Genomic DNA, 56,835 nt, shown 5'->3' on the forward strand with positions numbered 1-56,835 from the left:
GCCCTCGGGCTCGGCTTCGGTGGCCTCGAGGCCGGCCAGGATCTCCTTGATGCGGTCGATCGAGGACAGGATCAGCGTCACCGCCGGTCCGGTCACCGGCATGCCGTCGCGGAATTTGCCCATCAGCGTCTCGCCGGCATGCGCCAGCGCTTCAAGCCGCGGCAGTCCGAGGAAGCCGCACGTACCCTTGATGGTGTGGACCAGGCGGAAGATGTTATCCAGGATCTTGGCGTTGTTCGGCTCCTGCTCGAACTTCACCAGCTGATTGTCGACGGTGTCCAGGCTCTCGCTGGTCTCCGTCAGAAACTCCCGCAACAGATCATCCATGGGCTACGCCTTGACTGAGCTGGACCTCGACGCCTGTACCGCGCTTGGAATCGGCGGAAGTCCGCTCCTAGACCGTTAGACAACCCATTTCACGGTCCCGTTAATTTCATCCTCCGTGCTAATACGGATATTGAAACGAAGTTTGCTGTTCGACCGCGCGGAGCTGCGGCTTTCGGCAAATCCGGCGCGCGGCATCGGGCCGGAAGCGCAACAGGTAAACGCACCGATAACAGCGTCGCGACATGCGCAAAAAAATCCCGCCAAAATCGGGAGATATGCACGGCCCGCGCGGATTGAATCAAATCACGCGCGATCGGAATCGCGTGTGCGAGCGTCGGTCGATGTTGTGCTGAAATCCGCAAGGACAGCGCTCGCGGTAAACGGACTCTTACCTCGCGAGCGTCGCGGACAATAACGCGCTAACCCAGCCGCGCAGCAGCGGCATGACGCTCGGCAAGACAGTCCTTGACGGCGGCCAGCAGCGCAACCGGCGTGAACGGCTTGCGCAGGCAGCGCGCGGCGCCGAGCTCGAGCGCCATCCTCAGGAAGTCGGGCGCGGGCGAGTTCAGATCTGCGAAGGCATAGCCCGACATCGCTATCAACGGAATGGCGGGTGCCCGGTCATGAAAGATCCGGATCGAGTCGAACCCGCGCATATGCGGCATGAAGATGTCGACGATCATCAGGTCGAACTGTTCGTGCTCGAGCGCGAGAAGCCCCGCTTCTCCCCCGTCGGCAATCGTCACCCTAAAATTGTTTCGCTGGAGATAGATCTCGATGGCCATGCACACCATCGGGTCGTCGTCGACGACGAGAATATGGCGCGGACTTTCTGTGGTCGTTTGAGTTTCTCGTTTCGGTGATTCAATCATTGCACCGTGGCGCACGCCGTTCTCCTTTCGCTTTCATTGAAATGGTGATGACCGCACGCACAGTCGGCCTTGTGCAGCATGCGAACGGGATGAACGCGAGATCAACAGCCAGGCCACGCAATGGCGCGAGGCAGCTGCTGACAGCTGAAGAAAATCGACGAAGGAAAAAGGTGGTGCGGACCGGCGAACGACCAAAGGACATGCGGATGCAATGTCTGCCGTCGATTGCCCGTTTCCGGCTCATGAAGGCCCCCTTGCCACTCATTCCCGGTTGATGACGCAGGACTGGCTCGCCGGGTGCGTGCACGAATCAGTGCGCCGTTCTCATTTCCGCCGCAAATGCGGCAGGCTGTCTGCCCCCCAACGGGTATATGGACAGCAACAACCAATAAGATTATCTATTTCACCGCGCAACCAGATGTCGCATGCGCGGCGCCGACATCCCATCGAACGTTGGATGATTGTGCATGATCGCGAGCGGACCACCGCCGAACCGATTGCTGCGAATGCTCGACGCTGCCGACTTCGATCTAGTGCGCCCTCATCTCATCACGATTGAATTGGTCAGAGAGACTGTCTTGGGTGAAGCAGGCGCGGCGCTGCGGCACGTCTACTTTCCGCACGCTGGAACCGTTTCGATTACAGTCGGCCTTTCCGAAGGACAGACGATCGAGGTGGCGATGCTCGGCCGCGACAGCATCGTCGGCGGCGGCGCGGCGCTCGCTGACGGGATCGCGGCGTCAGACGCCGTCGTGCTCTTCCCCGGGACCGCTTCCATGCTTGAAATCACGGCCTTTCGAACCATCGCAGCTAGCAGCGCGCCGTTCCGCAGCCTGATGATCCGGCATGAGCAGGCGCTGCTCGCGCGTGCGCAGCAATCCCTGCTCTGCAATACGCTGCATCCGGTCGAGGCGCGGCTGGCGCGCTGGCTGCTGCGGGCCCGGGATCTGTCCGACAGCGAAACCCTGCCGCTGACACAGGAGACTCTGGCTCAGATGATGGGCGTCCGGCGCAATGCCATTTCGCTGGTTGCTCACGCGCTGCAGCGCGCTGGCATCATTCGCTACACCCGCGGCCAGATCGTGATCACCGATCTGCGGGCGCTGGAGGCGACCGCCTGCGATTGCTATGCCGCCGTGAAGGCCCATGACGCGCGTCTGCTGGAGAGACCGCGATGATGTGAGCGCTACCATCGCCGGCTGCATGCCGGTGTTCACACCAAGCGGTATCAGGTGATCGGGGACGCAGCTGTGAACAATGAACCAATTGCCAATATATCCCGCCGCGAACATGATGGAACTTACCGTGCAGGGGATAGCGAATTCGGTGGCGGGCGTTTCACCGGCGGATGAGATGGGAGGCAGATTTGGAATCGATGGTACGCCCATCCAACGGTTTCCTGTCGGCACTGTCGGCAGACGATTATGAATTGATCCGTGCACATTTGCGCACGGTCGATCTGCCGCACGACGCTGTGCTGGTCGAAACCGGCGAGACGCTCAAGCGCGCCTATTTCCCCCACCGAGGCGTGATCTCGTTGGTCGTGAAACTTGCCAAGGGCGAGCATGTGCAGGTGGCCATGGTTGGCCGCGACAGCCTGCTCGGGACACTCTCGACCATGGGCGATGCCTGCGCGCTGAATACGGCGGTCGTGCTGGTTCCCGGCGTCGCGTCGGTAATGGACCTCGACCGGCTGCGCATCGCGGCCGAACAGAGCTCCACCCTGCGGACGCTGCTGACGCGCCACGGGCTCGCGGTTTACGCGCAGGTGCAGCAGACCGCGGGTTGCAACGCGGCGCATCCGGTGGAGGCGCGGCTGTCGCGCTGCCTGCTGCACACCCATGACCTGTCGGGCGACTACCGGTTGCTGCTGACGCAGGAGGCCATGGCGCAGATGATCGGGGCGCGGCGCAACAGCGTGTCCCTGGTCGCCAATACCTTGCAGCAGGCCAATTTCATCCATTACAGCCGCGGACACATCCAGATCCTCAACCTGGACGGCCTGCGCCAGACCGCGTGCGAATGCTACGCCACGGTCAAGGCCCAGTACGACCGGCTGCTCGGGCCCTGACCGGCGCGGCGTATGGTAAAGCAAGTGCTTATCCCCGCCTGCAAACACCGCATATCTCGTGACCAGAACCGAAATCGGAATGGCGTAGATGTCCCGGACGCCTCGCGCCGTGAGGCGCACCACGGGGACCCGCGACACCATGTTCGACGCCGCTTTCGCGCCCATGCAGGGCGCGCTCGATACCGCGCCCTTGCGCGAGCTTGAACCGCCGCGCGAGCCCGGCGCGTTCACCGTGCTGGTGCGCGAGATCGGCGAGGACGGCGCCTGTGAAGTGCGCGCGGTGTTCTGGAGCGAGACGAGCGCGCGGCTGAAGCTGTTTCACGCGCTTGCGCTCGGCCAGCATCGCGGCCGGATCGCGCGCGAGGCGCATTCGCTGAAGAGCACGGCGAGGACGTTCGGCTATCTCCGGCTCGCGGCGCTGGCGCTGCGGCTCGAGAGCACCGCCGACACCCTGGACGACGCCGAATTCGGCGATCTGCTGCAGCAGATGGATGAGGCCTTCACCACCGCGAAGGCGCAGGAACAGCAGGGCTGACCATCGCCGCCTGCACCCCGCCGTACTTATACGGTTTGCAATTTTCACAGATGACTAATCATAGGTGGCGATAGTCGCCGGAAACCAGGAGGGTTTCCATGTTCACCTATGAGACTGCGGACCAGAAAGAGGTCCGTCGCTTCCGCATCGCACAGTTCAACGGCCGGATGGCTACGGTGAAGGCGGGCGAGTCCACGGTGACGGGTTTTGTCCGCTCGGTGCTGGAGCAGGATTCGGCGATCCCGCCGCGCTGGACCATCACCATCATCCCGAATGCGCCGAAGGAAGAGCCGAAGGTGCTGCGGCCAACCTCGCGCGCGCGCCCCTTCGCCGAAGATTATTTTTAAGGCGCGGCCGCGCTGCCACCAAGGCGGCGCCAGACGACAGCCTCAGTCGATCGAATGCAGGAGCGCGGCGCGGACGAGGTCCGCGGTGTTGCGCGCGCCGAGCTTGCGCATCGCTTCGGCCCGGTGGCTCTCGAAGGTCCGCGGGCTGATCTGCATCCTCAGCGCCCCCTGCTTGTTCGAAAAACCCTCGCTGATCAGCCGCAGCACTTCACGCTCACGCTTGGTCAGCCGCTTGCCCGACAGGCTCGAGAGTTCGGAGCCCGTCTCACGCGGCGCCGGCAGCGCGCGGCCGGCCTTCAACTCGGCATCCTCGGTCGTGGACGGCGCGGGCAACGCGCCCTTGTGGGAACCAGCGAGTTGCTTGACCACGCCGCAGACGCGCTCGGTCTGCGCCAATGCATTCTCCACCACCTGCTGCAAGTAAGCGCGGTCGGCCGACAGGGGCGCGAGCTGGTCGCTGTGGTGCTTGATCTCACCCATGTAGAGCAGGAGTGCGGTCAGGGGACCGTTGAGCTCGCGGGCGATGGCCGCGGCCATCTCGTCGGCCGCCTTGGCACGGGCGGCGTTCAGCCGGACGAAATCAAGCTCTTCTGCCGGAGCAGTGCTGCTTTCGAACCATTCCGACGGCCGCGAATCAACGACCGTATCGTTCTGTGACCCCATGTGACCCGTTTAGCGGAACCCGGGGCGATCTGTGGTTAACTTTTTGCTCCGTAAGACTACGGTCATTTTGTCAGTTTTGTGCTGAAATGCCGACATAGGCACAATTTGTGCCTGCATGCCCATATCATTGACTATGTCAGGGTTGATAATCCTGCCTAAACCATAAGCAGAGCGGCAAAAGCCTTCGTAACGATCGCTGCCGCACCCGATCCCCGAGGCCCCGGATTTTACGGATAAATTAACGGCGGCCTGCTTCTCTTTGTCACAAATTGAGAGCGCGCAAATGCCTCCATGCACTGGGCCGCCGGTTGGCCTGCTGGAATCGTTGCGAGAGATTGCGTGCCATGGACGAGATCGACGAGCTTTCGGAGTTCCTGCAGAAGCTGACGCCGTTGTCGCGCAGCTGTCTGCTGAGCGAACTCGAGCGGCTCGAACTCTGCGGCATCGACATGCCGGGCTCGGCCGGCGTCCAGGCCAAGCTGCGCGCCGAATTCCGCAAGGACGGATCGAGCCAGGCACGCGCCACCAATCCTTCGCGCTACTTCTTCGCGCCGCTCGAGCTGCTGCTGATCGACGGCGCGCCCGAGCACGCCAACGCGGGACGGATCTCGCGCAACACGCTCACCCCGATCTGGGAATGGATCTGCCGCGACCTGCTGCCGACCATGGCGCGCGACTACGTCAAGGCGATCAACGACCAGGTCACCGCCAACAATCCCAAGGAAGTGCTGAAGATCGCGACGACCTTTCAGGTCAAGGTCGTCAAGGTGCTCGAGAACACGCTCGCCTCGGCCGAGAGCACCGAATTCGCGCGCGGCAAGCTCGCCCAATACACGGCTTCGCGCACCGCCTTCGACGACGTGAAGAAGATGCAGAAAGTGCTGCGCGCCGGCGACGCGCTGACGAAGTTCAACGAGAAGCTGCCCGAGACCATCACGAAATTCGACGACGGCCAGGTCGCCCAGATCACCGCGCAGCTCGACGCTTTCAGGAAGGCCAATCCCGATGCGCTGCCCTTTGCGGTGGCGCTGGTGGCGAGGCGCCTAAAGACATTCTGGCAGCTTATATACCTTGCGACCAAGGCCGCCGCCAGCAAGAGCACTGCCGAGGTTGCAGCGGCGCCCTATGCCTGCGTCGTTCCCATGGTGCTCGACCGGCTCGACGACAAGCGCCTCGCTTTGCGGATCGCACTCCGCCACAACCGTTTCCTCGTCGCACGCGACCTGCTCACTGAAATCTACGACGCCGAACATGCGCTCAAGCTTCGCATCGACGGCATCGAGCAGAGCGCATGGGGCATCCGGCTGCAGCAATTGATGGACGCGATCGCGGCGCTGGTGTCGGCCGAGGTCAGCCGCTTCCCCGCCAATGTCGGTCACATCCTGGGATCGCGCCGGCTGCGCAGCCAGGATACGCTGGGCGGCAAACTGAGCTATCTGGCCTGGAAGGGCCGCGACGTGGTGCAGGACGGCGCGGCGGCATTTCGCAAATTGATCGGGGCGACTTAATTCCACCCGCTATTCGGGCGCGTGCGGCAGGCACAGGAAGCGATCGAGAAATCGCCCTGACATCACGAACCTGAACCACCAATAGATCAACCGCCGCGTCGTCATAGCTGCAATCCTTGACAGCCCACCACCGGCTACTCCGACCAATAGCGCAGATGCAGTCATACGCATGTGAAGTGCTTCACACTCGTCGGCTCAGCCGCCGGGCGAGTTGTCGCATTACTGTCACGCGCGGCGGGGGAACATGCGCGCATCGCGCGAAAATGAATTCGTGGACTGACCGTATCGCTCCTATTCTCCGATGCATCGCATGCTGCATTGGGAAGGACATGAGCGATGAGATCGATCCGACTGGCGTTGATGGTGACGGCGTGGCTCGCGGGCGCATGTGCGCTCACACCGGCGGCGATGGCACAGACGGCGCCGCCCCCGGGTAATGCCGCGCCGACCGCCGACAATGCCGTCCTGCTGACTGTGTTCTTCAAACACGACCAGTCGCGTCCGCTCAGTGAGCTGAATGCGCAACTCGACAAGCAGGGCTTCCGCAAAGCTTTTCCGCCGGCGGGCGTGGAGGTCGTGAGCTGGTACGTGGTGATGGGCATCGGCCAGGTGGCGACGCTGCGGCTGCCGGCCTCGCGGCTGCGCGAGGTCAACCGCATCATCGAGGACACCGCGTGGGGCCCGTATCGCACCGAATTCTATCCGACCTATGACTACAAGGCGGTCGGCATGGCCGAGCATGAAAAGGCGACGGCCAACTGATACCGGCGTTATTGATTTGGGCGAAACGCGCGCAGCTTCGTCCAATTGCAGGACACCGGCTGCGCGCACGCACGGTCGGTGTCCTCCCGAAAATCTCAGACATTGTCGTACTGCCGCGAGCAAACCGCCGACAAACGTAAAATCTTCTCGAAGAAGATCCGGACAATTTTACATATGATGGCGGCTTTAACGTTACCCGGATAATTCAACAATCGACTGAAGCTTTCCATATTTGAAACCGCTCATATCGGTAACACCACCGTCACGGAACGGGAGTGGTTTGCGATGAGTGATGGGATCAGTGAAGTCGCCGAGCGGAGGCCTAAGACCTTCGGACGGCGAAAGGTGACGCCGCGCGCTTGCGTGGCCGACAGCAAGCGCCATCTGCGCGCCTTCATGAGCGAGGTGCTCGAGGATCTCGGCTTCGTCACCAGCGAATGCAGCAGTGCGAGCGAGCTGCAGACCATGCTCGCCACCGACCTGCCTGACCTGATCCTGTTCGGCATAGCCGCTGACGGCATCGAGCCGGGAAAATTTCTGGAGACGCTGGTACGCGAGGCCTTTGTCGGCAAGGTGCTAGCGGTCGGCGCGCGCGAGTCGATCATCCTGAAGGCGGTACAGCAGGTCGGCGAGGAATACGGGCTTGCGATGCTGCCGCCGCTCACCACGCCCTTTGCGGCGGAGACGCTGCGCGAGCGCGTCGCGATGCTGCTGCCGGACGAGCCGGCGCCGAGCCCTGCCGTGCATGTCGGCGAGGCCCTGCACGCGGGCTGGCTCGAGCTCTGGTACCAGTCGAAAATCGACGCTCGCTCGCTGGTCCGCTGCGGCGCCGAGGCGCTGGTACGGATGCGGCATCCGACCTGGGGCGTGGTGCCGCCGGCCTATTTCATCCCGGAGGCGGATGATCCGCATTTCCGCGATCTGTCGGAGTTCGTGATCGAGCGCGCGCTGCAGGACTGGCACTATCTTCTGGAACGGCACAGCGCGGTCGATCTGTCGATCAACCTGCCCGCGCCCTACCTTAGGGAGCCGCAGGCCGTGCGCGATCTCTGCCGCAGGGTGCCGACGCATCCGGCCTTCGGCGGACTGACGATCGAAATCGCCAGCGCAGAGGCGATCCACGACATCGAATTCCTCACCGAAGCTGCGCACGAAATGCGCTTCCACAATATCGGCCTGTCGATCGACAATCTCGGCGCCAACTGGCCGGAGCTGATGGGCCTGGACAATATCCCCTTCATCAATCTGAAGGCCGACCGGCAATTCATCACCGGCTGCGGCAATGATCGCCTGAAGCGGACGGTGTGCCGTCATATCGTCGAGCTCGCGCAGGGTTACGGTGTGCGCACGGCCGCCGAAGGCATCGAAAGCCGCGCCGACCTGGTGGCCGCCAACGAGCTCGGTTTCGACCTCGTGCAGGGCTATCTGTTCGGCAAACCGATGCCGCTGAAGAAATTTGCAAGAAGCACGCAGACGCGGACGGTGATGGGGCAGGAGTGAGGTGCGAAGGCCTCAGGCGTATCGTCGCGCGAAGAACACGCAGACGACCACGAGCGCGGTCGCGGCGATCATGCTCCATGCGACCGGCTCGTGCAGCAGGAAGCCGGCCAGCGCGAGGCCGAAGAAGGGCTGCAGCTGTTGCAACTGGCCGACGCGTGCGATGCCGCCGACCGCGAGCCCGCGATACCAGAAGATGAATCCGACGAACATGCTGAAGATCGAGACATAAGCGAGCCCGATCCAGGCAGGCAGGCTGACGCCGCTCCATGTCGACGGCCAGCTCCAGATCATGACGGGCAGCATCAGCGGCAGCGCCAGCAGCAACGCCCACGAGATCACCTGCCAGCCGCCGATCCGGCGCGACAGCGCGGCACCCTCGGCATAGCCGAGTCCGCACAGCACGATCGCGGCCACCATCAGGAGATCGCCGGTGACTGATGCGGTGCCGTCATTCGAGAGGGCAAATCCCGCGACCGTGGCGCTGCCGAGAATTGCGAACAGCCAGAACAGCGGCTGCGGGCGCTCGCCGCCGCGCAGCACGGCGAAGATCGCGGTCGACAGCGGCAGCAGGCCGATGAAGACGATCGAATGCGCCGAGGTGATGTGCTGGAGCGCCAGCGCCGTCAGCAAGGGGAACCCGACCACGACGCCAATGGAGACGATCGTCAGCGAAGCGAGATCCCTGCGCTCGGGCCACGCCTGGCGCAGCAGGCCGAGCACGGCCGCACCGATCAGCGCCGCGATGATCGCGCGAGCCGAGGTCAGGAACAGCGCCGAGAAGCCGCCGACCGCGACGCGCGTCGCCGGCAGCGAGCCGCTGAAGATGATGACGCCGAGAAGCCCGTTGCCCCAGCCGCTGCCCGCAGATTGCATGTCCGTCCCACTTTTCTGAGCTGCCATCCTCGGCCCTCGGCGGTGGCGAGACCAGTGACAATCCAGTACAATTCGGCAGAACTGTATGGATGTGGAAGGCAATACACCTTGGACATCGACGCCCGAACAAAGGGTCGCGGGGGCACCCGGACCATCGACGTGATGAGCGCGATCCGCGCCAAGATCGCCGGACGCGCGCTCAGTGCCGGTGACCGCCTGCCGTCGATTCGCAGCCTGGCCGCCACGATGGTGGTTTCGCCGTCCACGGTGGTGGAAGCCTATGATCGCCTCGCCGCAGAAGGCCTGATCCGCGCGCGCCGCGGTTCGGGGTTCTATGTGTCGCCGACGGTCACGCCGCCGCTCGCTTTGACTGAGGTCGAGCCGCGCCGCGATCGGGCGGTCGACCCGTTCTGGGTCTCCAGGCAGTCGCTCGACACTGACGCTGCCGTGCCAAAACCCGGTTGCGGCTGGCTGCCGCCAGAGTGGATGCCGGAAGCGGCACTGCGGCGCGCCACTCGCGCGCTTGCCCGCACCGACGCAAGCGTGCTGACCAATTACGGCTCGACATCCGGGTCGCTTGCGCTGCGCCGGCTGCTGCTCGCGCACCTTGCTGAAGACCAGATCGAGGCCTCGATCGGCCAGCTGATGCTGACGGGCTCGGGCACGCAGGCGACCGACCTGATCTGCCGCTTCCTGCTGCGTCCCGGCGACGCCGTGCTGGTCGACGATCCCTGCTACTTCAATTTCCGTGCGCTGCTGCGCGCGCATCAGGCGAAGATCGTCAGCGTGCCCTACACGTCGTCGGGCCCTGATGTCACGCGCTTCGAGCAAGTTCTCGCGGCCGAACGGCCACGGCTCTACATCACCAATTCAGCGCTGCACAATCCAACCGGCGCAACACTCTCGCTTCAGACCGCGCACCGGCTGTTGACAGCGGCCGCCGCGCACGATCTCACCATCATCGAGGATGACATTTTTGGTGACTTCGAGCCGGAGCGATCGCCGCGCCTTGCCGCGCTGGATGGACTGAACTGCGTGATCCGCATCGGCAGCTTCTCCAAGACGCTGTCGGCCTCGGTGCGCTGCGGCTACATCGCCGCGCGGGCCGACTGGGTCGATCATCTCGTCGACCTCCAGGTTGCGACCAGTTTTGGTGGCCCCAGCCCGGTGGCGACGGACATCATCGCAAGAGTGCTGGCCGGCGGCAGCTATCGCAAGCACATGGACGAGCTCAGGCAAAAGCTCACGCGCACGCGTCGTGATGTCGCGCGAAAACTCGGGGCGTTGGGCATCGAACCCTGGCTGATGCCGCGCGGCGGCTTCTTCCTGTGGTGCCGCCTCGCCGACGGGCAGGATGCCACCGCCGTTGCGCGCGCCGCGCTCGAGGAGGACGTGGTGCTCGCGCCGGGCAACGTGTTCAGCGTGTCGCAAACAGCGTCGAATTTGATGCGGTTCAACGTGGCGCATATGAGCGATCCGCGGATGTGGGACGTGCTGCGACGGGCATTGAAGGCGCAGCCCAACCGCTAGTACCACGGCTCCTCATAGACCGGCTCGCCGTCGAGCAGCAGTCGCTTGATCGCAGCACGGCCCGAGGGCAGCACGGCGGCGACGACGCGCAGCTTTTGCTGGTTGCGGGCCTGCTCGAGCGTCTTGCCCTCGCCTTCCGGCACGAAATAGCTTTCGAGGCCGTATCTGATCGTCAGCTTGTCGCAGAAGGTGCGGCTGGTCGAACCGCAGGAATAGCTGACGCGGCCCCGGATCAGCACTTCGGGCGCCGTAACCGTCACGGGCGCGGCATGCACGGAAACCGCCTGATAGAGGCCGTTGGCATCAGGCGCGAGCTTGACGAACACCACGGGATTGCGTTCGGCGGTCGGCTGGCCGGCGAGCGCACCTGCCGGCAGTTGTGAGATGTCGTAACCGAGCACGACGTAGTCGCCGCGCAGGAGATCGCGGGGATCGACCGGCCGGGTCTGCAAGGTCACCTCGCGGCCTTCGCGCAGGATCCGCACGCGGTCGGCAACCATCAGAATCAGCAGCGCGCATTGAAGCAGGATGGCGGCGCCGAACAGCACGGCCTTCGGGATACGTTGCGAGAGCGCGATGAGCTTGATCATCGTCCAGCCCTCGGCAGCGCGCGATTGAGCGCGGTTGCGAATGCGACGGCGATGACGCCCGCCACCGCCAGGAAGGCCGAGCGACGCAGCAGCGAGCCCTTCACCGCCCAGGTGATCGCAGCGATGACGCCGGCGATGCCAAGCCAGCCGGCGACGATTCGTGGACGCACGTCGTCGAGCACGCCGGAGACGACGAGGCACAGCATGGCGCAGAGCAGCGCGGCATAAGCGAACCAGGGCTCGCCGGCCGCGGATGCCGGCCAGATCGGCGCGGCGAGCAGCACGAGCCCGATCGCGCATGCCGCGAGGATTTCGCCGACACGCTTCGTCACGCCGGCAGACGCCAGCGCGAGCACCACGCCCACGACGCCGCACAAAATCGCCCACAGTGGCTGGGTCGCTGTCGTGCCTGTCCGAAGGCGGAAGAGATCGTCGACCGTTGTCACCTCCAGGAAGGCGACGACGGCCAGCGAGAACGCGCCATAGATCGCCAGGACAGATCCAAGCCGGTGCGCCCGCGGCGACGGCACGGCGGCGATCGCAAGCCCGGCGCCGAACAGCAGGGCCGCGCCGTTCGCCAACACGAAGGACGGCTGGACGCCATCGAAGTCGAAGCGAAGCGACGTCGCGATCCACCACGGCAGCACCGCTACCGCGACGAGATGGGCGGCAACGCGGGAATTCCACGCGAACGCGAGCGCAGCGGCGATGAGCCAGACCACCACGAACTGAAGATGAAGCGCGTCCGGTGCATCATAGACGCGCATGCTGGTCCAGATGCAGGCGGCCGCGAGCCCGACCGCAAGCGCACCGCGCGAGCCGGTCAGCAGTGCCGCGGCAAATGCGCCGATCGACCACAACAGCATGCCGCCGGCAAAATCGTCGCCGAGATGATACATCTGTCCGACCAGGGCAATGCCCGCGCCGAAGATGATCGCGCCGATGCTCGCGCAGAGGTCGGCGAGAAAAATGCGGCCAGTCGCGGCGAACCACGCCCCGAGGCCGCCGGCGACGACCATGCCGGCAAGCAGGATCGCAAAGCGCAACAGCCGCGCGATCTCGGTCCAGTGCGCCGCGACGAAGGCAAGAAATGCAGCTGAGATCAACAGGCCGCCGACGATGGCGCCGACCACCGCGATGTTGATGCCCGGCGAAAGCGGCGGCAGCGCATTGCGGATCGAAACGGCCGCCGCGGGCGCAATCACGCCATCGGCTTCCCATTGCACCAGATCAGCTTCGAGCCGCTGCCGGTAGGTCTTGTCGAACATTGTCCTGGATCACCTGACGGCCTGCCGGCGGCTGGCTCCCTGCCGGCCGCGGGATGTTGGTCGGACCGCGCCGGTGGCAGGTTCAACCTGTCACGAATCACTCGACTAGGCTCGGCTCGCGGATCGCTTGCGCGCCTGCCAAGATGCCGCGTTGGGAGCGCACGCGCGGCCGGCGAGAGATCGCGGCCGATGCGCCAGATCAGATAGAGATCGCGCTCGATCACGACGAGCTTGCACTAGGTGAGCGCGCGGACGTTGTTCAGTTCGGGTCCAACTCGCCCGTCCAGCGGTCTCGTCCCTTCCAATACGGACATTCCGGGCAAGACTGGTTCATCGGGTAATCAACGCCTTCTTCGTGGGGACAACCAATGATTCCGTCCACCATCACCACCGAGTGCACTGAGTTTTGACGCAGATGCGCGGCAATCTCGGACAGAAATGTCGGATCGGTCCGCACGTCGCTGGCCTCCGAAAACCAGCGGCGCAGGTCGGGCTCGGCTCCTTCATACCGGATGACCGACACCGCAACTTTCGAGGCTCGTCGATCGTCGGGGCCATAGAAGGCAAGCGTCCCAACGGGGTAGCCGCGCATGCCCTGCTTGGCTTTTTTACGGAGCCATTTTTCAGGCTGCGGTCCGATCTTCACCGCCATGACCAGATCCGCTCACGATATTTCTTCGATCGGCGTATTCTCAGTGCCGGTGCGTACGCTTATGAGAAAGATGGCGGAGAGGGAGGGATTCGAACCCCCGATAGGCTTGCACCTATGCCGCATTTCGAGTGCGGTGCATTCAACCACTCTGCCACCTCTCCTGAAGGCGCCATATTAGGAGCAGCGCCCCTGTGGTTGGGGGCGTTAATAGGCGAGGATGGCTGGCCAGACAAGGCGCGAAAGGGGAAAATCCGCTGCCTCTTTCAGCCCCGCACCAGCTCAATTCTTGTTTGACGCGTTTTCTTGACGCGAACCGGGGTCCACTTCGCTTGAAAACGCTCTCGCCGGGAGGAACTGCCATGGAGCACCTGACGATCTCCGCCAATGGCGCCGAATTCCACGTGGTCCGCGCCGGGACGGGCAAACCGCTGCTTTTGCTGCATGGTTGGCCGGAATTCTGGCTGACCTGGGAGCCGGTGATATCCAGGCTTTCGGACCGTTTCATGCTTGTAGCGCCCGATCTGCGCGGCTTTGGCGACAGCGACAAGCCGGACGGGCCTTTTGGGCCGGACGGCCCATGCGGCCGACATGCTGGCCGTGATGGACGGGCTCGGCATCGACCGATTCGGCGTGGTCGGCCATGATGTCGGCGGCGCGGTGATGCAGCCGCTGGCACGGCGGGCGCCCGAGCGGCTCGCCGGGCTGTTCTTCTTCGACTTCGTCTATCCCGGCATCGGGCCGCGGATGGCCGCGCCCGACCGGCTCAACCACATCTGGTATCAATCTTTCCACCAGATGGAGATGGCGCCAGCGCTGGTTGGTGCGAGCCGCGAGAGCTGCCGGCTCTATATCGCGCACTTCCTCAAAGGTTGGGCGCATCGCAAGGACGCGTTCGACGACGTTCTCGACCTCTTCGGCGACAATTACTTCAAGGAAGGCAATCTCGCCGGCGGCTTTGCGCATTATCGGGCATCGCATGCAGGCCGTGTCGCGATGATGAAGGGCGAAGTGCCGCAGCTCCCGCCGATCTCTGTGCCGACCTGCGTGCGCTGGGCCGAGCATGATCCGCTGTTTCCCTATGCCTGGACTGATCGGCTGGGAGAGACGTTCAGCGAACTCGATCTGGCGATGTTTCCGGGGGTCGGACACTTCCCGCATCGCGAGAATCCCGATCGCGCAGCGGCGGAAATCGCGGCGTTCTTTCAGCGAATCGGATGGAGCTGAAGCGCTGGGAAGCTGGCGCGCGCCTCGTCCTTCGAGACGACCGCTTCGCGGTCTCCTCCGGATGAGGCTAAGCAGCATCTGTGCTTGTTGAAACTGCTGCCGCGCACTCCGTCCTCATCATGAGGAGCCCGCCTTAGCGGGCGTCTCGAAGGATGGGCCGCAGGGAACTCAACCTTCGTCGGGGGCGCGAGTCTCATCCCATCATGCTCTGGAGAACGGGTGGGACCGCCAGACGCGGTAAACACTGGCGGTCCCGTGCCGCTCATTGAAAACTGACCAGGAAGGGCGGCTTCGCCGGCCAGGTGAGGCGACGATTCGACCGTAGCGTGCAGCCTGTGCGTCGCAACGCAATCCGTCCCTTAACCTAACCAGTCAAGGTTACTCCTTGTCGGATTTGCTGTTTTCCTTATTGTTTTCCTTGGCCTTTTTCTTTCCGTTCTCGGTAGAGTCCCGGTCCTTGCCGTTACCGCCGTCCTTGTGGCGATTGGTAAAACGCGCATTGCCAAGGCCGGTGCCGATGGTGAGCACGCCCCAGCGATCGACATCCTGCATGAACGGCACCTCCGAGAGGCCCTGAACCACGCCGTCATTGTGCATCAGGATCGCGGTGTCGTGCTCGCCGATCTGCGGGATGCCCTCGATCAAGCTCGCCGGCAGGTTGAATTTGCTGCTCTCCCAATTGCCGGGCAGATTCTGCGCGCCTTTTTCAATCGATCCATCCTCATTGATGACGCCGGGACAGGCGATGCCGATGAAGGGCGCGAGCTTGAGGCCGTCTTTCTCGGCCTCGGTGATCAGCCCCTTCAGCATTTTGGTCAGCCGCTTCACCGCGCCTTCGCGCGTCGGCTCGTCATCGGCATGGCGCCACAGCTCGGATTTTAGAATCGAAGCTTTCGAAAGATCCTTGGCCTTCTTCCAGTTCGTCACGACCACGCCACAGCGAATATTGGTGCCGCCGATATCGACCGCGAGGATGCTGTCATGGGCCTCGAAAATCCAGGACGGCGCCAGATGCAGCGCGCCGATCAGGCCGGCCTCATCGGGGTGGGCGCGGATCGGCACCATCTCGACCTTGAGATCTTCGGACCTCAGGATGATTTCGGTGCGCGCGATCGCGAGCTCACCGAGCCGCGAGTCGCGAAAGCCGCCGCCGACCACGATGCGCTCGGTCTTGGCCCAGGCCTTCGTCTTCAGGAAGCGCCGCGTGACATAGGCAAGTTGCTGGGCGAACTCCTCGATCGCGCTATGGACCAGAGCGGACGCCATGGTGTCGTCGCCGACCAGGATGGCATCCAGGGTCTTCTTGCTGATCTCCTCCGACGGCTCGTCGCCGAACGGGTCTTCGCCGGATTTGCGCAGGGGCTTGCGCCAGCGGTCGAGCATCTCCCGGAACGCCCCCTTGCTGGCGCGATCGCCGAGGAAGCCCTCCTCGTCCTTCATCTCGATGTTGAAACTGTCGACGTCCACCGACGGCAGCCGCCCGGCGCCGTGATGGGCGATGCCCGTCGTCTTGACCAGCTCGTCCGTTGCCATGGAAGCCCCTTGCCCGTGTGCAAAATCGCGGGGACAACGGCGCGGGAACCGGTTGGTTGCAAACCGGCGGCAGATTCGGCCGGGGCCTGGGGAGGCGCCAAATGCTTCTAATCCGGGCCGTTTTCGGCAGTTTTCCTTGACTCTTCGGGCTTGGCGGCTATAAGTCCCACGACCGGCGCGGGGCGTTTCTCGCGCCGCTTGTTTTTGCGTGGTTTTTCAAAGGGATAACTCCCGCCCGCACAAAACTCGCATAAACCCATAGCGACTGACAAAAAGCCGGCCCCGACGAACTTCGTCGCGAGGCCGGGATTGAACACGAAGGAAAACAACGATGTTCGCAGTCATCAAAACCGGCGGCCGGCAGTACCGCGTCGTTCCGGATGATGTCCTGGAAGTAGGCAAGATCGAAGGCGAAGTCGGCACGATCGTGCAGCTGAGCGAGGTCCTGGTGGTTGGCGGCGACACGCCGATCCTGGGTCTCCCGACGGTGGCCGGTGCGTCCGTTGCGGTCGAAGTGCTCGACCACAAGCGCGGACCGAAGGTCATCGCGTTCAAGAAGCGCCGCCGCAAGAATTCGCGCCGCAAGCGTGGCTACCGCGACGAGATCACGGTTCTCCGCATCTCCGAGATCCTGACGGACGGCGCCAAGCCCACCAAGGGCCCGCGTCCGAAGCGGGAAAAGGTGGTGAAGGAAGCCGACAAGGAAGCCGACGCCGCCTAAAATCGATCACGCCAATTCACGAATTGATGCGTGAGAAATTTTGAAATGATTCCGTCAAGGAATTGACCTAGACATACGCAGGATTTCGGAGACGAGCCATGGCTCACAAAAAAGCAGGCGGTTCATCGCGCAACGGTCGCGATTCAAAGGGTAAGCGCCTTGGCGTCAAGGTGTTCGGCGGGGAGCGCGTGATTCCCGGCAACATCATTGCACGTCAGCGCGGCACCACCTGGCATCCCGGCCTTAATGTCGGCATGGGCACCGACCACACTCTGTTCGCCAAGATCGAGGGTCATGTTGAATTCCAGGCCAAAGCCAACGGCCGCACCTTCGTAGCGGTACTCCCGCTTGCAGAGGCTGCTGAATAGACGGTGGATCATTTGGAGTCCGCCGGGTCCTTGACCGAACCGGCGGAGTCCAGAGATCAAAAGATCGAAGGCTCCAGGGGAGGCAGGGAAACCGGCCTCCCCTTTCGTTTGACGAGCTCACTTTTCACTTAGTGACTTTGACGGAGCCGGACATGTTGCAGGACTTTTCGAGCGTGACCTTGCGGGAGGCGAGACCGAGCGTCGTCGCCACCGAACGGCTGACCTTGCGGCGGCCGACCCTCGCCGACGTCAGGCCCATCGCCCTCCTCGCCAACGACCGCCGTGTCGCGGAAAACACCCGCCGCCTCCCCCATCCCTATTCGCAGGACGACGCCGTCGAATTCATCCGCGCCACCGCCGCGCTCGGCAGCGAGAGCGTGTTCCTGATCGAATACGACACCGCGCCGGTCGGCATGGTCGGCATCGACCGCTCCACGCCTGACAATGCCGAGCTCGGCTACTGGCTCGGCGTCGAGCATTGGGGCCGCGGCTTTGCCACCGAGGCCGCGCGCGGCGCGATCGACTTCTTCTTCGAGGAGTTCGAGGACGACCATCTCTATGCCGGTGCGCGCGTCACCAACCCGGCCTCGCGCAACGTACTGGAGAAGTGCGGCTTCCAGTGGAGCGGCGTGCAGCTGCACCGCTTCCTGGCGCTGGGCTCCTCCACGCCGGTCGACTGCTTCCGCCTCTCGCGCGGGGTGTGGTCGTCGCTGAAGAGCTGGAGCAGCGCGCGAAGGATGAGGTAGGTACTAGGCCGGCGGGTTCACCTCTCCGCTGGTGCGGCCCAAATCGCGCTCACGCAAGTAAATGTAGAAGCCGGCGCCGATGATGATCGCGGCGCCGACAATCGTGGCAATCGACGGCACGTCGCCGAACACCACGAAGCCGAAGATCACCGCCCAGACGATCATCGAATACTGATAGGGCACCACCACGCTCGCCGGCGCGAGCTTGAGCGAGCGGTTGACGCAGAACAGCGCCGTCACCGAGATGCACCCGGCGAGCGCGAAGATCCCGAGGCTGCCCGGCGTCGGCGGCACCCAGTGGAATGCTGACAGCACCGCGCCCAGCGAGAACGTGCCGATGAATTGCGAGGACGCCATCACGATGTCAGGCGTCTTGCGCAGGCTGCGCGTGATCAGCATCAGGGTTGCGAAGGAAAGACTGCCGCCGAGCGCGATCAGCGCCGGCAGGCTCACCGTCTGCGCCGACGGCCGCAGCGCGATCAACACGCCGCAGAAGCCGATCAGAATCGCGGTCCAGCGCCGCCAGCCGACCTTCTCGCCCAGAAAGATCGCCGACATCGCGGTGACGAAGATGGGACCGGCGAGGTAGTAGGTGATGACGTCGGCGAGCGGCAGATAGACGGTCGCGACGAAGAAAGCCGCCACCTCCAGCGTCGACAGCGTGACGCGAAGCAGCTGAAGCCACGGCCGCTCCATGTGAAAAAAGTCGTGACGCTGCCGCCAGATCATCGGCGACAGCAGCAGCAGCGCCGCACAGGCGCGCAGGAACAACAGCTGCCCCACCGAATACGTCCCGACCAGGAACTTGCCCATGGCGTCGCCGAACGAGAACATGAAGATCGACAGCACCATCAGCGCGATGCCAGCAAGGCGTGCCGAGCGGTCGTCATAGGCGGAGAGATTTTTGAAGAAGGGCATTGGCGCGTTTTAATCAAGCAGGCGCGCGCGACAAGCCCGCGCAAGCCGAATTGAACGGATTGTCGCACTCTTCGCGCCGCGGTAGCGATAGGCCGCTTATAAACGGAGAGCCTGGACATGACCGACTTCGACCCGGCCCAGCACCGCATGATCACCGCGCAACGCTGGTTTGAGGATTTCGTGGTCGGCGAGCGCTTCGTGCTGCCGAGCCGCACCCAGACGTCAGCGGTGTTTGCGGCGTTCCAGACCGCGAGCGGCGACACCCACCCGGTGCACTACGATGTGGAATATTGCCGCGCCCGCGGCATGCCGCATCTGCTCGCCCACGGCTTTCAGACGCTGATCCACACCGCGCCCGGTGCGGGCCTGTTTCCGTTCATGGTCGAGGAATCCCTGGTCGGCTTTCTCGAGCAGTCGAGCCGGTTCCTTAAGCCTGTCTTCGCCGACGACACGATCTATCCTGCGCTCGAGGTCACCGAGCTCGTGCCGGGACGTACGACCGGCGCGGTCACGCTCAAGAGCACCGTGTTCAACCAGCGCAAGGAGCTGGTGCTCGAAGGCATGCAGAAATTCCTGATCCGCCGCCGCCCGACTGGTTAAGCAAGGGGCGAAAATCGCGGAAATTCGGCCGATTCAGGGGTAAGTCCGGGTTGCCGCGGGGGACCGGCTGGCCTACCTATGGCCTATGAAATTCCTCGACGAAGCAAAGGTCTATATCCGCTCCGGTGACGGCGGAAACGGCTGCGTGGCGTTCCGCCGCGAAAAATTCATTGAATTCGGCGGTCCCTCCGGCGGCAATGGCGGCCGCGGCGGCAGCGTCATCCTCGAAGTTGCCGATGGCCTCAACACGCTGATCGACTACCGCTACCAGCAGCACTTCAAGGCCCAGAAGGGCGAGAATGGCGCAGGCTCGGACCGCCACGGCGCCAATGGCAAGGCGATCGTGCTCAAGGTTCCGATGGGCACGCAGATCTTCGACGAAGACCGCGAGACGCTGATCCACGACTTCACCAATCTCGGCGAGAAGTTCGTGCTGGCCGAGGGCGGCAATGGCGGCTTCGGCAACGCGCATTTCAAGTCGTCGACCAATCGCGCCCCGCGCAACGCCAATCCCGGCCAGCCCGGCGAAGAACGCTGGATCTGGCTGCGGCTGAAGCTGATCGCGGATGCCGGTCTCGTCGGCATGCCCAATGCGGGCAAGTCGACTTTCCTATCCAAGGTCAGCGCAGCGCGGCCCAAGATCGCCGACTATCCCTTCACCACGCTGCATCCGCAGCTTGGCGTCGTGAACGCCGACGGCCGCGAATTCGTGCTCGCCGACATTCCCGGCCTGATCGAAGGCGCGCATGAGGGCACCGGCCTCGGCGACCGCTTCCTCGGCCATGTCGAGCGCTGCCGCGTGCTGCTGCATCTGATCGACGCCACCTGCGAGCATGCCGGCAAGGCCTACAAGACGGTCCGCAAGGAGCTCGACGCCTATGGCGGGCTGCTCACCGACAAGATCGAGATCGTCGCGCTGAACAAGATCGACGCGGTCGAGTCGGACGAGTTGAAGAAGCAGAAGGAGCGGCTGAAGCGCGCCGCGAAGAAGACGCCGCTGCTGCTCTCGGGCATCACCGGCGACGGCGTCAAGGAAGCGTTGCGCGCACTTGTCGAGGTGATCGGCGAGGCTCCGGTCTCGGCCAAGGCGAAGAGCGCGGCCGAAGCGGAGCCGTGGTCGGCTTAATCCCGTCCCGCTTGTCTTCGCGCCCTCGATAGCGCAGCATCCGGCCATCAAGACACGGCAGGGATGACGTATGGCGCGCGCGAAGAACGTTCTCTGGATCATGTGCGACCAGCTTCGCTATGATTATCTCGGCTGCACCGGCCATCCGACGCTGAAGACGCCGAACATCGACGCCATGGCCAAGCGTGGCGTGCTGTTCTCGAAGGCCTATGTGCAGTCGCCGATCTGCGGCCCGTCGCGAATGTCGTTCTACACCGGACGCTACATGCGCTCGCACGGCTCGCACTGGAACGGCTGGCCGCTGCGCGTCGGCGAGCCCACGCTCGGCGATCACCTGAAAAAGATCGGCGTGCGCAACGTGCTGGTCGGCAAGACCCACATGGCGCCCGACCTCGAAGGCATGAAGGCGCTCGGCATTCCCCCGGAATCGATGATCGGCGTGCACGTCGCCGAATGCGGCTTTGAGCCTTACGAGCGCGACGACGGCCTGCATCCGACGGGCCGGCCGCGCCCGAAATACGACGAGTATCTGCGCCGGCAGGGTTTTGAAGCCACGAATCCGTGGGAGCATTGGGCCAATTCAGGCGCGGCCGAAGACGGCTCGTTGCAGAACGGTTGGCTGCTGGTGCACGCCGACAAGGCCGCGCGCGTGCCGGACGAGCATTCCGAGACGCCCTACATGACGCGCCGCGCGATGGACTTCATCAGCGAGGCCGAGACCGACGGCCGGCCATGGTGCCTGCATCTGTCCTACATCAAGCCGCACTGGCCCTACATCGCGCCCGAGCCTTACGCGAGCATGTATTTGACCGACGACATGATCCCGGTGATCCGCTCCGAGCGCGAGCGGCAGAACCCGCATCCGGTGTTCGGCGCCTACATGGACATGCGCTACTCCCGCAACATGGCGCGCGATGAGGCCCGCGAGAAGGTGATCCCGACCTATATGGGCCTGATCACCCAGATCGACGATCAGATGGGCGTGCTGATGAAATTCCTGGAGGAACGCGACCTCCTCGAAACGACCATGATCGTGTTCACCTCCGATCACGGCGACTACCTCGGCGACCACTGGATGGGCGAAAAAGATCTGTTCCACGAACAGTCAGCGAAGATTCCGCTGATCGTCATCGATCCCTCGAAAGAGGCCGACGCCACGCGCGGCACGCGTAGCGACGCGCTGGTCGAAGGCATCGATCTCGCGCCGACCTTCGTCGATTATTTCGGCGGCAAGGTGCCCGGACACATTCTCGAAGGACGTTCGCTGCTGCCGCTGCTGCGCGGCCGGACGCCAGGAGATTGGCGCAAGGTGGCGTTCTCCGAATACGATTACGCCATGCAAGACGTGCGGCTTAAGCTCAACCAGCCGATCGAGCGCTGCCGCCTGTTCATGGTGTTCGACGGCCGCTGGAAATACATCCACGCCTCCGGCTTCCGTCCGATGCTGTACGACCTCGAAACCGATCCGGACGAGTTTTTGGATCGCGGCGACGACCCCGAATGCGCCGGCATCATCGCGCGGTTGCGGGCCGAGCTGTTCGACTGGGCGCTGCATCCGAACGACCACATCACCACGCCGCGCGAGAAGATCGCCAACTATGCGGATAACCAGCTCCAGGTGAAGGGTGGGATTCTGATCGGCGTGTGGGATGAGGCCGAGCTTGCGACGATCAAGGACGGCATCACGCAGCGCGCGAAGCTGTAATCCTCATGGTGAGGAGGCGCGACAGCGCCGTCTCGAACCATGAAGGCTCCGCTGCAGCAGCCGGGCCTTTCATCCTTCGAGACGCTTGCTTCGCAAGCTCCTCAGGATGAGGGGAGAGATCGCGCCGCGCTTCTCAATTCTCGATCTTGTACCCCGTCGCCTTCACGATCGGCTGCCAGAACGCCGTATTCGCGGCGAGCTCTTTCGACAACCCGTCTGCGCTGCTGCCGACCGGAATCAACCCGATCGCCGTCAGCTTCTCCTTCACCTCGGGCTTGGCCAGCGCCGCGCTTGCGGCCGCGCCGAGCTTGCTCGCAAACTCCGGCGGGCTGCCGGCGGGAAGCCACATGCCGTACCAGGCATCGGCGACGAGATCGATACCGCTCTCCTTCAGCGTAGGAACATCGGGCGCGAACGGCGACCGCTCCGCACTCGAGACCGCAATGATGGTCACGCCCTTGGCGCGATGCTGCGGCAGCGCATCCGCCAGCGTGGTGATCCCGAAAGAAATGTGGCCGCCGATGATGTCGTTCAGGATCGGCGCACTGCCGCGATAAGGCACGCGCGTCAAGGGAATGCCGAGATCCTTCTCGAGCTTGGAGCCCATGAAATGCGGAATGGTGCCGTTGCTCGGCACCCCGAACGACGTCTTGTCAGGATGCGACTTCAGCCACGCGACGAATCCCTTGAAATCGGAGGCATCGATCCCCGGACCGATCACGACGGCGAACTCGAACCGCGCAAGCAGCGACACCGGCATGAAATCCTTGGCCGTATCGAAGCTCGGAATCGTCTCCACCATCGGCAGCAGATACATGGTCGGCCCCGTCGTCACCAGCACCATGCTGCCGTCGGGGCTTGCACCTTTCACCGCCTTGATGCCGATCAGACCGTCACCGCCGGTGCGATTCTCGACCATGATGGTCCGTTGCAGCGCCGGCGCGATCTCCTGCGCGATCAGCCGACACAGCGTGTCGCCGCCCGCCCCCGCCGCGAATGGGAAGATGATCTTGCTCAGCCCGGCCTGCGCTCGGGCCTCGCCGACCTGCGACAGCAGCGGCAATCCGAGACATCCGGCCATGAATTTGCGGCGATCCATTCGTGTCCTCTTCGTTATTGGTTGCCGGCATTAGAACCGGGCCGGCCGGCAAGACAAGGCCGACCTTCGCCGTTTACCATCCCGGCCGCCTTGCGCCGGCCATCGTCCTGCTGCAAAAGCAGGCCTTATCGACACAGCTCTCCGCTCCGCCGTTTCCAGAGCAATTCGTCACACGCGCCAACACATACAGACATGGCCAGCCCCGAACTCAGTCAATTCCGCCGCATCGTCGTCAAGGTTGGCTCCGCGCTGCTGGTCGATTCCGACAGAGGCGAGGTGCGGGCGTCGTGGCTGGCCGCGCTCGCCGACGACATGGCCAAGCTGCATCGCGAGGGCCGCGACGTCCTCGTGGTCTCCTCGGGCTCGATCGCGCTCGGCCGCAGCCGGCTCAAGCTGCCGCGTGGGCCGCTGAAGCTGGAGGAGAGCCAGGCTGCCGCCGCCGTCGGCCAGATCGAACTCGCCCGGATCTGGTCGGAGGTGCTCGGCGCGCATGGCATCGGCGCCGGCCAGATTTTGGTGACGCTGCAGGACACCGAAGAGCGCCGCCGCTATCTCAACGCCCGCTCCACCATCGGCAAGCTTCTGGAGTGGCGCGCGATCCCTGTCATCAACGAGAACGACACGGTTGCGACCAACGAGATTCGCTACGGCGACAATGACCGCCTCGCCGCGCGCGTCGCCACCATGGCGAGCGCCGATCTGCTGGTGCTGCTCTCCGACATCGACGGGCTTTACGACGCCCCACCGAAGAACAATCCGAACGCCAAGCTGATCCCGGTGGTCGACAGCATCTCCTCGGAGATCGAGGCTGTGGCAGGAGACGCCGAGTCCGAACTGTCGCGCGGCGGCATGCGCACCAAGGTCGAGGCGGCCAAGATTGCCACGACCGGCGGCACGCATATGCTGATTGCGTCCGGCAAGATCGAACATCCCCTGCACGCCATCGCAAATGGCGGTCGCTGCACCTGGTTCCTGACGCCGGCGAATCCCATCACGTCGCGAAAACGCTGGATCGCGGGCACGCTGGAGCCGAAGGGCACGCTGACCATCGACGCCGGCGCGGTGACGGCGCTGCGCGCCGGCGCCAGCCTGCTGCCGGCCGGCGTGATCAAGGTCGAGGGCCAGTTCGCCCGCGGTGACGCCGTCATCGTGCGCGGCCCCGACACCAGCGAGGTCGGCCGCGGCCTGATCGCCTACGACGCCGAGGTCGCCGAACGGATCAAGGGTCGCTCCTCCCCGGACGTGATGACCATTCTCGGCATCAGCGGCAGGTCCGAGATGATCCACCGCGACGATCTGGTGGTGGGCGGGTAAGCCCGCAACGGCCCTTTTTGCTGGGCCACTGACCTAGCCGGCCCGCTGCCGAGAGACCTGCCATACCCTCCCCGCCCTTCGCAGACGCGGGATTTCCGTGCTAGGACACTGCCTTAGCAGAAGGTTGAACTCCCTATGGCTGCCCCCCTCAAAGCCGTTGACGGCAATGCCGATCTTCAGGCGCTGATGTCCGATCTCGCCATCCGTGCGCGCGCCGCCGCGCGCGTGCTGGCGCTGGCGCCGCCGGAGCAGAAGAACCGGGCGCTGGAAGCCATGGAGCGGGCGATCCGCAGCAATGCCGCAGCGATCCTTGCCGCCAATGCCGAGGACGTCGCCGAGGCGCGTGCGTCCGGCAATGCCACGTCCTCCTTCATCGACCGCCTGACGCTGACGCCGGCGCGGGTCGAAGGCATGGCCGAAGGTATCGCCGTCGTGCGCGGCATCACCGATCCCGTCGGCATCGTCACCGAGAGCTGGCAGCGGCCGAACGGTATGACCATTGAGCGCGTGCGCGTGCCGCTTGGCGTCGTCGGCGTGATTTTCGAGAGCCGGCCCAATGTCGCGGCGGATGCCGGCGTGCTCTGCTTGAAGTCCGGCAATGCCGTGATCCTGCGCGGCGGCTCCGACAGTTTCCGCTCCTGCCGCGCCATCCATGAATGCCTGGTGCAGGGCCTGCGCGAAGCCGGCCTGCCCGAAGCCGCGATCACGCTGGTGCCGACGCGCGACCGCGCGGCGGTCGGCATGATGCTGTCGGGCCTCAACGGCGCCGTTGACGTGATCGTGCCGCGCGGCGGCAAGAGCCTCGTCGCGCGCGTCGAGCAGGAAGCGCGCGTGCCGGTGTTCGCGCATCTCGAAGGCGTCAATCACGTTTACATCGACGGCAGCGCCGATCTCGCCATGGCGAAGTCGATCGTCCTCAACGCCAAAATGCGCCGCACCGGCGTCTGCGGCGCGGCCGAAACGCTGCTGGTCGATCGCGCAGCGGCTGCGAAGACCCTGAAGCCGCTGGTCGAGATGCTGATCGAGGCCGGTTGCGAGGTGCGCGGTGACGACGCCGTGCAGAAGACCGACGCGCGTGTAAAGCCTGCCAACGAAGACGATTGGGACACCGAATATCTCGACGCAATCATCGCAGCAAAGGTGGTCGACGGCGTCGACGGCGCGATCGCGCACATCCAGGATCACGGCTCGCACCACACCGATGCGATCGTGAGCGAGAATGACGTGGCTGCGAAGAAATTCCTCAGCGAAGTCGATTCCGCAATCGTGCTGCACAACGCCTCGACGCAGTTCGCCGATGGCGGCGAGTTCGGCTTCGGCGCCGAGATCGGCATCGCCACCGGCCGCTTCCATGCCCGTGGTCCTGTTGGTGCCGAGCAGCTGACGAGCTTCAAGTATCGCGTTCACGGCACAGGGCAGACGCGACCGTAAGGCATGGCGCGAGGCGTGGGGCATTGAGTAACAATTTTGTCGCGCCGCGTTTCTTCGCGCAGGCCATACCTCCCTACACGGAAGGCATGCGTATCGGCCTGCTCGGCGGCTCGTTCAATCCGCCGCACCAGGCCCATCGCGCGATCAGCCAGTTCGCGCTGAAGCGCCTTCAGCTCGATCGCGTGTGGTGGTTGGTGACGCCGGGCAATCCGCTGAAGGAGAACGGCAATCTGCATGAACTCGGCGAGCGCATGCAGGCGGCGCGCGACGTCGCCAACGATTCCAGGATCGAGGTGAGCTGTCTCGAATCCGTCATTCGTACGCGCTACACTATCGACACGATCAACACGTTGCGCCGCCGTCTCAGTGGCTTGCGCTTTGTCTGGATTATGGGCGCCGACAACCTCGCTCAATTCCATCGTTGGCAGCACTGGCGGCGCATCGCCGACCTGGTGCCGATCGCGGTCATCGATCGCCCGCCGCAGAGTTTTCGTGCCCTCGCCTCGCCCGCCGCCCAGGCGCTTGCGCGCTATCGCCTCCCCGAGAATAAGGCAGCATTACTTGCGGATCAGCCGGCGCCGGCCTGGGTCTTCCTGACCGGATTGAAGCTCGACCTCTCCTCGACCCGGTTACGGAACCCGGACGGGAGCTGGAAAGGTACGAAGTGAGACAGAGTGTGGGGATTGAGGGGCTCTCTGGCATATTGAAACCCTTAACCCCACATGATGTAGTGTAACCGGTGAGGGGCGGATTCGGCCCTCGCGATACAGTGAAAGGAATGGTCCCTGGCCACGTCTGTATTGTCCAAGTCAGCTTCAACGAAGTCTGTTTTACCCAAGGCTACGAAACCGACGCGTAAAACATCGACCAAAGCTGCGGCCTTGAAGGCGCAACCCGACGCCGACAAGACACTGAGCCTGATCCTCTCCCGCCTCGAGGACATGAAGGCGGAAGAGACGGTCACCATCGACCTTCGCGGCAAATCGGCATACTCCGACTACATGATCGTCACCACCGGCCGCGTGAACCGGCACGTTGGCGCGATCGCGGAGAACGTCGCAAAGAGCCTCAAGGAAACCGGCATCAAGAACATCCACGTCGAGGGCTTGCCCAATTGCGACTGGGTGCTGATCGATTCCGGCGATGTGATCGTGCACGTGTTCAGACCCGAGGTCCGTGAGTTCTACAATCTCGAGAGATTGTACACGCAGGGCCCAGGGGCGGCGAAGGCGATCTAGGCGCGATCTTAGAGGCTACTGGCCGATTTCGAATCGGCTGACGCGCATGCTAGCGTCGTGCGCGCGCGGATTGCGCGCGATCTGGAAACGCGACTCTAAAACCTCATGCGTGTTGCTGTCATTGCGGTGGGCCGGCTGAAGCAGGGCCCCGAACGGGAGCTTGCCGACCGCTATTTCGAGCGGTTCGACGAGGCCGGCCGCAAGCTCGGATTCCGCGAACTCACCATCCACGAAATCCCCGAGAGCCGCGCGCGCGACACCGCGACGCGAATGGCCGAAGAGGCTGCGGCCATCTCCACGCATATTCCCGAAAAATCGATTCTGGTGGCGATGGACGAGCGCGGGCAAAACCTCGATTCCACCGTATTCGCACGGAATCTCGGGCGCTGGCGCGACGAGGGCGCCGGTCATACTATCTTCGTGATCGGAGGGGCGGACGGACTTTCGCCCGAATTGCGCCGTAAGGCCAAGCTCGCGATTGCGTTCGGCTCTGCGACCTGGCCGCATCAAATGGTCCGCGTCATGCTTCTGGAACAGCTGTATCGGGCCGCCACCATTCTGGCCGGCCACCCCTATCACCGCGCGTGATTCGCGCGACAACGAGCACCTTGCCGACGAGATGCGAGCGCCAATCCTCAAACTGTTGCTGATTGCGAGCTGCGCCGGCGCAAGCCTCTTCGCTGAAGACAGCCTCGCGCAAGCTCAGACGGCCGCACCGGCGCCACAGACCGCGGCCATCTCGCCCGACGCCATCAAGCAGCGCGAGCAGGAGCTGGAAGCCGCGCGCGCAAGCAAGAAGAGCGCGGAGGAGGCGCAGGCCAAGCTGAAGGCCGAGATCACCTCGCTCGGTCAGGACCGCACCCAGCTCAATCAGCAATTGATCGACACCGCTGCCAATGTCCGCAGCGTCGAGATCAAGATCGACGAGGCCGAGGCGCGGCTGAAAACGCTAAACGGCCGCGAGCAGCAGGCGCGCGCCTCGCTCGATTCGCGCCGCGCCGACATCGTCGAGGTGCTGGCGGCGCTGCAGCGCGCCGGACGACGCACCCCGCCGGCGCTGCTGGTGCGGCCGGAAGATGCGCTGCAATCGCTGCGCACAGCGATGCTGCTCGGCGCCGTCGTGCCGGAATTGCGCGGCCGCGCCGAGAAGATCGCGGGCGAGCTCGGCGAACTCGTGACCTTGCGCAAGAGCATCGCCGCCGAGCGCGACCAGCTCGCCGCCGACCGCGACAAGGTCCGCAACGACCAGACCCGGCTCACCGCTTTGGTCGACGAACGGCAGCGCCAGCAATCCTCGCGCGAAAAGGACCTCGACGCCGAGAATTCGCGCGCCATCACGCTGTCAAAGCAGGTCGGCGATCTCCAGGGGCTGATCGCCAAGATGGAGCAGGACCTGCAAAGCGCGGCCAAGGCGGCCGAAAAGGCGGCCGAGGCCGCAAAGCAGGCCGAGGCCAAGGAGGCAGCGGCAAACGCGGCGGCCAACGCCAAACCCGGCCCGGCCGTGTTCAAGGACCGTTCCCGGACCAGCCCGGCCATCCTGTTCGCCTCGGCCAAGGGGCTCCTGCCGTTGCCAGTTAACGGTAACAAGATCAGGGACTTTGGCGGTTCCGACGGGGTCGGCGGGGTCCAGAAGGGCATTTCGCTGGCAACCAAGCCCGGTTCGCAGGTCACAACGCCGTGCGACGGCTGGGTGGTCTATGCCGGCCCGTTCCGCAGCTATGGACAACTCTTGATCCTCAATGCCGGGGGCGGGTATCATGTCCTGATCGCCGGGATGGAGCGCATTTCGGTAAACATCGGACAGTTTGTGCTCACGGGGGAGCCGGTCGCGACCATGGGGTCGACCTCTCAAGTCGCCTCCATTCTCGCCACCAACGCGAGTCAACCTGTGCTGTATGTCGAGTTCCGCAAAGACGGCACTCCAATCGATCCAGGCCCATGGTGGGCCGCAAATGAAGGCGAGAAGGTTCGCGGATGATGCGCAAGACTTCAGTTATCCTCCTCAGCGCTGCGACCGGTGCGGCGCTGACGCTGTTCGTGACCCAGCCGCGCGCGGTGTTCATGGGCTCCAGCGCCCGAGCCGCGACCGCTGACACCTATCGCCAGCTCAATCTGTTCGGCGACGTCTTCGAGCGCGTGCGCTCCGACTATGTCGAGAAGCCCGACGACACCAAGCTGATCGAATCCGCCATCAGCGGCATGCTCACCGGTCTCGATCCGCATTCGAGCTACATGGATGCCAAGAGCTTCCGCGACATGCAGGTGCAGACCCGCGGCGAGTTCGGCGGCCTCGGCATCGAGGTCACGATGGAAGACGGACTGATCAAGGTGGTCTCGCCGATCGACGATACGCCCGCCTCGCGCGCCGGCGTCATGGCCAACGACATCATCACCAATCTCGACGATGAAGCGGTGCAGGGTCTGACCCTGAACCAGGCGGTCGAGAAAATGCGCGGCCCCGTCAACACCAAGATCAAGCTCAAGATCATCCGCAAGGGCCAGGACAATCCGATCGACGTCACGCTGGTGCGCGACAACATCCGCGTCCGTTCGGTGCGCGCGCGCGTCGAGGCCGACGACATCGCCTATATCCGCATCACCACCTTCAACGAGCAGACCACCGAAGGCCTGAAGAAGGAGGTCGCCAACCTCTCGACCCAGATCGGCGACAAGCTCAAGGGCTACGTCATCGACCTCCGCAACAATCCGGGCGGCCTGCTCGAGGAGGCCGTCACCGTCTCCGACTCGTTCCTGGAGAAGGGCGAGATCGTGTCGACCCGCGGCCGCAACGCCGAGGAGACCCAGCGCCGCACCGCGCATGCGGGCGACCTCACCAAGGGCAAACCGGTCATCGTGCTGGTCAACGGCGGCTCGGCCTCGGCGTCGGAAATCGTCGCCGGCGCGCTGCAGGACCACAAGCGCGCGACCATCGTCGGCACGCGCTCGTTCGGCAAGGGCTCGGTGCAGACCATCATCCCGCTCGGCTCCGGCAACGGCGCGCTGCGCCTCACCACGGCGCGCTACTACACGCCGTCGGGCAAGTCGATCCAGGCCAAGGGCATCGTGCCCGACATCGAAGTGCTGCAGGACGTGCCCGACGAGCTGAAGTCGCGCACCGACACCAAGGGCGAGGCTTCGCTGCGCGGCCACCTCAAGAACGACGGCGACGAGAAGACCGGCTCGCAGTCCTACGTTCCGCCGGATGCCAAGGACGACAAGGCGCTCAAGCTCGCCGACGATCTGCTCCACGGCATCAAGAACAGCGCCAACGCGGCGCCGACGCCCGGCACCACCGACAAGGCGGCAGCGGACAAGCCCAAAGCCGCGAACTAAGTCGCAAGCTCGGCAATCTACCGAAAAGGGCGGCTCCGGGAGCCGCCCTTTTTGCTTGGAGCTCCTGACATCCCCGGCCTATCCCGGCCTGCCGCCGCTTGACCTCGGCGTGGTATCTTCGGTGGAGTGATTCGGGATCTGGCATGACTGAAACGGCCGATGATCTGAGCGCCCCGCTCGGACAGGACAAGCCGCGCCGGAAACGGCGGCTGCGGCTGCCGTTTACCGCCATGCAGGCGCTGGCCGTGATGCTCGGCCTGTTCCTGGTCGCCTTTGCCGGCTTCGCCATCTTCAACAAGGACCCGTTCGGCGGCGAGCCGATGACGCGGATGGCGATCCGCGATTCCAAGGGCACTGACGAGAAGCCCGCGGCCGAGGCGACTGCGGCCGGCCATGGTCAGGAGACCAAGCAAGCAACCAAGGAGGCGCCGAAAGAGGCTACCTCCGGCGAGCAGAAGACCGTCACCATGATCGACGGCTCGACCGGCGCGCGCCACGACGTGGTGATCGGCGCTGGCGACGCCGCCGACAAAAGCGAGGCGGCTTCCTCTGCACCGGCCGTCATGGCCGGGATCGATCCAAAGCTGCTGGAGAAATCCCGCTACGGCATGATCCCCACGGTCTCAGGCGATCTCAAGCCTTTCAACGTCTACGCAGCCGAGGCCGACCGTGCCAAGGCGGCGAAAATGCCGGTCGTCGCGATCGTGATCGGCGGCCTCGGCGTCGGCGCCGCCAAGACCACTGATGCGATCATGAAGCTGCCGGGCGCGGTGACGCTGGCCTTCACGCCCTATGGCGCCGACCCCGGCAAGCTCGCCGAGCGCGCCCGCGCCCAGCGCCACGAGATCTTCCTCCAGATCCCGATGGAGCCCTACGACTTCCCGGACAACGATCCGGGGCCGCAGACGCTCTTGACCTCGCTGACCACCGACCAGAACACCGACCGCCTGTACTGGCACCTCAGCCGGATGCAGGGCTATGCCGGCATCACCAATTTCATGGGCGCCCGCTTCGTGGCGACCGAGCCGGCGATGCAGCCGATCATTCGCGAGGCCTCCAAGCGCGGGCTCGGCTTCTTCGACGACGGTTCCTCGCCCCGCAGCATCGCGCCGCAGGCCGCAGGGAGCTTCGCCGTGCCGTTCGGCAAGGGCGACATCGCGCTCGACGCGGTGCCGACCCCGACCGAGATCGACCGCGCCCTGAACAAGCTGGAATCGGTGGCGAGGGAACGCGGCGTTGCCGTCGGCACCGCCTCGGCCCTGCCCGTCTCGATCGAGCGGGTCGGCGCCTGGATCAAGACATTGAGCGACCGGGGTATCCTTTTGGTGCCATTGACAACCGCGATGCTGAAATCAAAATCCAGCTAAATCAAAGAATTGGTACGGCATGGGCCCGACAGCCCTGCCGGCAGTACGCGAGGGGTTTGGCGGAATGGCGCGTTATGAGGATCTGCCCTACCGAACCTGCGTCGGGGTGATGCTGATCAACACGAAGGGCCTGGTGTTCATCGGTCGTCGTGCCGGCGGTATCGAGCATGTCGACGACAGCCATGTCTGGCAGATGCCGCAGGGCGGGGTCGATCCCGGCGAGGACAATTGGCACGCCGCCAAACGCGAGCTCTATGAAGAGACCAGCGTGCGCTCGATCGAGCGGCTCGGCGAGGTTCCAGACTGGCTGATCTACGACATCCCGCGCACGGTGGCGGGCCGCGCCTGGAAGGGCCGCTACCGCGGCCAGCGCCAGAAATGGTTCGCGGTCCGCTTCACCGGCAAGGACAGCGAGATCAATGTCGAGAAGCCCGGTGGCGGCGGCCACAAGGCCGAATTCGTCAGCTGGCGCTGGGAGCCGATGAAGAACCTGACCGAGCTGATCATCCCGTTCAAGCGCCCGGTCTACGAGCGCGTGGTGAAGGAATTTTCCGCGCTGGCCGATGACTAAATCAAATTGTCGTCCCGGCTTTGATGCTAAGGCACGGCTCGGCTGACAACGAGAGAGCCACGCGTGACGAACGAAAAACCCTACCGTCCCAATGTCGGCATCGCGCTGTTCAATGCCGACGGCCGTGTGCTGATCGGCCACCGCTTCAAGGGCGACGGCCCCGAGATCATTTTGCCCGGGCTCGACTGGCAGATGCCGCAGGGCGGCGTCGACGAGGGCGAGGTCTTGCGCGATGCCGCCATGCGCGAGCTCTGGGAGGAGACCAGCGTCGTCAGCGCCGACTATCTCGGCGAGACCGACTGGCTGACTTACGAATTCCCGCCCTATGATGGACCGCAGACGCATCGGCTGGCGAAATTTCGCGGCCAGCGCCAGAAATGGTTCGCGCTGCGCTTCACCGGCAAGGACGACGAGATCGACCCGCTGACGCCGCGCAACGGCCAGCCCGCGGAGTTCGATGCATGGCGCTGGGAGCGGCTCGACCGCGTCGCCGACATCGTGGTGCCGTTCCGCCGCGAGGTCTATCGCGCCGTGGCGGAACAGTTTGCGGCCTTCGCAAACTGAAAACGCGAAAACAACCCCATGCACAGTAGCCGGCCGTTTTCGGCGCGATGCACGGCGGTCTCTACGAAGCCGCTGAGACGTCAGGCGAAATCAGCGAAAGCACGCAACGATCGCGCTAGTTCGTCGGCCCGACCGTAAACGGGCCGATCGCGATCACGTGGCAGTCGCTGTCGTGCTTGACACAGTCGGCCAGCGCGCCGTTGACGGCGGTCTGCTCGTCGGCGGCCTTCAGGCCGAGGCCGGGACGGCCCAAGGAGCCGACGGCGACTGCGTTCCAGCCCATGCCGTCGCCGAGCTTGCGCACGACGTCGTCGCGCGCATCGGCCACGATCGAGGAATTGGTCGCGGCGTGGAAGAAGCCGGTGATCCTGAGCAGGGTCGGGATCGGCACGACGAAGACGTCGTCGACCGCGACGATCATGCAGGCCACGCCGGCGAACGCGCCGCAGGATTCCAGCGAACGCCGCGCCGACTCGTCCACGGTTGATGCGCCCAAAACCGTGAAATACTGACCGCCCGGACCGAGCGCGACCGACCGGGACTTCGCGGCCGGCACGAACATGTTCTCGAGACGGACTTTGGCCTGGTCGCGCAGCATCGGAAAGTCCTTCGACGCGAACGCTCGCTCGGTCACGGTGTCGTGCCGAACCCAGGGCTGTGGCGGCATCGGCGGCTTGCCGTGCGCGTAGACGACATTGTTGCCGACCGCATAGAGCTCGCAGCGCCGAGGCGATTGCGCGGCGTCGGCGCGCTTCTGGCACTGATCGAGCGCGGCATTGCGCGCGGCTTCCTCATTCTGCTGATTGAGTGCGGAACCGGTGAAGCCGGCGATGTTGAGGGCGAAGGCCTTGTAATCGCCGGCTGCGGCATATTCGTTGCTGAGATAGGTGCGCAGGCGCTCGCTGATGAAGGGCACCATATCCGCGGGGAAATTGCCGCCTGAGGCGGCCGGTGGCGACGGCATTGGCGTCGGCGTCACGGCGGCCGTTTGTGTCGGCGTCGACGTCGGCATGGGCGAGGGCATCGGCGCCTTTGAGGCTATCGTGGGTGTTGGGCTCGGCGATGGGGCTGCGATCGGGCCCGGCGCAGCCGCAGTCGATGACATCTGGGTGGTCTCAAGCTTGGTGAAATAGAGGAAGCCGCCAACACCGATGGCGACGACGCAGACCACGCCGACCACCAGCGGCCACATCCAGTTCGGCGCGGGCGCAGCCTTCGCGACCTTCTTCAGCTGCGGCGTGGAATAGGTGCCGTCCTCGCGCCGCATCGCCACCATATAGGCGTGCACCGGCGTCGGGATGTTCTTCACCTCCTGCGCGCCGATGTCGGCGAACTGCACCGACAGCTTGTTGGCGACCTGCTCGTGCACGGCACGCGAGACGCAAATGCCGCCGACTTCGGCCAGCCCTTCGAGCCGGGCTGCGATGTTGACGCCGTCGCCGAGAAGATCGCCGTTGCGCTCGACCACGTCACCGATGGTGATGCCGATGCGGAACGACATCTGCCGGCTCGGCGGATAGGCCATATTGCGGGTTCGCAAGGACTCCTGGATGTCGATCGCGCAGCGCACCGCATCGACCGCGCTGGGGAATTCCGCGAGCACGGCATCGCCGGCGGTGTTGAAGATCCGGCCGTTCGCTTTTGCAATGAAATCGTCGATGACTTCGCGGTAGGAAGCCAGACGCCGCAGCGTCTCTTCCTCGTCTTCCGCGACCAGTCTTGAGTAACCGGCAATATCGGCTGCAAAGATCGCTGCGATCTTGCGTTTCATCTGCAAAGGCCCTGGAACAAAATCCGCGAGCGCAGAATGCCGCTATCGGCGGCGCGGTGCAACAAAGTTTCAGCGCCCGCCACTTCCGTGACGAGCGCTGATTTTATTCCAGAATTTCTTGTGAGCCCCGAAGCCGCGCCCCGGGGCTTAATGCATAGCCGTCGAGCTGAGCTGCTGCTGGATGCTCTTGTAGTGATCGAGCCGCTCGATGGCCTGATCGAGCTCGCTGCCTTCGTGCTCCTTCAGCCCCTCTTCCATCTCCGAGATGGTCTCGGCGAACTGGGCGCGGTCGAGCTCGGCCAGCGACGTCGCGACGTCGGCGAGCACGGTCAGGCCCTTCTCCGAAACTTCGGCAAGGCCGCCGAGCACGATGATCTTCTCGTGCTTGCCGCCGGTGGTGACGGTGAGGATGCCGGGGCGGATCGCAGCCACGACGGGCGCATGACCGGCCAGCACGCCGAAATCACCCTCGACGCCGGGAATGTCGACCTGGTCGACTTCGCCCGAGAACGCGAGCTTTTCCGGAGAGACGAGATCGAAGTGGAAGGTGGCCATAAGAAACCTGCGAGTGGTGAGTGGCAAAAGAGGGAGCAGCTTTTCGCCACTCCCTATTCGCTAGTCGTGAGCTTAGGCTGCTTCCGCCGCCAGCTTCTTGCCCTTCTCGACCGCCTCTTCGATGGTGCCGACCATGTAGAAGGCGGCTTCCGGCAGGTGGTCATACTTGCCTTCCACCAGGCCCTTGAAGCCCTTGATGGTGTCGGCGAGGTCGACGAACTTGCCCGGCGAGCCCGTGAAGATTTCGGCGACGTGGAACGGCTGCGACATGAAGCGCTCGATCTTGCGGGCGCGGGCCACCGCCAGCTTGTCCTCTTCCGAAAGCTCGTCCATGCCGAGAATGGCGATGATGTCCTGGAGCGCCTTGTAGCGCTGCAGCACCTGCTGGACCTGACGAGCGACCGCGTAGTGCTCCTCGCCGACGACCAGCGGGGAGAGCATGCGCGAGGTCGAGTCGAGCGGATCCACCGCCGGGTAGATGCCCTTTTCAGCGATCGAGCGCGACAGCGTGGTGGTCGCGTCAAGATGCGCGAACGAGGTCGCGGGCGCCGGGTCGGTCAAGTCGTCGGCCGGAACGTAGATGGCCTGCACCGAGGTGATCGAGCCCTTCTGCGTGGTGGTGATGCGCTCCTGCAGCGCGCCCATGTCGGTCGCGAGCGTCGGCTGATAACCCACCGCCGAAGGGATACGACCCAAGAGCGCCGACACTTCCGAGCCGGCCTGGGTGAAGCGGAAGATGTTGTCGACGAAGAACAGCACGTCCTGGCCCTTGTCGCGGAAGTCTTCCGCGATGGTCAGACCGGTGAGCGCGACGCGGGCGCGGGCGCCCGGGGGCTCGTTCATCTGGCCGAACACCAGCGCGCACTTCGACTTCACGCTCGGATCCGGATTGTGCGGATCGGCGTTGACCTTGGACTCGATGAACTCGTGATAGAGGTCGTTGCCCTCGCGGGTACGCTCGCCGACGCCGGCGAACACGGAGTAACCACCGTGCGCCTTCGCGACGTTGTTGATCAGCTCCTGAATCAGCACGGTCTTGCCGACGCCGGCGCCGCCGAACAGGCCGATCTTGCCGCCCTTGGCGTAGGGCGCGAGGAGGTCGACGACCTTGATGCCGGTGACGAGAATTTCAGCTTCGGTCGACTGGTCGGTGTAGGCCGGCGCTTCCTGGTGGATCGCGCGCAGGCCTTCGGTCTTGACCGGACCGGCTTCGTCGATCGGCTCGCCGATGACGTTGATGATGCGGCCGAGCGTGCCTTCACCGACGGGAACGCGGATCGGCGAACCGGTGTCGCTGACTTCCTGGCCGCGGACCAGACCTTCGGTGGTGTCCATCGAGATGGTGCGGACGGTCGACTCACCGAGATGCTGGGCGACTTCGAGCACCAGGCGGTTGCCGCCATTCTTGGTCTCGAGCGCGTTGAGAATGGCCGGGAGGTGGCCTTCGAACTGCACGTCGACGACGGCGCCGATGACCTGGGTGACGCGACCGGACTGGGCTGCCATTGAATGTCTCCTTCGATCCGAACCTGTAGACCACGGTCAGCTGACCGGGATGTTGCGTTGACGGGTACCGATGCGTCTTTGCTAGACGGCTTCGGCGCCCGAGATGATTTCGATCAGTTCCTTGGTGATCTGCGCCTGACGGGTGCGGTTGTAGACCAGCGTCTGCTTGCGGATCATCTCACCGGCGTTGCGTGTCGCATTGTCCATCGCGCTCATCTGCGCGCCGTAGAACGAGGCGTTGTTCTCGAGCAGCGCGCGGAAGATCTGGACCGCGAGGTTGCGCGGCAGAAGACGGGTGAGAATCTCGTCCTCTTCCGGCTCGTATTCGTAAGACGTCGTGTTGGCGGCTGCCCCCGCCTCGACGACCAGCGGAATGATCTGCTGGGCGGTCGGGATCTGCGCGATCACCGAGCGGAAGCGCGAATAGAACAGCGTGCAGACGTCGAACTCGCCGTTGTCGAAGCGCGCCAGAATCTTCTTGGCGATATCCTCGGCGTTGACGAAGCCGAGCTGGCGAACACCGCGCAAATCGAGATGCTCGACGATCTGCTTGTCGAACAGACGGCGGAGCTGCTCGTAGCCCTTGCGGCCGACGCAGAAGAATTTCACTTCCTTGCCCTGCGCCATCAGCGCCTGGGCGCGCTCGCGGGCGAGACGCACGATCGACGAGTTGAAGGCGCCGGACAGGCCGCGCTCGCCGGTGCAGACCAGCAGCAGGTGAACCTGGTCACGGCCGGTGCCGGCCAGCAGCGTCGGCGCGCCGGGCGAACCCGCAGCCGCGCTGGCGATGTTGGAGATCACCGCGCTCATCTTGTCGGCATAGGGGCGTGCAGCTTCCGCTGCGGTCTGCGCACGGCGCAGCTTCGAGGCCGCGACCATCTGCATGGCCTTGGTGATCTTTTGCGTCGCCTTGGTGGAGGCGATGCGGACGCGCATGTCTTTAAGAGACGCCATTCTTCGTTCACCCCGGCGGTTCGACTGATGCGTCGGACCGCTAGCCTGTCCCTATCGCAATGCCCGGCCGGGCGCCGGGCACGCTTGTTTTTGGTTTGCCTCTCGCGAAGCGGTCACGGCCGGAAAATCCGGCCGCGTCCCAGTTACGCGAAGCTCTTCGCAAAACCTTCGACCACCGACTTCAGCTTGGCAGCGGTGTCGTCGGTGAGGTCGCGGGTGTCGCGGATCGAATTGAGGATCTCGGCGTTCTTGCCGCGCAGCAGCGACAACAGACCGTCCTCGAACGCGCGCACCTTGCTGACCGGGAGCGGATCGAGATAGCCGTTGGTGCCGGCCCAGATCACGCAGACCTGCTCTTCCATCTTCAGCGGCGAGAATTGCGGCTGCTTCAGGAGTTCGGTCAGGCGCGAGCCGCGGTTCAGCAGGCGCTGGGTCGAGGCGTCGAGGTCGGAGCCGAACTGCGCGAACGCCGCCATTTCGCGGTACTGCGCGAGCTCGCCCTTGATCTTGCCGGCGACCTTCTTCGTCGCCTTGGTCTGTGCCGAAGAACCGACGCGCGACACCGACAGACCGACGTTCACCGCGGGGCGGATGCCCTGGAAGAACAGGTCGGTTTCCAGGAAGATCTGACCATCGGTGATCGAGATGACGTTGGTCGGAATGTAGGCCGACACGTCGTTGGCCTGGGTTTCGATGATCGGCAGCGCCGTCAGCGAGCCCGAGCCCTGGTCCTTGTTCAGCTTCGCCGCGCGCTCGAGCAGGCGGGAGTGCAGATAGAACACGTCGCCGGGATAAGCTTCGCGGCCCGGCGGGCGGCGCAGCAACAGCGACATCTGACGGTAGGCGACGGCCTGCTTGGACAGATCGTCATAAATGATGACGGCGTGCATGCCGTTGTCGCGGAAGTACTCGCCCATGGTGCAGCCGGTGAAGGGCGCGATGTACTGCATCGGCGCCGGATCCGACGCGGTCGCGGCGACGATGATCGAGTATTCGAGCGCGCCCTGCTCTTCCAGCACCTTGACGAACTGGGCAACGGTCGAACGCTTCTGGCCGATCGCGACGTAGACGCAATACAGCTTGATGTTCTCATCGGGCTGCGCGTTGAGCGGCTTCTGGTTCAGGATGGTGTCGAGCGCGATCGCGGTCTTGCCGGTCTGACGGTCGCCGATGATCAGCTCGCGCTGGCCGCGGCCGATCGGGATCAGGGCGTCGATCGCCTTGAGGCCGGTCGCCATCGGCTCGCTCACCGACTTGCGCGGAATGATGCCGGGCGCCTTGACGTCGACGCGCATGCGCTTGTCGGCCTGGATCGGGCCCTTGCCGTCGATCGGGTTGCCGAGACCGTCGACAACGCGGCCGAGCAGGCCCTTGCCGACCGGCGCGTCCACGATGGCGCGGGTGCGCTTGACGGTCTGGCCTTCCTTGATCTCACGGTCGGCACCGAAAATAACGACGCCGACGTTGTCGGTTTCGAGGTTCAGCGCCATGCCGCGGGTGCCGTTCTCGAACTCGACCATTTCACCGGCCTGGACGTTGTCCAGACCATAGACGCGGGCGATACCGTCGCCGACGGACAGCACCTGTCCGACTTCGGAGACTTCAGCTTCCTGGCCGAAATTCTTGATCTGGTCCTTGAGGATCGCGGAAATTTCCGCGGCGCGGATGTCCATCAGCCTGCCTCTTTCATCGCGTGCTTAATCGAATTGAGTTTGGTGCGAAGCGAACTATCGATCATCCGGCTGCCAAGCTTCACGACGAGGCCACCGATGATCGAGGGATCGATCTTCACGTTGAGCGCGACGTCCTTGCCGGTCACCGACTTCAGGGCAACCTTGAGGGCGTCGAGATTCTTGTCCGAAAGCGCTTCCGCGACCGTGACGTCCGCGGTCGCCTCGCCCTTGAACTTGGCGACCAGGGCGCGGTAGGCGCGAATGACGTCAGTCACCACAAACAGGCGGCGATTGGCGGTCAGCACTTTCAGGAAATTGGCGGAGATGCCGGCGATACCGGCCTTGTCCAGCACGGCCGAGAGGGCCCTGGACTGGGCGTCGGCCGCGAAAACCGGGCTGCGGACCAGGCGCTTGAGATCAGCGCTTTCGTTCAGCAGCCCCTCGAACCTCTCGAGATCGGCTTTGACCTCGTCGACCACCTTCTGGTCGCGGGCCAGTTCAAACAAGGCCGTTGCATAACGGCCCGACACACCTGAAACGGACGTATCTTCTGCAGCCACAGACGCGCTCTTTTAGCTGTCAAATTCGCAAGGGAAAAACCGTCGCCACGAAGCGGCGCCTAGCGATCCAAGCCCTTGGAATTCAAGCGGGACTTTGATTCTCGGCCGACACGGGACGTGCCGGGTCCGTTAAAATCGCGGCTTTGCTAACATAGCAGGCGCGCACGTGCAACATGACGGCAACTTAAAGGCTCAGCTGTTTCTCGCCAGTTCGTCGCACGCTGTGATCAGAGATCGCTGCCCTGACGGGAAGCTGTGGTGAACCTGCCACGCCACGGAATTGCCAGTTACGGCGGCAGCCGGCCCATTCGTTCCTGCCCTCAGCGCATAGCGGCCATGAACACGGATCGCTGAGGCGTGAACAAATCCGCCTCAGCCTCGTCCGTCGAATACTTACCCAATTCTAAACGCAGGGTGTGATGACTTCGTTTTACAGTATTCGAAAGTAATCGATGCGTTAATAAATCGTTAAGGCGAAATATTACGGAACATCAGTTGAATATCGGTTCTGGTCACAAGATGTTTCATCACGACACAGATAGGATTTACTGCCCAATTCACGCCTTATTAGGGATCGAAACGCCAACCCGCTCGCAAACTCATGGGGGCTCCACTGGCCACATATGTGGCAATACTAGCGTAGGGACCACTAAATGCTGTCTTTGAAGACGCTGGGCACCGTGACCCGGCCGCGTACGGCGCTCGCTTTCGTCGCCGCAACTCTCCTCGTTGGGGGAACTGCCACCGAAGCTTCCGCCAAATCCAGGCATCACCACCGGTACTCTCACCATCATCACGGCCACCAGGCCCAGGACGACACCAACGCGACCTCCGATTGGCGCAACGCCAATGCGTCGATGACGCCGTCGTCGGGCACCGGCCGCAGCTTCTCGGGCATGGCCTCCTATTACGGCAACGAGTCCGGCAGCCGCACCGCCTCGGGCCAGCGCTTCAACCAGAACGCCATGACCGCGGCGCACCGTTCGCTGCCGTTCGGCACCAAGCTGCGCGTCACCCATGGCGGCTCGAGTGTCATCGTCACCATCAATGACCGTGGCCCGTTCGTGCGCGGCCGCGTGCTCGACCTCTCCACGGGTGCAGCCCGCGCCATCGGCCTCACCGGTGCCGGCGTCGGCCGCGTTACCGCGGAAGTCGTCTCGTAAGGACGCGAGCAGCGTGAAATAAGCCCGCCGTCTTGGGGAACGGCGGGCTTTTTTGTTGGCGCCGATTCGTAGCCCGGATGGAGCGCAGCGAAATCCGGGGTTCTCACCTTGCGGACAGACTTTCCCGGATTGCGCTTCGCTCCATCCGGGCTACAGGTGGATTTCATTTGCTCCGTCATTGCGAGCGAAGCGAAGCAATCCAGACTGCCACCGCGGTGGGACTCTGGATTGCTTCGCTTCGCTCGCAATGACGGGGATAGAGCGGGGGCCTACAAAAAACTCTGCGGGTCGACGTCGACCTCGAGCTTTTGATTCCCCTTCGGCTTCGGGCACACCGCGAGCCAGTTCCGCAGATAATCCGACAGATCAAAACCGCGCGCCGATTTCACCAGGATGCGGAAGCGGTAGCGGCCCTTGATCACGGCGAGCGGGGCTTCGGCCGGGCCCAGCACCATCACACGCTCGTCGCGCGGCGCGAGTGCGACGAGACGGCGGCCCAGGCCTTCGGCGCTCGGACGGTCGCCCGCCGAGATGATCAGGCTCGCGAGCCGGCCGAACGGCGGATAGAGCGTGCGCTCGCGTAAGTCGATCTCGCTGTCGTAGAAGGCCTCGCGGTCGCAGGCGATCAGCGCCTTCATCACGGGATGATCGGGCTGATGGGTCTGGAGATAGCCGACGCCGCGGCCCTGCTCGCGCCCGGCGCGGCCGATCACCTGGTTGAGCAATTGCCAGGTGCGTTCCGCTGCACGCGGATCGCCGTTGCTAAGGCCGAGATCCGCGTCGACCACGCCGACCAGATTGAGCCGCGGGAAATTGTGCCCCTTGGCGACGAGTTGCGTGCCGATGATGATGTCGACGCGCCCCTCCGCGATCTCGGCAAGCTCGCTGCGCATCGTCTCGATCGAGGTGATGAGGTCGCTCGACAGCACCATGGTGCGCGCGTTCGGAAACAGCGCGGCCGCCTCCTCCTGCAGGCGCTCGACGCCGGGGCCGACCGCGACAAGCGATTCCTCCGCCGCGCAATGCGGGCAGGTCTGCGGGCGTGGCATCGAGAAGCCGCAATGGTGACAAACGAGGCGCTGGCGAAAGCGGTGATCGACCAGCCAGGCATCGCAGATCGTGCAGGCAAAGCGATGGCCGCAGGCACGACACAGCGTCAGCGGCGCATAGCCGCGGCGGTTGAGGAACAGCAGCGCCTGCTCGTGCTTTTCGATCGCGGTTCTGATCTCGCCCGCCAGCCGCGGCGAAATGAAGCGGCCGCGCGCAGGCGGCTCGCGACGCATGTCGATCGCCTCGATATGCGGCATGTGCTGGCCGCCGAAGCGCGAGGGCAGCGCGATGCGCTGATAGCGGTTCTTGCGCGCATTGACCTCGGACTCGACCGACGGCGTCGCGGAGGCCAGCACGATCGGGATTTTTGCGATATGCGCGCGCACCACCGCCATGTCGCGGGCATGGTAATGCACGCCCTCGTCCTGCTTGTAGGCCTGGTCGTGCTCTTCATCGACCACGATGAGGCCGAGATTGGCATAGGGCAGAAACAGCGCCGAACGCGCGCCGACCACGACCGGCGCGGTCCCTTCCGAAATCGCCGCCCAATTGCGCGCGCGGGTGCGCGGCGTCAGCTCGGAGTGCCACTCGATCGGCCGCACGCCGAAACGTTGCGCGAAGCGATCGAGGAACTGGCCGGTGAGCGCGATCTCCGGCATCAGGATCAGCGTCTGCTTGCCGCGCCGGATCGATTCCGCGATCGCCTCGAAATAGACCTCGGTCTTGCCCGAGCCGGTGACACCGTCGAGCAGCGCGACGTGGAAGGTGCCGTTGGCCGCGAGCGCGCGCATCGCATCCACGCCGGCGCGCTGCAGCGGCGAAAAATCCGGCCGGCCGAAATCCGGATCGGGCGCCGGCGGCGGTGGCGGCGGCGGCATCGGCTCGACCGTCAGCGTGCCTTCGTCGACCAGACCGTCGATCACGCCGGCCGACACGCCGGCTTCCTTGGCGGCCTCGGATTTGGCGTGCAGCAGCCGGTCCGACAGCACCTCCATCACGCGCTGCCGTGCCGGCGTCAGCCGCTTCGGGGGATCGCCGACCAGGCGCACGCCGGCGCGCACGCGCTCGGGCCCGAGATTCTCGCCCATCCGCAGGCACATCCGCAGCACCATGCCGCGCGGGCTCAGCGTGTAATTGGCGACCCAGTCGACGACGGAACGCAGCTCACCCTTCAGCGGCGGAAGATCGAGCTTCTCGTTGACCTCCTTGAGGCGGTTGTGCAGGCGCGGATCGGGATTGGCGTTTTCCGCCCAGACCACGGCGAGCACCTCGCGCGGCCCGAGCGGCACGCCGACGAGATCGCCGGCCTTCAGCTCCATGCCGCGCGGCACCTTGTAGGAATAGGTCTGGTCGAGCGCGACCGGCACCAGCACGTCGACCATGCGGGTCGCGTTGGCGGGGGCGGTTTGGCTGCGCGACGAATGATCCATCAATGATCTTTGGGTGGAGAATCGGAACCTGGGGGCCTTGAGGCTAGCCGCCCGAGGCCGCCTTAGCGAACAGTAAAGGGGTGTGATGCGATATACTGTGCGGAATCATTACGTCCAGAGCGCATGAGCAAAGCGGCCGCCCCACCAATCGAGCTCGCCAGCGCCGATCCCTCGATCGCGCAGGAGATGACGCGCTGGCTGTCGCATCTCGGCGCCGAGCGCCGGCTGTCGCCGAAGACGCTGGAGGCCTATGCGCGCGACCTGCGGCAGTGCCTGGATTTCCTGTGCAGCCATTGGGGCGAACGCGTGACGCTCACCCGTTTTGCCTCGCTGGAAGCCACCGACATCCGCGCCTTCATGGCGATGCGGCGTGCCGACGATATTGCCGGCCGCTCCCTGATGCGCGCACTCGCGGGCCTGCGCTCCTTCGGCCGTTTTCTGGAGCGCGAAGGCAAGGGCAAGGTCGGCGCACTCTCCGCGATCCGCGCGCCGAAGGTCGCAAAAACCTTGCCGAAGCCGCTGCCGATGGCATCGGCAAAACGCCTGGCCGACGCCGACGAGCGCGCCGGCGAGGATCGCGAGACCTGGATTCTGGCGCGCGACGCCGCCGTGATGGCGTTGCTCTATGGATCGGGCCTGCGCATTTCCGAGGCGCTCGGCCTGAAGCGCCGCGAGGTGCCGAAGGCCGGCGAAGGCGACGTGCTTGTCGTCACCGGCAAAGGCAACAAGACGCGCATGGTGCCGGTGCTGCAGAATGTGCTGGCGCTGATCGACGAATATGTCGGGATGTGCCCGCATGCGCTGCGGCCGGAGGGACCGATCTTCGTCGGCGCGCGCGGCGGTCCGTTGAGCCCGCGGATCATTCAGCTCGCGATGGAGCGTCTGCGCGGCGCGCTTGGGCTGCCCGACAGCGCCACGCCGCATGCGCTGAGGCACTCCTTCGCCACGCATCTGCTCTCGCGCGGCGGCGATCTGCGCGCCATTCAGGAATTGCTCGGCCATTCCTCGCTCTCGACCACGCAGATCTATACCGGCATCGATTCTGAACGATTGCTGGAGGTCTATGCGAGCGCGCATCCAAGGCGCTGAGAGAGGCGCTGAACTGCTCGCTAGTTCCTGACATCAGCCTGTCATCACCCGCATGCCTCTTGCGCGGTGCCCGCGGTTCGGTCAATCGTGGGGAACCGACACAGGAGGGGACTCATGAGCGCACACGAAAGCATGGAGCATGCGGAGCATGCCGAGCACGCATCCGGCGAGAACAAGAAGATCGCCCTTCTGATCGCGGTGCTGGCGCTGTTCCTGGCGATCTCGGAAACACTCGGCAAGGGCGCGCAGACCGAGTCGATCAGCAAGAACGTCGAGGCCTCCAATCTCTGGGCGTTCTTCCAGGCCAAGAGCATCCGCCGCACCGTCGTCCAGACCGCCGCCGACCAGGGCAAGCTGACGCTGGGCGCCGCCACCGATGACGCCATGAAGGCCGCGGTGCAGAAGCAGATCGACGACTGGCAGAAGACCGCGGCGCGCTACCGCTCCGAGCCCGAGACCGGCGAAGGCACCGAGCAGCTCGCCGAGAAGGCCAAGGAGGCCGAGCACGTGCGCGACGAGGCGACCGCGAAATATCATCACTTCGAGCTGGCGTCGGCCGCCTTCCAGATCGGCATCGTGCTGGCCTCGGCCACCATCATCACCGGCATGCTGCCGCTCGCCTGGGTCGCCGGCCTCTTGACGCTCGCCGGCCTAGGCATGACCGTGCTCGGCGCATGGGCGCCGCATCTGTTGCATCTGCACGGGTGAGGGGCGCTAATCTCAATCCGTCATCCTGAGGTGCGAGGCGTGCGATGCGAAGCAGCGCACGAGGGGCCTCGAAGGATGAGCGGCCGAGATGCAACGGGGCCGTCGCCCTTCGAGGCTCGCCGAAGAGGCGAGCACCTCAGGGTGACGGGGAGGCATAATCAGCGCGCCTCGTGCACGCTCTTGCGAAAGCGCTGGATCAGACGGAGCGTGCGCGAGGACCAGCCTTCGCCGTTGCCCTTGATCAGCTCGCGGATGCGCCGCTTGACCGGTTCGACCAGTTCGGTCGCCTTGGCGCGCATCCTCAAGACCAGCTCGTAGAGCCGCTCGAACCAGTGCATCTCAAGCAGCTTGTCGCGCGTGACGTCGAACACGAAGGCGGTGACGCCGACGCCGAGCATCTTTGCGAACAGGATCGTAAACACCGCGCTGGTCCAGTATTCATGCGTGAGCAGCCACAGGCCGACCAGCTTGAGCGGAAACAGCGGGATGATCGGGACGGCGAAGACGATCAACGTCATCGCCGGGGAGAGTGCGTCGACGCGCTCCGACAGCCATTCCTTGAACCGGGCGAGCGGGATCAGTGCGACAACCCGCGCGACGATCGGCTCGCAATGGTCCCACAGCCAGGCTTCGATCAAAAAGATGATCGCAAGCAGGACCCAGACCGGTTGAAGAAGGCGGCGCAGCATGTGTTTCCCGCCCGATTCGGCTCTGGGCGCGGACCTACATATGGATGGCCCGCTTGCCGACTGCAAGCGCGGCTTCCTTGATGGCCTCGGAGCGGGTCGGATGCGCGTGGCAGGTGCGGGCGAGATCTTCCGCACTGCCACCGAACTCCATGAGAACGCAGGCTTCATGGATCATTTCGCCGGCCTCGATGCCGATAATGTGCACGCCGAGCACGCGGTCAGTCTTCGCATCTGCGAGAATCTTCACAAAGCCGTCAGTGGTCTGATTGACCTTGGAGCGGCCGTTGGCGGTAAAGGGAAACTTCCCGACGGTATAAGCGACGCCGGCCTGCTTCAGCTCTTCCTCGGTCTTGCCGACGGAGGACACTTCCGGGGTGGTATACACGACGCCTGGGATAACGTCGTAGTTCACATGGCCGGCTTGCCCTGCGATGATCTCAGCGACCGCAACGCCCTCATCCTCGGCCTTGTGCGCGAGCATGGGACCCGCGACGACGTCGCCGATGGCATAGACGCCCTTCAGGCTGGTGGCGAAATGCGGATCGATCTGCACGCGACCGCGCGGATCGAGCGCAACGCCGGCTTCCTTCAGGCCGAGCCCGTCGGTGTACGGCACACGGCCGATACAGACGAGCACGACGTCGGCCTCTAACGTCTCGGCGGCGCCGCCGGCAGCGGGCTCGATGGTCGCCTTCAGCGTCTTGCCTGACGTGTCGACCGCGGTGACCTTGGCGCCGAGCTTGAACGCAAAGCCCTGCTTCTCGAGGATGCGCTGGAATTGTTTTGCAATTTCGCCGTCCATGCCGGGCAGGATGCGATCCAGGAACTCGACAACGACGACTTCGGCGCCGAGCCGCTTCCACACCGAGCCGAGCTCGAGGCCGATCACGCCGGCGCCGACGATCAGAAGCTTGCCGGGGACCTTGTCCAGCGACAGCGCACCGGTCGACGACACGATGCGCTTCTCGTCGATCTCGATGCCCTTGAGGCGCGCGATGTCCGAGCCGGTGGCGATCACGATATTCCTGGTCTCGATCACCTGCGACTTGCCGTCGGCGGAGACTTCGACCTTGCCGGTGCCAAGAATCTTGCCGGTGCCCTTGAGCACGTCGACCTTGTTCTTCTTCATCAGAAACTCGACGCCCTTGACGTTGCCGTCGATGCCCTGCTGCTTGAAGTTCATCATCGCCGGCAATTCGAGCTTCGGCGCGGAGACGCTGACGCCCATCTTGGCGAAGGAATGCCCGGCTTCCTCGAACATCTCGGAGGCATGCAGCAGCGCCTTCGACGGCATGCAGCCGACATTGAGGCAGGTGCCGCCGAGGGTGGCGTTCTTTTCGATCACGGCGACTTTCATGCCGAGCTGGCTTGCGCGCACCGCGCAGACATAACCGCCAGGTCCGGTGCCGATGACGACGAGATCGTAGGTAGCCATGAGAGAAGTCCCGTAAGTTTAGCGTTGTGAGGATGTGTCAGCGTCCGCCGGACACATCGAGAATGGCTGAGGTGACGTAGGAGGCATCGTCCGACATCAGCCAGACGATGGCATTGGCGATTTCATCGGCGGTGCCGACGCGCTTCATCGGCACCATGTGGGCCAGACGATGATGCCGATCGGGCTCGCCGCCGGAGGCGTGGATGTCCGTGTCGATCAGGCCGGGGCGAATGCCCGCGACGCGAATGCCTTCGGCAGCGACTTCGTAGCCGAGGCCGATGGTGAAGGAATCGATCGCGCCCTTAGACGCGGCATAATCGACGTAAGTGTTGGGCGCGCCGAGCTTGGCAGCAACCGATGACAGATTGACGATGACGCCGCCCTTGCCGCCGTGCTTGGTCGACATCCGCTTCACCGCCTCGCGCGCGCAGAGGATGGAGCCGGTGACGTTGACCGCCATCACGCGCTGGATGCGCTCGGCCGACATCTCGTCGACGCGCACGCCGCTCTTGCCGACAATGCCGCCATTGTTGACGAGTGCGGCAAGCGTGCCGAACTTATCGGCTTCCTTGAACAAATCGATGATGTCGCTTTCCTCGGCGACATCGCATTTCACGGCAATCGCCTTGCCGTTGCCGGCCTCGATCTCGGCGACCACCTCGTCGGCGGCCGTCTTGTTGCTGGCATAGCCGACCACGACGCGGTAGCCGCGCGCGGCCGCCGCAAGCGCGGTCGCCCGCCCGATGCCGCGGCTGCCGCCGGTGATGACAACGACTTTATCGGTCACGCGCGCCTCCAAGGTTCGACACACGCCGTCGCGCCAAAGGGCGACGGCGCTTGCAGAGCATCAGGGATCAGAGGTCCAGCACCAGGCGCGCCGGATCTTCCAGGCTCTCCTTGACGCGGACCAGGAAGGTCACGGCTTCCTTGCCGTCGATCACGCGGTGATCGTAGGACAGCGCCAGATACATCATCGGGCGGACCTCGACCTTGCCGCCGACGACCATCGGGCGATCCTGGATCTTGTGCATGCCGAGGATGCCGGACTGCGGCGCGTTCAGGATCGGGGTCGACATCAGCGAGCCGTAGATGCCGCCATTGGTGATGGTGAAGGTGCCGCCCTGCATCTCGTCGATCTTGAGCTGGCCGTCACGGGCGCGGCGACCGAAATCGGCGATGCCCTTCTCGATGTCGGCGATCGACTTGTTGTCGCAATCGCGCACCACGGGCACGACGAGGCCCTTGTCGGTGCCGACGGCGACGCCGATGTGGTAATAGTTCTTGTAGATCAAATCGGTGCCGTCGATCTCGGCGTTGACGGCCGGGATGTCCTTCAGCCCCTGCACGACGGCCTTGGTGAAGAAGCCCATGAAGCCGAGCTTCGAGCCGTGCTTCTTCTCGAACGCATCCTTGTAGTGCGCGCGCAGCGCCATGACGTTGGTCATGTCGACCTCGTTGAAGGTCGTGAGCATGGCCGCGGTGTTCTGCACGTCCTTGAGGCGGCGCGCGATGGTCTGGCGCAGGCGGGTCATCTTGACGCGCTCTTCGCGGGCGGCGTCATCGGCCGGCGAAGCGCTGCGGACCTGCATGGCCGCGGCGGGCTGGTTGACCGGGGTCGGCGCGGAGGCCGCACGCTCGATCGCGGCGAGCATGTCGCCCTTGGTGACGCGGCCGTCCTTGCCCGAGCCCGGAACGGTGGAGGCATCGACGCCGGTCTCGGCGGAGAGCTTGCGCACGGACGGAGCGAGCGGGGCATCAGCCGGCGGCGCCTTCGGCGCGGCAGAAGCGGCAGCCGGAGCCACAGCGGCGGCCGCCGGAGCAGCAGCAGGCTTGGCGGGCGCAGCAGCCGGCTTTGCGCCGGCGGCACCTTCGGTGATCTGGCCGAGCAGCGCGCCGACCGCAACAGTCGTACCGTCAGCAGCGATGATCTCGCTCAGCGTACCGGCGGAGGGCGCCGGGACCTCGATGGTGACCTTGTCGGTCTCGAGCTCCACCAAGGGCTCGTCGACGGCGACGGCATCGCCGGCCTTCTTGAACCAGCGGCCGATGGTGGCCTCGGTGACGGATTCGCCGAGCGTCGGCACACGAATTTCAGTCATGGTCTTTTCCTTAAGGGATCGCCAATGCGGTCGTGAATTCGGGGGGTGTCATCGGCCCGCGAAAAGCAGGCCATCCAGCAAACCGGGACGCATCGCATTCACGAGGACGTCACGATCTACCGGATGCCCCGCCCTTGTGCGCAATTGCGCACTGGGGGGCGGGGCATGACGCAGTTCGAAAAAGTTCAGCTCAGTGCTTCGTCCAGGAATGCCTTCAACTGCGCCTGATGCTTGGACATCAGACCAGTGGCGGTCGCGGCGGAAGCGGCGCGGCCGACATAACGCGGACGCCGGCTCACGCCGTTCACCTGGTTCATCACCCATTCCAGATAGGGCTCGATGAAGTGCCACGCACCCATGTTGCGCGGCTCTTCCTGGCACCAGATCACTTCGGCCTTCTTGAAGCGCGACAGCTCGGCCACCAGCGCCTTCAGCGGCACCGGATAGAGCTGCTCGACGCGCATCAAATAGATGTCGTCGATGCCGCGCTTCTCGCGCTCCTCGTAAAGGTCGTAATAGACCTTGCCGGTGCAGAGCACGATGCGGCGGATCTTGTCGTCCGGAACGAGCTTGATGGCCTCGTTCGGCAGCATCTGGGCGTCATCATAGAGGATGCGGTGGAAGGTCGTTCCCTTTGCGAGCTCTTCGAGCCGCGACACGGCCCGCTTGTGACGCAGCAGCGACTTCGGCGTCATCAGGATCAGCGGCTTGCGGATCTCGCGATGCAGCTGGCGGCGCAGCACGTGGAAGTAGTTCGCCGGCGTGGTCGGATAGACCACCTGCATGTTGTCTTCCGCGCACATCTGGAGATAACGCTCCAGACGCGCCGAGGAATGCTCCGGTCCCTGACCCTCATAGCCATGCGGCAGCAGGCAGACGAGGCCGGACATGCGCAGCCATTTGCGTTCGCCAGAGGAGATGAACTGGTCGAACACGACCTGCGCACCGTTGGCGAAGTCGCCGAACTGGGCTTCCCACAGGGTCAGCGTGTTCGGCTCGGCGAGCGAATAGCCGTATTCGAAGCCGAGCACGGCTTCTTCCGACAGCAGCGAGTTGATGACCTCGTAATGGCCCTGCTCGTGGCCGAGATGGTTATATGGCGTGTAGCGGCTCTCGTCTTCCTGGTCGATCAGGACCGAGTGGCGCTGCGAGAAGGTGCCGCGCTCCGAGTCCTGGCCTGACAGGCGGACGTGATGGTTCTCGTTGAGCAGCGTGCAGAACGCCAGCGCCTCGCCGGTCGCCCAGTCGATGCCGGCACCGGTGTCGATCGCCTTTGAGCGGTTCTCGAGGAAACGCTGGATGGTGCGATGAACGCGGAAACCGTCCGGCACCTTGGTGATCTTGCGGCCGATGTCCTTCAGCTCGGTGACGTCGACGCCGGTGACACCGCGCCGCGCATCCTCTTCCTGATCGGCGATCTTGAAGCCGGCCCACTTGCCGTCGAGCCAGTCGGCCTTGTTCGGCTTGTAGGAGGTGCCGGCCTCGAACTCGGCATCGAGCCGCGCGCGCCAGTCGGCCTTGGCCTTGTCGACCTCGCCCTCGGTCATCACGCCTTCGCTGATCAGGCGGCGGGCATAGAGCTCAAGCGTTGTCGGATGGGCCGCGATCTTCTTGTACATCACCGGCTGGGTGAACGCCGGCTCGTCGCCCTCGTTATGGCCGTGCCTGCGGTAGCAGAACATGTCGATGACGACGGGCTTGTGGAATTTCTGCCGGAATTCGGTCGCGACCTTGGCCGCGAACACCACGGCTTCCGGATCGTCACCGTTCACGTGGAAGATCGGCGCGTCGATCATCTTCGCCACATCCGACGGATAGGGCGAGGAGCGCGAGTAGCGCGGATAGGTGGTGAAGCCGATCTGGTTGTTGACGATGAAGTGCACGGAGCCGCCGGTGCGGTAGCCCTTCAGGTCGGACAGACCAAAACATTCCGCGACGACGCCCTGGCCGGCGAACGCGGCGTCGCCATGCATCAGCAGCGGCATCACCGAAATGCGCTGGTCCGGCGGATCGCCATGCTGGTCCTGCTTGGCGCGGACCTTGCCAAGCACGACGGGATCGACGATCTCGAGATGCGAGGGGTTCGCGGTCAGCGACAGATGGATGCGGTTGCCGTCGAACTCGCGGTCCGAGGACGCGCCGAGGTGATACTTGACGTCACCCGAGCCTTCGACCGCGTCGGGGTTGGCCGAGCCGCCCTTGAATTCATGGAACAGGGCGCGATGGGCCTTGCCCATCACCTGCGTCAGCACGTTGAGGCGGCCGCGATGCGGCATGCCGACCACGACTTCCTTCACGCCGAGATTGCCGCCGCGCTTGATGATCTGCTCGAGCGCGGGGATCAGCGATTCAGCACCGTCGAGACCGAAGCGCTTGGTGCCGGTGAACTTGGTGTCGCAGAACTTCTCGAAGCCTTCGGCTTCGACCAGCTTCATCAGGATGGCGCGGCGACCTTCGCGGGTGAACGATATCTCCTTGTCCAGCCCTTCGATGCGCTCCTGGATCCAGGCCTTCTGCGCAGCGTTGCTGATGTGCATGAACTCGACGCCAAGCGTCTGGCAGTAGGTGCGCTCGCAGATCGCGGTGATCTCGCGCAGGCTTGCGTATTCGAGGCCGAGCACGTGATCGAGGAATATCTTGCGGTCGAAATCGGCCTCGCTGAAGCCGTAGGTGCGGGGATCGAGCTCTTCGCGGTTGCGCGGGGCCTCGATGCCGAGCGGATCGAGCTTGGCGTGGAAGTGGCCGCGCATGCGGTAGGAGCGGATCAGCATCAGCGCGCGGACGGAGTCGCGCGTGGCCTGGAGCACGTCGGCGGAAGAGACATCCGCGCCCTTGGCCTGCGCCTTGGCGGCGATCTTGGCGCCGACCGCCTTTTCGACTTCCGCCCAGTTGCCGTCGAGCGCGGAGGTCAGGTCGTCCTTCGGCGTCAGCGGCCAGTTGGCGCGCTCCCAGGACGGGCCCTCGGCGTTCTTCCGGACGTCAGCGGGCTGGTCGTTGAGGCTCTTGAAGAACTCCTGCCACTCGGCGTCGACCGAGGACGGATCCTTCTCGTAGCGGGCGTAGATTTCGTCGATGTAGGTGGCGTTGGTGCCCTGCAAAAAGGAGGAGAGGGCAAAGGCTGCGTTCGCGTCCTGGCGAGACATACTTGAGTTCCTGGCGATTTCGGTTCGCGCATAACAAACGGCGCTGGCGCTGAGCTCCCCGGCAGAGGCTCAGCGCGACAGGCACCATTTACCCTATTTGCTGCGAAACTTCGCCCGGAAAAGTACGAAGGAGTGAATTAGCCTTTCAATTTTTCGGCAAGCGTATGGCCGAGGCGCGCGGGCGACGGCGACACTGTAATCCCTGCGGATTTCATCGCGTCGGTCTTGGAACCGGCGTCGCCCTTGCCGCCCGAAATGATCGCGCCGGCATGGCCCATGCGGCGGCCGGGAGGTGCGGTCACGCCGGCGATGAAACCGACCATCGGCTTCTTGCGGCCGCGCTTGGCCTCGTCCTTGAGGAATTGGGCGGCGTCTTCCTCGGCGGAACCGCCGATCTCGCCGATCATGATGATCGATTCGGTCTTGGGGTCGGCCAGCAGCATCTCGAGGACGTCGATGAACTCGGTGCCCTTGACCGGGTCGCCGCCGATGCCGACCGCGGTGGTCTGGCCGAGGCCTTCCTGCGAGGTCTGGAACACGGCTTCGTAGGTCAGCGTGCCCGAGCGGGAGACGATGCCGACGGAGCCGGTCTTGAAGATGTTGGCCGGCATGATGCCGATCTTGCACTCGCCGGCGGTCATTACGCCCGGGCAGTTCGGCCCGATCAGACGCGACTTGGAGGCCGCGAGCGAGCGCTTCACGCGCACCATGTCGATGACCGGGATGCCCTCGGTGATGCAGACGATCAGCGGGACCTCGGCGTCGATGGCTTCGCAGATCGCGTCGGCTGCGCCCGGCGGCGGCACGTAGATCACCGATGCATCCGCGCCGGTCTTCTCACGCGCCTCGCGGACGGTGTCGAACACCGGCAGGTTCAGATGGGTCGCGCCGCCTTTGCCGGGCGACGTGCCGCCGACCATCTTGGTGCCATAGGCAATCGCGGCTTCGGAGTGGAAGGTGCCGTTCTTGCCGGTGAAGCCCTGGCAGATGACCTTGGTGTTCTTGTCGATCAGGATGGACATGAGGTGTGCTTTCGCGAAACTAACGAGTGAGAGGTCAGTGGATGCGGCGGTAGACGCCGGTGAGCACGTCAGCCCAGCCTTCCGCGTCCGGCGAGAACTGGATCTTCAACGAGTAGGAATTGTCGTCGATGATCTCATAGACGTGGCGCGCATTGCCGCGGAGCGAGCCGCGCACCAGCGTCAGGGTCTTGCCGACCCACCCGCCGGACGCGGGCGAGGGCGGCGTGTAGCCGAGTGAATCGTACCAGAACAATTTGTAGGTCCGGTCCTCGCGGTCCCAGGTGAAGATGCCGTGGGTGGCGAAGGCCTGCTTGCCGTCGCGCATCTGGATCGCGTCCTGGATCAGATAGAACCCATTGAGATCCATGCGCGCCACGGTGCGCGAGGTCGCCTGCCCGCCTTCGGTCCAGCGCGACGGAAAGACCACCTCTTCGCCATTCCATTCGCCGGCGAACGCGGCGAGACGCGCATGCTCTGCAAGTGGGGCTGATGCGGCGAGATGGTCTTGGGCCATGGCCTTAGCCTCCCTGGACGGCCTTCACGATCTTCTGCGCGGCGTCGTCGAGATTGTCGGCAGGCACCACGTTCAGGCCGGATTCACGGATGATCTTCTTGCCGAGCTCGACATTGGTGCCTTCGAGGCGAACCACCAGCGGCACGCTGAGGCCGACCTCGCGCACGGCGGCGGTGACGCCCTCGGCGATCACGTCGCACTTCATGATACCACCGAAGATGTTGACCAGGATGCCCTTCACGTTGGGATCCGCGGTGATGATCTTGAACGCGGCCGCGACCTTCTCCTTGCTGGCGCTGCCGCCGACGTCGAGGAAGTTCGCCGGCGCCATGCCGTAGAGCTTGATGATGTCCATCGTCGCCATGGCGAGACCGGCGCCGTTGACCATGCAGCCGATATTGCCGTCGAGGGTGACGTAGTTGAGGTCGTACTTGGACGCCTCGATTTCCTTGGCGTCTTCCTCGGTCTCGTCGCGCAGCGCGAGCACTTCGGGATGACGGAACAGCGCGTTGTCGTCGAACGACACCTTGGCGTCGAGCACGCGGAGCTGGCCCTGCTTGGTCACGACCAGCGGGTTGATCTCCAGCATCGACATGTCCTTGGCGACGAAGGCGGCGTAGAGCTGCGCGGTGAGCTTCTCGGCCTGCTTGGCGAGATCACCGGAGAGCTTCAGCGCGTTGGCGACGGTGCGGCCGTGATGGCCCATGATGCCGGTCGCGGGATCGACCGAGAAGGTCACGATCTTCTCAGGACTGTTGTGCGCGACGTCCTCGATGTTGACGCCGCCTTCGGTCGAGACCACGAACGAGACGCGCGAGGTCTCGCGGTCGACCAGGATCGAGAGGTAGAACTCCTTGTCGATGTCGGAGCCGTCCTCGATGTAGAGGTGGTTGACCTGCTTGCCGGCGGCGCCGGTCTGGATCGTCACGAGGGTGGCGCCGAGCATCTGCTTGGCGAATTCGGAGACCTCAGCGGCCGACTTGGCGATACGGACGCCGCCCTTGTCGCCAGCCGAGGCTTCCTTGAACTTGCCCTTGCCGCGGCCGCCGGCATGGATCTGGCTCTTCACCACCCAGACCGGGCCCGGGAGAGCCTTGGCGGCGGCTTCCGCGTCAGCGGCCTTCAGGACCGGAACGCCCTTCGAGATCGCTACGCCGAACTCGTTCAGCAGCGCTTTGGCCTGATATTCATGGATATTCATATGGTCGCTCCCTGAACCCGCGGGCGGTGACCCCTAGGGGCCCACCTCAGTCTTGTGGCTGGCATACCATATACCACAGGAACTGCAACCCGGATTCTCTGACATCGAAATCGCGGAACCGGAACCCGCCCAGCCTTCAACAACGGTTGCAGCCGGGGTCCGGAAATGAAACCGCCGAAGACCGGGTTTCGATCTTCGGCGGGGATTGTTTGCCCTTAGCGGCCGAGAAGATCGGGTGCGATCTTCTTGCAGGCATCGACGAGGCCCTGCACCGCGCCGACGGACTTGTCGAAGGCCTCGCGGTCCTTGCCGGTGAGCTCGATCTCGACGACGCGCTCGACGCCCTTGGCGCCGATCACGACGGGCACGCCGACATACATGTCCTTCACGCCGTATTCGCCGTTGAGGTAGGCAGCCGAGGCCAGCACGCGCTTCTTGTCGCGCAGATAGCTCTCCGCCATAGCGATGGCCGAAGCGGCCGGCGCGTAGAAGGCCGAGCCGGTCTTGAGCAGATTGACGATCTCGGCGCCGCCGTTGCGGGTGCGGTCGACGATCTCGTCGAGGCGCGCCTGCGAGGTCCAGCCCATCTTGACGAGGTCGGGCAGCGGGATGCCCGCGACGGTGGAGTACTTCACCAGCGGCACCATGGTGTCGCCATGGCCGCCGAGCACGAAGGCAGTGACGTCTTCAACCGAGACGTTGAACTCGTCGGCCAGGAAGTAGCGGAAGCGCGAGGAATCCAGCACGCCGGCCATGCCGACGACCTTCTTGTGCGGAAGGCCCGAGGCCTTCTGCAGCGCCCAGACCATGGCGTCGAGCGGGTTGGTGATGCAGATGACGAAGGCGTCGGGGGCGTACTTCTTGATGCCGGCACCGACCTGCTCCATGACCTTGAGGTTGATGGAGAGGAGGTCGTC

At 64.4% G+C, this 56,835-nt stretch carries 53 protein-coding genes, 1 tRNA gene and 1 pseudogene (1 of these 55 only partly in view); 28 read left to right on the plus strand and 27 right to left on the minus strand.

Annotated elements, in window-relative coordinates:
* On the minus strand, positions 1-327 hold a 327-nt coding region (locus tag FXB40_RS43620), incomplete at its 3' end, for an Hpt domain-containing protein (RefSeq protein WP_187437539.1).
* A 419-nt stretch (positions 328-746) separates the two neighbouring features.
* Positions 747-1,199: a response regulator gene (locus tag FXB40_RS43625; protein ID WP_187437549.1), complete on the minus strand. Its 453-nt coding sequence runs from the start codon at positions 1,197-1,199 to the stop codon at positions 747-749.
* A 467-nt stretch (positions 1,200-1,666) separates the two neighbouring features.
* Here FXB40_RS43625 and FXB40_RS43630 point away from each other — a divergent pair, with 467 nt between their 5' ends.
* From FXB40_RS43630 to FXB40_RS43645, 4 genes are all read left to right on the plus strand, one after another.
* The gene (locus FXB40_RS43630; RefSeq protein ID WP_148778409.1) at positions 1,667-2,377 is read left to right on the plus strand and encodes a Crp/Fnr family transcriptional regulator; all 711 of its coding nucleotides are present in this window, start codon (positions 1,667-1,669) and stop codon (positions 2,375-2,377) included.
* Between the two features lie 197 nt (positions 2,378-2,574).
* Positions 2,575-3,270 carry a Crp/Fnr family transcriptional regulator gene (locus FXB40_RS43635; protein ID WP_187437550.1) on the plus strand — a complete coding sequence of 232 codons (696 nt, stop codon included), beginning with the start codon at positions 2,575-2,577 and terminating at the stop codon, positions 3,268-3,270.
* A gap of 139 nt (positions 3,271-3,409) precedes the next feature.
* Positions 3,410-3,805 (plus strand): Hpt domain-containing protein, encoded by a 396-nt coding sequence (locus FXB40_RS43640; protein ID WP_148778411.1) that lies wholly within the window; start codon positions 3,410-3,412, stop codon positions 3,803-3,805.
* Between the two features lie 98 nt (positions 3,806-3,903).
* Positions 3,904-4,152 (plus strand): hypothetical protein, encoded by a 249-nt coding sequence (locus tag FXB40_RS43645; protein ID WP_148778412.1) that lies wholly within the window; start codon positions 3,904-3,906, stop codon positions 4,150-4,152.
* A gap of 42 nt (positions 4,153-4,194) precedes the next feature.
* Here FXB40_RS43645 and FXB40_RS43650 read toward each other — a convergent pair whose 3' ends face one another.
* A complete protein-coding gene (locus tag FXB40_RS43650; protein ID WP_148778413.1) occupies positions 4,195-4,815 on the minus strand; it encodes a LuxR C-terminal-related transcriptional regulator in 621 nt (206 codons plus the stop codon).
* A gap of 344 nt (positions 4,816-5,159) precedes the next feature.
* On the opposite strand from FXB40_RS43650, the gene FXB40_RS43655 reads away from it, so the two are divergent.
* The 3 genes from FXB40_RS43655 to FXB40_RS43665 all read left to right on the plus strand — a co-directional run bounded on the left by FXB40_RS43655 (position 5,160) and on the right by FXB40_RS43665 (position 8,585).
* Positions 5,160-6,323 (plus strand): hypothetical protein, encoded by a 1,164-nt coding sequence (locus FXB40_RS43655; protein WP_148778414.1) that lies wholly within the window; start codon positions 5,160-5,162, stop codon positions 6,321-6,323.
* A gap of 336 nt (positions 6,324-6,659) precedes the next feature.
* Positions 6,660-7,085 carry a hypothetical protein gene (locus FXB40_RS43660; RefSeq protein WP_148778415.1) on the plus strand — a complete coding sequence of 142 codons (426 nt, stop codon included), beginning with the start codon at positions 6,660-6,662 and terminating at the stop codon, positions 7,083-7,085.
* 285 nt (positions 7,086-7,370) lie between these two features.
* Entirely contained in the window at positions 7,371-8,585 is a 1,215-nt protein-coding gene (locus FXB40_RS43665) for an EAL domain-containing response regulator (RefSeq protein WP_148778416.1), read from the plus strand.
* Between the two features lie 12 nt (positions 8,586-8,597).
* Here FXB40_RS43665 and FXB40_RS43670 read toward each other — a convergent pair whose 3' ends face one another.
* Positions 8,598-9,458: a DMT family transporter gene (locus tag FXB40_RS43670; RefSeq protein ID WP_148778417.1), complete on the minus strand. Its 861-nt coding sequence runs from the start codon at positions 9,456-9,458 to the stop codon at positions 8,598-8,600.
* 162 nt (positions 9,459-9,620) lie between these two features.
* Here FXB40_RS43670 and FXB40_RS43675 point away from each other — a divergent pair, with 162 nt between their 5' ends.
* Positions 9,621-10,988 carry an aminotransferase-like domain-containing protein gene (locus tag FXB40_RS43675; RefSeq protein ID WP_430648189.1) on the plus strand — a complete coding sequence of 456 codons (1,368 nt, stop codon included), beginning with the start codon at positions 9,621-9,623 and terminating at the stop codon, positions 10,986-10,988.
* Here the strand turns inward: FXB40_RS43675 and FXB40_RS43680 are convergent.
* From FXB40_RS43680 to FXB40_RS43695, 4 genes are all read right to left on the minus strand, one after another.
* On the minus strand, positions 10,985-11,578 hold the full coding sequence (locus tag FXB40_RS43680) for a GDYXXLXY domain-containing protein (RefSeq protein WP_148778419.1): 594 nt from the start codon (positions 11,576-11,578) through the stop codon (positions 10,985-10,987). The genes FXB40_RS43675 and FXB40_RS43680 overlap by 4 nt on opposite strands.
* Positions 11,575-12,846 (minus strand): DUF2157 domain-containing protein, encoded by a 1,272-nt coding sequence (locus tag FXB40_RS43685; protein WP_148778420.1) that lies wholly within the window; start codon positions 12,844-12,846, stop codon positions 11,575-11,577. Before FXB40_RS43685 ends, FXB40_RS43680 begins: the two co-directional genes overlap by 4 nt.
* Positions 12,847-13,105: 259 nt before the next feature.
* Entirely contained in the window at positions 13,106-13,498 is a 393-nt protein-coding gene (locus FXB40_RS43690) for a hypothetical protein (RefSeq protein ID WP_187437541.1), read from the minus strand.
* A 71-nt stretch (positions 13,499-13,569) separates the two neighbouring features.
* Positions 13,570-13,659, minus strand: a tRNA-Ser gene (locus tag FXB40_RS43695).
* 198 nt (positions 13,660-13,857) lie between these two features.
* Here FXB40_RS43695 and FXB40_RS43700 point away from each other — a divergent pair.
* Positions 13,858-14,722: pseudogene (locus FXB40_RS43700) on the plus strand (alpha/beta fold hydrolase).
* Between the two features lie 378 nt (positions 14,723-15,100).
* Here the strand turns inward: FXB40_RS43700 and FXB40_RS43705 are convergent.
* Entirely contained in the window at positions 15,101-16,255 is a 1,155-nt protein-coding gene (locus tag FXB40_RS43705) for an ROK family protein (protein ID WP_148778421.1), read from the minus strand.
* Positions 16,256-16,586: 331 nt separating this feature from the next.
* On the opposite strand from FXB40_RS43705, the gene rplU reads away from it, so the two are divergent.
* The 3 genes from rplU (at position 16,587) to FXB40_RS43720 (ending at position 18,090) form a co-directional block, all read left to right on the plus strand.
* Entirely contained in the window at positions 16,587-16,976 is a 390-nt protein-coding gene (gene rplU / locus FXB40_RS43710; protein WP_148778422.1) for a 50S ribosomal protein L21, read from the plus strand.
* 98 nt (positions 16,977-17,074) lie between these two features.
* Positions 17,075-17,344 (plus strand): 50S ribosomal protein L27, encoded by a 270-nt coding sequence (rpmA, locus tag FXB40_RS43715; protein WP_148778423.1) that lies wholly within the window; start codon positions 17,075-17,077, stop codon positions 17,342-17,344.
* A gap of 152 nt (positions 17,345-17,496) precedes the next feature.
* Positions 17,497-18,090 carry a GNAT family N-acetyltransferase gene (locus tag FXB40_RS43720; RefSeq protein WP_187437542.1) on the plus strand — a complete coding sequence of 198 codons (594 nt, stop codon included), beginning with the start codon at positions 17,497-17,499 and terminating at the stop codon, positions 18,088-18,090.
* Between the two features lie 3 nt (positions 18,091-18,093).
* Here FXB40_RS43720 and FXB40_RS43725 read toward each other — a convergent pair whose 3' ends face one another.
* On the minus strand, positions 18,094-19,008 hold the full coding sequence (locus FXB40_RS43725) for a DMT family transporter (protein ID WP_148778425.1): 915 nt from the start codon (positions 19,006-19,008) through the stop codon (positions 18,094-18,096).
* 117 nt (positions 19,009-19,125) lie between these two features.
* On the opposite strand from FXB40_RS43725, the gene FXB40_RS43730 reads away from it, so the two are divergent.
* The 3 genes from FXB40_RS43730 (at position 19,126) to FXB40_RS43740 (ending at position 22,439) form a co-directional block, all read left to right on the plus strand.
* Entirely contained in the window at positions 19,126-19,608 is a 483-nt protein-coding gene (locus tag FXB40_RS43730) for a MaoC family dehydratase (protein WP_148778426.1), read from the plus strand.
* 85 nt (positions 19,609-19,693) lie between these two features.
* Positions 19,694-20,734 (plus strand): GTPase ObgE, encoded by a 1,041-nt coding sequence (gene obgE / locus FXB40_RS43735; RefSeq protein ID WP_148778427.1) that lies wholly within the window; start codon positions 19,694-19,696, stop codon positions 20,732-20,734.
* Between the two features lie 70 nt (positions 20,735-20,804).
* Positions 20,805-22,439: an alkaline phosphatase family protein gene (locus tag FXB40_RS43740; protein WP_148778428.1), complete on the plus strand. Its 1,635-nt coding sequence runs from the start codon at positions 20,805-20,807 to the stop codon at positions 22,437-22,439.
* Between the two features lie 133 nt (positions 22,440-22,572).
* Here FXB40_RS43740 and FXB40_RS43745 read toward each other — a convergent pair whose 3' ends face one another.
* The gene (locus tag FXB40_RS43745) at positions 22,573-23,538 is read right to left on the minus strand and encodes a Bug family tripartite tricarboxylate transporter substrate binding protein (RefSeq protein ID WP_148778429.1); all 966 of its coding nucleotides are present in this window, start codon (positions 23,536-23,538) and stop codon (positions 22,573-22,575) included.
* Between the two features lie 192 nt (positions 23,539-23,730).
* On the opposite strand from FXB40_RS43745, the gene proB reads away from it, so the two are divergent.
* The 10 genes from proB (at position 23,731) to FXB40_RS43795 (ending at position 33,356) form a co-directional block, all read left to right on the plus strand.
* Positions 23,731-24,852: a glutamate 5-kinase gene (proB, locus tag FXB40_RS43750; RefSeq protein WP_148778430.1), complete on the plus strand. Its 1,122-nt coding sequence runs from the start codon at positions 23,731-23,733 to the stop codon at positions 24,850-24,852.
* Between the two features lie 135 nt (positions 24,853-24,987).
* On the plus strand, positions 24,988-26,283 hold the full coding sequence (locus FXB40_RS43755; protein ID WP_148778431.1) for a glutamate-5-semialdehyde dehydrogenase: 1,296 nt from the start codon (positions 24,988-24,990) through the stop codon (positions 26,281-26,283).
* Between the two features lie 23 nt (positions 26,284-26,306).
* A complete protein-coding gene (locus FXB40_RS43760; RefSeq protein WP_148778432.1) occupies positions 26,307-26,951 on the plus strand; it encodes a nicotinate-nucleotide adenylyltransferase in 645 nt (214 codons plus the stop codon).
* Positions 26,952-27,164: 213 nt separating this feature from the next.
* Positions 27,165-27,521, plus strand: a complete 357-nt coding sequence (gene rsfS, locus FXB40_RS43765) for a ribosome silencing factor (protein ID WP_148778433.1) — start codon at positions 27,165-27,167, stop codon at positions 27,519-27,521.
* 105 nt (positions 27,522-27,626) lie between these two features.
* The gene (gene rlmH, locus FXB40_RS43770) at positions 27,627-28,109 is read left to right on the plus strand and encodes a 23S rRNA (pseudouridine(1915)-N(3))-methyltransferase RlmH (RefSeq protein ID WP_148778434.1); all 483 of its coding nucleotides are present in this window, start codon (positions 27,627-27,629) and stop codon (positions 28,107-28,109) included.
* A 31-nt stretch (positions 28,110-28,140) separates the two neighbouring features.
* Positions 28,141-29,499, plus strand: coding sequence for a murein hydrolase activator EnvC family protein (locus FXB40_RS43775; protein ID WP_148778435.1), 1,359 nt, complete (start codon positions 28,141-28,143; stop codon positions 29,497-29,499).
* Complete coding sequence (locus FXB40_RS43780; RefSeq protein ID WP_148778436.1) at positions 29,496-30,854, plus strand: S41 family peptidase; 1,359 nt, start codon at positions 29,496-29,498, stop codon at positions 30,852-30,854. The genes FXB40_RS43775 and FXB40_RS43780 overlap by 4 nt, the downstream gene beginning before the upstream one ends.
* A gap of 143 nt (positions 30,855-30,997) precedes the next feature.
* Positions 30,998-32,221, plus strand: a complete 1,224-nt coding sequence (locus FXB40_RS43785) for a divergent polysaccharide deacetylase family protein (RefSeq protein WP_148778437.1) — start codon at positions 30,998-31,000, stop codon at positions 32,219-32,221.
* A gap of 64 nt (positions 32,222-32,285) precedes the next feature.
* On the plus strand, positions 32,286-32,792 hold the full coding sequence (locus tag FXB40_RS43790) for an RNA pyrophosphohydrolase (protein WP_148778496.1): 507 nt from the start codon (positions 32,286-32,288) through the stop codon (positions 32,790-32,792).
* Between the two features lie 63 nt (positions 32,793-32,855).
* Entirely contained in the window at positions 32,856-33,356 is a 501-nt protein-coding gene (locus FXB40_RS43795; RefSeq protein WP_148778438.1) for an RNA pyrophosphohydrolase, read from the plus strand.
* 115 nt (positions 33,357-33,471) lie between these two features.
* On the opposite strand, the gene FXB40_RS43800 is transcribed toward FXB40_RS43795, so the two are convergent.
* The 6 genes from FXB40_RS43800 to FXB40_RS43825 form a co-directional block, all read right to left on the minus strand.
* Positions 33,472-35,127: an adenylate/guanylate cyclase domain-containing protein gene (locus FXB40_RS43800; RefSeq protein ID WP_148778439.1), complete on the minus strand. Its 1,656-nt coding sequence runs from the start codon at positions 35,125-35,127 to the stop codon at positions 33,472-33,474.
* Between the two features lie 147 nt (positions 35,128-35,274).
* The gene (locus FXB40_RS43805; protein ID WP_148778440.1) at positions 35,275-35,682 is read right to left on the minus strand and encodes a F0F1 ATP synthase subunit epsilon; all 408 of its coding nucleotides are present in this window, start codon (positions 35,680-35,682) and stop codon (positions 35,275-35,277) included.
* Between the two features lie 72 nt (positions 35,683-35,754).
* Complete coding sequence (atpD, locus tag FXB40_RS43810) at positions 35,755-37,188, minus strand: F0F1 ATP synthase subunit beta (protein ID WP_148778441.1); 1,434 nt, start codon at positions 37,186-37,188, stop codon at positions 35,755-35,757.
* An 81-nt stretch (positions 37,189-37,269) separates the two neighbouring features.
* Positions 37,270-38,142, minus strand: coding sequence for a F0F1 ATP synthase subunit gamma (locus tag FXB40_RS43815; protein ID WP_148778442.1), 873 nt, complete (start codon positions 38,140-38,142; stop codon positions 37,270-37,272).
* Positions 38,143-38,285: 143 nt separating this feature from the next.
* Positions 38,286-39,815 carry a F0F1 ATP synthase subunit alpha gene (gene atpA / locus FXB40_RS43820; protein WP_148778443.1) on the minus strand — a complete coding sequence of 510 codons (1,530 nt, stop codon included), beginning with the start codon at positions 39,813-39,815 and terminating at the stop codon, positions 38,286-38,288.
* Complete coding sequence (locus FXB40_RS43825; RefSeq protein WP_148778444.1) at positions 39,815-40,375, minus strand: F0F1 ATP synthase subunit delta; 561 nt, start codon at positions 40,373-40,375, stop codon at positions 39,815-39,817. Before FXB40_RS43825 ends, atpA begins: the two co-directional genes overlap by 1 nt.
* A gap of 653 nt (positions 40,376-41,028) precedes the next feature.
* Here FXB40_RS43825 and FXB40_RS43830 point away from each other — a divergent pair.
* A complete protein-coding gene (locus tag FXB40_RS43830; protein WP_148778445.1) occupies positions 41,029-41,538 on the plus strand; it encodes a septal ring lytic transglycosylase RlpA family protein in 510 nt (169 codons plus the stop codon).
* A 269-nt stretch (positions 41,539-41,807) separates the two neighbouring features.
* On the opposite strand, the gene FXB40_RS43835 is transcribed toward FXB40_RS43830, so the two are convergent.
* Positions 41,808-44,018: a primosomal protein N' gene (locus FXB40_RS43835; RefSeq protein WP_148778446.1), complete on the minus strand. Its 2,211-nt coding sequence runs from the start codon at positions 44,016-44,018 to the stop codon at positions 41,808-41,810.
* 123 nt (positions 44,019-44,141) lie between these two features.
* Here FXB40_RS43835 and FXB40_RS43840 point away from each other — a divergent pair, with 123 nt between their 5' ends.
* Together FXB40_RS43840 and FXB40_RS43845 are read left to right on the plus strand one after the other, a co-directional pair.
* Complete coding sequence (locus FXB40_RS43840; protein WP_148778447.1) at positions 44,142-45,107, plus strand: tyrosine recombinase XerC; 966 nt, start codon at positions 44,142-44,144, stop codon at positions 45,105-45,107.
* 114 nt (positions 45,108-45,221) lie between these two features.
* Positions 45,222-45,815, plus strand: a complete 594-nt coding sequence (locus tag FXB40_RS43845) for a DUF4337 domain-containing protein (protein ID WP_148778448.1) — start codon at positions 45,222-45,224, stop codon at positions 45,813-45,815.
* Positions 45,816-45,973: 158 nt separating this feature from the next.
* Here the strand turns inward: FXB40_RS43845 and FXB40_RS43850 are convergent, their stop codons facing one another.
* From FXB40_RS43850 to mdh, 9 genes are all read right to left on the minus strand, one after another.
* Complete coding sequence (locus FXB40_RS43850) at positions 45,974-46,504, minus strand: hypothetical protein (protein ID WP_148778449.1); 531 nt, start codon at positions 46,502-46,504, stop codon at positions 45,974-45,976.
* A 34-nt stretch (positions 46,505-46,538) separates the two neighbouring features.
* Positions 46,539-47,939: a dihydrolipoyl dehydrogenase gene (gene lpdA, locus FXB40_RS43855; RefSeq protein ID WP_148778450.1), complete on the minus strand. Its 1,401-nt coding sequence runs from the start codon at positions 47,937-47,939 to the stop codon at positions 46,539-46,541.
* Positions 47,940-47,976: 37 nt separating this feature from the next.
* A complete protein-coding gene (locus FXB40_RS43860; protein WP_187437543.1) occupies positions 47,977-48,726 on the minus strand; it encodes an SDR family oxidoreductase in 750 nt (249 codons plus the stop codon).
* Positions 48,727-48,793: 67 nt separating this feature from the next.
* Positions 48,794-50,038, minus strand: coding sequence for a 2-oxoglutarate dehydrogenase complex dihydrolipoyllysine-residue succinyltransferase (odhB, locus tag FXB40_RS43865; protein ID WP_148778451.1), 1,245 nt, complete (start codon positions 50,036-50,038; stop codon positions 48,794-48,796).
* Positions 50,039-50,223: 185 nt separating this feature from the next.
* On the minus strand, positions 50,224-53,181 hold the full coding sequence (locus FXB40_RS43870; RefSeq protein WP_148778452.1) for a 2-oxoglutarate dehydrogenase E1 component: 2,958 nt from the start codon (positions 53,179-53,181) through the stop codon (positions 50,224-50,226).
* A gap of 137 nt (positions 53,182-53,318) precedes the next feature.
* Positions 53,319-54,203 (minus strand): succinate--CoA ligase subunit alpha, encoded by an 885-nt coding sequence (gene sucD / locus FXB40_RS43875; protein WP_148778453.1) that lies wholly within the window; start codon positions 54,201-54,203, stop codon positions 53,319-53,321.
* 34 nt (positions 54,204-54,237) lie between these two features.
* Complete coding sequence (locus FXB40_RS43880; protein ID WP_148778454.1) at positions 54,238-54,717, minus strand: DUF1579 family protein; 480 nt, start codon at positions 54,715-54,717, stop codon at positions 54,238-54,240.
* Between the two features lie 4 nt (positions 54,718-54,721).
* On the minus strand, positions 54,722-55,918 hold the full coding sequence (gene sucC, locus FXB40_RS43885) for an ADP-forming succinate--CoA ligase subunit beta (RefSeq protein WP_148778455.1): 1,197 nt from the start codon (positions 55,916-55,918) through the stop codon (positions 54,722-54,724).
* Between the two features lie 215 nt (positions 55,919-56,133).
* Positions 56,134-56,835, minus strand: partial view of a malate dehydrogenase gene (gene mdh / locus FXB40_RS43890; RefSeq protein WP_063980412.1) — the 3' portion only. Its footprint extends 267 nt past the window's final position; the window shows 702 of its 969 coding nt (coding positions 268-969); the start codon falls outside the window, past its right edge; its stop codon occupies positions 56,134-56,136.

The organism is Bradyrhizobium rifense, from assembly GCF_008123425.1.
In the GTDB taxonomy this organism is placed as follows: domain Bacteria; phylum Pseudomonadota; class Alphaproteobacteria; order Rhizobiales; family Xanthobacteraceae; genus Bradyrhizobium; species Bradyrhizobium rifense.

Bases quoted from the DNA above. Each gene is read 5' to 3' on its own strand.
- FXB40_RS43625 (WP_187437549.1), bottom strand. From the start codon at position 1,199: ATGATTGAATCACCGAAACGAGAAACTCAAACGACCACAGAAAGTCCG.
- FXB40_RS43630 (WP_148778409.1), top strand. From the start codon at position 1,667: ATGATCGCGAGCGGACCACCGCCGAACCGATTGCTGCGAATGCTCGAC.
- FXB40_RS43635 (WP_187437550.1), top strand. From the start codon at position 2,575: ATGGTACGCCCATCCAACGGTTTCCTGTCGGCACTGTCGGCAGACGAT.
- FXB40_RS43640 (WP_148778411.1), top strand. From the start codon at position 3,410: ATGTTCGACGCCGCTTTCGCGCCCATGCAGGGCGCGCTCGATACCGCG.
- FXB40_RS43645 (WP_148778412.1), top strand. From the start codon at position 3,904: ATGTTCACCTATGAGACTGCGGACCAGAAAGAGGTCCGTCGCTTCCGC.
- FXB40_RS43650 (WP_148778413.1), bottom strand. From the start codon at position 4,815: ATGGGGTCACAGAACGATACGGTCGTTGATTCGCGGCCGTCGGAATGG.
- FXB40_RS43655 (WP_148778414.1), top strand. From the start codon at position 5,160: ATGGACGAGATCGACGAGCTTTCGGAGTTCCTGCAGAAGCTGACGCCG.
- FXB40_RS43660 (WP_148778415.1), top strand. From the start codon at position 6,660: ATGAGATCGATCCGACTGGCGTTGATGGTGACGGCGTGGCTCGCGGGC.
- FXB40_RS43665 (WP_148778416.1), top strand. From the start codon at position 7,371: ATGAGTGATGGGATCAGTGAAGTCGCCGAGCGGAGGCCTAAGACCTTC.
- FXB40_RS43670 (WP_148778417.1), bottom strand. From the start codon at position 9,458: ATGCAATCTGCGGGCAGCGGCTGGGGCAACGGGCTTCTCGGCGTCATC.
- FXB40_RS43675 (WP_430648189.1), top strand. From the start codon at position 9,621: ATGAGCGCGATCCGCGCCAAGATCGCCGGACGCGCGCTCAGTGCCGGT.
- FXB40_RS43680 (WP_148778419.1), bottom strand. From the start codon at position 11,578: ATGATCAAGCTCATCGCGCTCTCGCAACGTATCCCGAAGGCCGTGCTG.
- FXB40_RS43685 (WP_148778420.1), bottom strand. From the start codon at position 12,846: ATGTTCGACAAGACCTACCGGCAGCGGCTCGAAGCTGATCTGGTGCAA.
- FXB40_RS43690 (WP_187437541.1), bottom strand. From the start codon at position 13,498: ATGGCGGTGAAGATCGGACCGCAGCCTGAAAAATGGCTCCGTAAAAAA.
- FXB40_RS43705 (WP_148778421.1), bottom strand. From the start codon at position 16,255: ATGGCAACGGACGAGCTGGTCAAGACGACGGGCATCGCCCATCACGGC.
- rplU (WP_148778422.1), top strand. From the start codon at position 16,587: ATGTTCGCAGTCATCAAAACCGGCGGCCGGCAGTACCGCGTCGTTCCG.
- rpmA (WP_148778423.1), top strand. From the start codon at position 17,075: ATGGCTCACAAAAAAGCAGGCGGTTCATCGCGCAACGGTCGCGATTCA.
- FXB40_RS43720 (WP_187437542.1), top strand. From the start codon at position 17,497: ATGTTGCAGGACTTTTCGAGCGTGACCTTGCGGGAGGCGAGACCGAGC.
- FXB40_RS43725 (WP_148778425.1), bottom strand. From the start codon at position 19,008: ATGCCCTTCTTCAAAAATCTCTCCGCCTATGACGACCGCTCGGCACGC.
- FXB40_RS43730 (WP_148778426.1), top strand. From the start codon at position 19,126: ATGACCGACTTCGACCCGGCCCAGCACCGCATGATCACCGCGCAACGC.
- obgE (WP_148778427.1), top strand. From the start codon at position 19,694: ATGAAATTCCTCGACGAAGCAAAGGTCTATATCCGCTCCGGTGACGGC.
- FXB40_RS43740 (WP_148778428.1), top strand. From the start codon at position 20,805: ATGGCGCGCGCGAAGAACGTTCTCTGGATCATGTGCGACCAGCTTCGC.
- FXB40_RS43745 (WP_148778429.1), bottom strand. From the start codon at position 23,538: ATGGATCGCCGCAAATTCATGGCCGGATGTCTCGGATTGCCGCTGCTG.
- proB (WP_148778430.1), top strand. From the start codon at position 23,731: ATGGCCAGCCCCGAACTCAGTCAATTCCGCCGCATCGTCGTCAAGGTT.
- FXB40_RS43755 (WP_148778431.1), top strand. From the start codon at position 24,988: ATGGCTGCCCCCCTCAAAGCCGTTGACGGCAATGCCGATCTTCAGGCG.
- rlmH (WP_148778434.1), top strand. From the start codon at position 27,627: ATGCGTGTTGCTGTCATTGCGGTGGGCCGGCTGAAGCAGGGCCCCGAA.
- FXB40_RS43775 (WP_148778435.1), top strand. From the start codon at position 28,141: ATGCGAGCGCCAATCCTCAAACTGTTGCTGATTGCGAGCTGCGCCGGC.
- FXB40_RS43780 (WP_148778436.1), top strand. From the start codon at position 29,496: ATGATGCGCAAGACTTCAGTTATCCTCCTCAGCGCTGCGACCGGTGCG.
- FXB40_RS43785 (WP_148778437.1), top strand. From the start codon at position 30,998: ATGACTGAAACGGCCGATGATCTGAGCGCCCCGCTCGGACAGGACAAG.
- FXB40_RS43790 (WP_148778496.1), top strand. From the start codon at position 32,286: ATGGCGCGTTATGAGGATCTGCCCTACCGAACCTGCGTCGGGGTGATG.
- FXB40_RS43800 (WP_148778439.1), bottom strand. From the start codon at position 35,127: ATGAAACGCAAGATCGCAGCGATCTTTGCAGCCGATATTGCCGGTTAC.
- FXB40_RS43805 (WP_148778440.1), bottom strand. From the start codon at position 35,682: ATGGCCACCTTCCACTTCGATCTCGTCTCTCCGGAAAAGCTCGCGTTC.
- atpD (WP_148778441.1), bottom strand. From the start codon at position 37,188: ATGGCAGCCCAGTCCGGTCGCGTCACCCAGGTCATCGGCGCCGTCGTC.
- FXB40_RS43815 (WP_148778442.1), bottom strand. From the start codon at position 38,142: ATGGCGTCTCTTAAAGACATGCGCGTCCGCATCGCCTCCACCAAGGCG.
- atpA (WP_148778443.1), bottom strand. From the start codon at position 39,815: ATGGACATCCGCGCCGCGGAAATTTCCGCGATCCTCAAGGACCAGATC.
- FXB40_RS43830 (WP_148778445.1), top strand. From the start codon at position 41,029: ATGCTGTCTTTGAAGACGCTGGGCACCGTGACCCGGCCGCGTACGGCG.
- FXB40_RS43835 (WP_148778446.1), bottom strand. From the start codon at position 44,018: ATGGATCATTCGTCGCGCAGCCAAACCGCCCCCGCCAACGCGACCCGC.
- FXB40_RS43840 (WP_148778447.1), top strand. From the start codon at position 44,142: ATGAGCAAAGCGGCCGCCCCACCAATCGAGCTCGCCAGCGCCGATCCC.
- FXB40_RS43845 (WP_148778448.1), top strand. From the start codon at position 45,222: ATGAGCGCACACGAAAGCATGGAGCATGCGGAGCATGCCGAGCACGCA.
- FXB40_RS43850 (WP_148778449.1), bottom strand. From the start codon at position 46,504: ATGCTGCGCCGCCTTCTTCAACCGGTCTGGGTCCTGCTTGCGATCATC.
- lpdA (WP_148778450.1), bottom strand. From the start codon at position 47,939: ATGGCTACCTACGATCTCGTCGTCATCGGCACCGGACCTGGCGGTTAT.
- odhB (WP_148778451.1), bottom strand. From the start codon at position 50,038: ATGACTGAAATTCGTGTGCCGACGCTCGGCGAATCCGTCACCGAGGCC.
- FXB40_RS43870 (WP_148778452.1), bottom strand. From the start codon at position 53,181: ATGTCTCGCCAGGACGCGAACGCAGCCTTTGCCCTCTCCTCCTTTTTG.
- sucD (WP_148778453.1), bottom strand. From the start codon at position 54,203: ATGTCCATCCTGATCGACAAGAACACCAAGGTCATCTGCCAGGGCTTC.
- FXB40_RS43880 (WP_148778454.1), bottom strand. From the start codon at position 54,717: ATGGCCCAAGACCATCTCGCCGCATCAGCCCCACTTGCAGAGCATGCG.
- sucC (WP_148778455.1), bottom strand. From the start codon at position 55,918: ATGAATATCCATGAATATCAGGCCAAAGCGCTGCTGAACGAGTTCGGC.